This is a genomic window from Bartonella sp. AU15XJBT (genome assembly GCF_028618615.1).
Classification (GTDB): Bacteria; Pseudomonadota; Alphaproteobacteria; order Rhizobiales; family Rhizobiaceae; genus Bartonella.
The window spans coordinates 57672-115342 of record NZ_JAQITG010000006.1; the positions used below are offsets into that span (position 1 = coordinate 57672).

Genomic DNA, 57671 nt, shown 5'->3' on the forward strand with positions numbered 1-57671 from the left:
TTAGCCTAATTTTTCATAATACAATTTTTATAATATTTTATTGCAATGTTTTTTTGTTACAACACTGGCAATGAATTACCGTACAGCATCATACAAAAAGGGGTAATAAAGCAGAAAAACTTTTTTGCCAATGAAAACTATTCTATTTTTAAGGTAAATTTTTATAAAATTCGATTTGTCTGAAATATCTTCATCTCATGGTATATAATCATCTCTTTAAGAGTTTTTTTTTCCATAAAGTTCAAGACGATGATGAATAATATCATAGCCAAGAGATTTTGCAATTTCTTCTTGCAATTTTTCAATAACATCAGAATGAAATTCGATAACTTGTCCTGTTTCTATATCAATGAGATGATCATGATGTTGGCCATCGGCTTGCTCAAAACGAGATGGACCACCACTAAAGGTATGACGGTGAATTGTTCCATTTCCTTCTAATGTTTTCATGGTTCGATAAACCGTTGAGAGCGAAATACTCGAATCTATTTTGTTTGCACGTTGAAAAATTTCAAATGCATTGGGATGATCATTTGTATCAGCTAAAATATCAAGAATAACACGCCGTTGGCGCGTTACTCTTAAACCAGCTGCGCGCAATTCTTGCTCATAGTTTCGCTTTTTATTCATTTTCATTGTTTGCTTTTCAAACAAAGGATCCATGACAATGTTTGTATTTTTTCTCTGAACCGCAAGGACAGCGTTCATTGCGTCCAACTTTTCCCCATGTGGTTACATCGTTGGGGTCACGGTCTTGTGGATTAACAAACCTATTTTCTTGTGATCGTGCCCATAAGGTGGGATCATTTTCTTGGTTCTGATCATTAAAGACAGAAGAATCAGAACTAGTTTGCTCAGGCATAGTCGGTTCGGTAGGTTGTTGAATAATTTCAAAGCGCATAAGTTTAGAAGTGACAATTCGGCGCAAATTTTTCAACATACTTTGAAAGAGTTCAAAAGATTCTGTTTTATACTCATTGAGTGGATCTCGCTGCGCATAACCACGAAAACCAACAACAGAACGCAAATGGTCTAAACTCACAAGATGTTCACGCCATAACGTGTCAATAGTTTCGAGCAACACTGCTTTGTGAAAATAAGCCATAACCTCTGGAGAGTAGCGTTCAGTGCGCTCATTTTCAAGTTTTGTAACAGCATCCAAGATACGCTCTAAAATTTGTTCTTCGGCAATTCCATCTTCTTTTGCCCATTCTTCCACAGGCAGCTCAAGATTAAAGAGTTGTTGAAGCTCTTCTTCGAGAGCTTTTACATCCCATTTTTCAGAATATGTCCCAGAAGGAATATAAGTCTCTACAAGATCTTCCACGACTTCATTGCGCATTTCATGAATCATTTCTGATAAATCATCTGAGTTCATGACCTCCATACGCTGTTCAAAAATAACCTTGCGTTGGTCATTCATGACATCATCATATTTTAGCAGATTTTTACGAATTTCAAAGTTCCGTGCTTCGACCTTTTTTTGTGCTTTCTCAAGGGCTTTATTAATCCACGGATGGATAATAGCTTCATTTTCTTTCAATCCAAGTTTTTGCAGCATGCTATCCATACGGTCGGAGCCGAAGATACGCATAAGATCATCTTGAAGAGAAAGAAAGAATTTTGAGCGACCAGGATCGCCTTGGCGACCAGAACGCCCACGAAGCTGGTTATCAATACGACGGCTTTCATGACGTTCAGTTGCGATAACGTAAAGTCCCCCAGCCGCTAAAGCTTTTTCTTTAAGTTGTTTGACATCTTTTTTGATTTCTTCAATTTTAGCCGTCCGCTCTGGTCCATCAGTGGTATCCTGTAATTCTTGTCGGATGCGCATTTCAACATTACCACCAAGCTGTATATCCGTACCGCGTCCTGCCATGTTGGTTGCAATGGTGAGAGCTCCAGGAACGCCTGCTTGCGCAATGATGTATGCTTCTTGCTCGTGATAGCGAGCATTTAAGACTCTAAAATCGGTAATGCCCTCTTTTCGCAAACGCTCTGCCAATTGTTCTGACTTTTCAATAGAGGTTGTTCCAACAAGAATAGGCTGTTTTTTTTCGTGTGCTTGACGGATATCACGCACAATTGCCCGATATTTCTCTTCTGCTGTTCGGTAAATTTCATCATCTTCGTCAAGACGTTGTACTGGCAAATTGGTAGGAACTTCGACAACGTCAAGACCATAAATATTTCTGAATTCTTCGGCCTCTGTTGTTGCAGTTCCAGTCATTCCAGATAATTTCCTATACATACGGAAATAATTTTGGAAAGTGATGGAAGCAAGTGTTTGATTTTCTGGTTGAATAGCAACATGCTCTTTAGCTTCTAACGCTTGATGAAGTCCTTCAGAATAACGCCGTCCAGGCATCATTCGGCCTGTAAATTCGTCAATGATAACAATTTCATCATTGCGAACAATGTAATCTTTGTCGCGAACGAACAGTTTATGGGCTTTTAGAGCATTATTAACATGATGAACGATAGCGACATTTTCTATGTCATAAAGACTTTCACCTTTAAGATACCCAGCTTGTTCGAGCATTTTTTCAATTTTTTCAGTACCAACTTCGGTAAAGGTCGTTGTTTTTTGTTTTTCATCTATTTCATAGTCTTCTGGAATTAAGGTAGGAATAAATGTATCAATAAGGTTATAAAAGTCAGTACGATCTTCTAGAGGACCAGAAATAATAAGGGGCGTACGCGCTTCATCAATGAGGATAGAATCCACTTCATCGACAATTGCGTAATGATGTCCTCGTTGAACCATTTGACTATGATCGAAAGCCATATTATCACGCAAATAATCAAAACCTAGTTCATTATTTGTCGCATAGGTGATATCACATGCATAGGCTGCTCTGCGGGCATCGCTATCAAGATCATGAAGAATCACACCCGTTGTAAGCCCTAGAAAACTAAAAATTTTTCCCATTGTTTCAGCATCACGACTGGCGAGATAATCGTTTACTGTCACAACATGAACGCCTTTACCTTCCAATGCATTGAGATAAATTGGTAGAGTTGCCATTAATGTTTTACCTTCACCGGTACGCATTTCAGCTATGCCACAGTCATGAAGAACCATCCCACCAATAAGTTGTACGTCAAAAGGACGCATATCATAAACACGTTTTGCGGCTTCACGAACCGTTGCGAATGCTTCCAGTAAGAGTAAATCAACACTTTCACCTTCACTAAGACGTTTACGAAAAGCATCTGTTTTTTGGCAAAGCTGCTCATCGCTTAATTTTACGAATTGTTCTTCTAAAGCATTAATTTGTGCAACTTTTTGGCGGAGTGCTTTGAGACGTCGCTCATGAGCTGAACCAAAAAATTTACGTGCAAAAACACCTAAATTGACCATCTCTGGTCCTTTCTTTTAATTGTTGTCACTCTTGTTGGGAAATTCATATGCTCTCCCCATGCTCCACATTTTCTTTAAGTTTTCTGATATCATGTAATGCAGATAGTACCATTATACTTGCTGGTGTGCAATTTTTCACTTTAATTGTAAAGTAGAGATAAGAGGCTAAGGTCGCTATGTCAACTTTAGGTATGCTGTTTAGATGATACAATACAAAGTAATTTAAGATACAATATGTCATTTTTCTCTATTATTATGTTTTTCATGTGCATTAGATAGGGTTGGAAAAACTGAGATAAAAGGACGATTTTATACTTTTTAAAATAAAATAACTAATTTATTTCTCTATGTTTAAAGATTAAAGTGTTATGGTAAAGAAAATTGGAATCTTGAACCTGCCTTCATTTTTAAGGAGTATATTTATGAAATTTAACTTTATCACGCTGCTTTTAGCATCAACTTTATTGGCAAGTACAAGTTTAGGGGTGAGAGCCCAAGAAAATTTGAATTCATCACCGAATGATTTAAAGACTTTGGAGAAAGCTTCTGAAAAAGCCGTTTCTCCTTCTCATGTTATGGCTGTTATTGATGGGAAAAATATTACAGCAGGCCAATTGGATGAGTTAGCGCTTGAAATAAATCCTAATTTAGCACGTTTTCCTGATGAACAACGCCGTATTATGGTCTTAAAAGCTTATTTGGATATGCAGGCACTTTCAAAAGAAGCAAAAAGCAAAGGACTTGATAAGACAGAAGCTTACGATAAACGTATGGCAGTTATGCGTGACAATGTGCTTCAACAGCTTTATTTTAAACAGGCGATTATTGACAAAATATCGGATACGGATTTGGAAGCTCTTTATAAACAAGAAATTGCTGCTTTACCTAAAGAGGATGAAGTTAAAGCCCGTCATATTTTGGTCAAAACCAGAAAAGAAGCAGAAGCTATCATTAAGCATTTAAATAAAGGCGAAAATTTTGAAGAGATTGCAAAGAAAAGTTCAACAGATGGTTCCGCTGCTGTTGGGGGTGATCTTGGTTATTTTAGCCATGGTCAAATGGTCAAGCCTTTTGAAGATGCAGCATTTGGTTTGAAAGTTGGTGAATACACGAAACAACCCGTTGAAAGTCCTTTTGGTTGGCATATTATTAAATTAGAAGATCGTCGTGTAAAACAACCTCCTGCATTTGATGATGTTAAAGAGATGTTGCGTACACAGTTGATAAAAAAGCGCTATCAAGAACTAATTGTTGATTTGCGTAGCAAGATAGATGTGAAATATCCTGATCCTAATGTTACAAAAATCATGGAATCGCTTAATCAAAATGGGACACTACTTCCCAATGAGACATCCGATGAAGAAGATACGGAATAGCGAGGAAAAATAAGTAGATAGCCTTTTTAATAGAGAGTTGCTAGGTTTGTTTTTTTCAAAAAAAACCTAGCAGTTTTCTATAAGAGGTTGTTAATCTGCAATCATTTTATTTGTTTTTAGAGAAAGCATATTGTGGTTTTTAAAATATCTCCTTTGCACCCCCAAAACATTCGAGAGCTTTCCCCATTATCTGGTGTACGGATAGCAACAGCTAAGGCTGGAATTAAATATAAAGATCGTACAGATCTCCTTTTTATTGTATTCGATAAGCCAGTGAGTGTGGCAGGTGTTTTTACACGTTCAAAATGTCCATCTGCCCCTGTAGAGCATTGTCGTGCATCGCTTCCCCATGGGGTGGCAAGGGGTGTTGTTGTGAATTCTGGAAATGCCAATGCTTTTACAGGAAGAAAAGGAAAGAACACAACCAATGAAATCATCTTTGCAGCAGCGAACACTTTAAAGGTTAGAGAAAATGAAGTTTTTATAGCTTCTACAGGTGTTATTGGTGAGCCAATGGATGCATCGGGTATTGTAAATCTTTTACCAAGTATGGCAGAAACAGCAGAAGAGGGAAATTGGTTGGAAGCTGCAAAAGCCATAATGACAACGGACACATTTCCAAAACTTGCTACGCGTACTTTTGATTGTGGGGGGATAAATGTTACCATTCATGGAATTGCAAAAGGTGCTGGTATGATTGCACCCGATATGGCGACAATGCTTTCGTTTGTGGTCAGTGATGCTACTATTTCTTCGGATATGCTTCAATCCATGTTATCAGAGGCTGTTGAGGGGTCTTTCAATTCGATTACTGTTGATAGCGATACCTCAACTTCAGATACGCTTATGTTGTTTGCGATAGGAAAAGAACATTTTCCATGCCTTACAAGTCAATCTGATCCACGTTATAGCGTTTTTGTGAAACAATTGGATGCGCTTCTGCATGAACTTGCACTCCAAGTTGTGTGTGATGGAGAAGGTGCTCGCCATTTAATTGAAGTGAATGTGACTGGTGCAACAACAGACAATGCTGCGAAAACGATTGCTTTATCAATTGCAAATTCACCGCTTGTAAAAACGGCTATTGCCGGTGAAGATGCAAATTGGGGACGAGTCGTTATGGCGGTTGGGAAGGCCGGCGTTGAAGTTGATCGTGATCTGTTGACGATTTGGTTTGGTGAACATCGTGTGGCAGTGAATGGTGAACGAGATCCTGCGTATTGTGAAGAAACAATAGGTTCTTATATGCAAGGTAAATACATCACAATTCGTGTTGATATTGGTTTGGGTAAGAGCACAGCGACGGTTTGGTCTTGCGACTTAACAAAAGAGTACGTTATGATCAATAGCGATTACAGAAGTTAACGAATGCACTCTCTATATTTAACGGCCTATTATTTTAAAAAAAAGAGAATGAGATATGTGAATTCTTTTTGAGGTAAGGGAATATGATACAGAGACAATTATATTCTCATTGGAGAGCGATATGTGTATAAAAAGTCCCCTTCTTCTTGTTGTTGCCTGCGCATTGTTAGATCAAAATAATCGTATTTTGCTTACCAAGCGTCCTGAAGGAAAATCGCTGGCTGGTTTATGGGAGTTTCCTGGTGGAAAGGTTGAGCAAGGTGAAATTCCAGAAGCATCATTAATTCGTGAACTAGAAGAAGAGCTTGGTGTGTATGTTCAGGCAAATAATTTACACCCTTTAACATTTGCAAGCCATAGCTATGCAACATTTCACCTCTTAATGCCGTTGTATCTTTGTGACCATTATGAGGGAGTTGCGCAAGGACGGGAGGGGCAAAATTTAGAATGGGTTTTTATTAATGATCTTGATAAATATCCTATGCCTGATGCTGATAAACCATTGGTTCAGGTGTTAAAAAATCATCTTCTTTAATGGGTTTGTGAGAGAAAATACTGTGTACAGAGTAGTGTGTACTTGGTAAAACACCAATGATGGGGACGATCCAAAAGGATTTTTTTGCATAATAAATTGCTTACTCATTATGATGATGTATTTAAAATCAACGCATTCATTTATAATCATAAATTATCCTTTTCGTGTTAGACTATTTCCCTTAATACTTTACTGTTTCATTGTTTTAAACGCTCTTTCTCTAAATCAGAAAAAACTTTTCAATAACAAATCAATAGAGAAAGCAGTATATTCGTTTTGGAAAAAGCTAAAAGCATAAAAGTAGAAGGTATTGCGTGGTTTATCCATTTCTTTTTTGTACAGCATTAAAGTTTTCAAAAGTATGCAAAGAAGTATTTTTTAATAATAAATATTATGCAGTACCTTATGGTTTGTTTTTCGTATTTTATAATGAAAAATAATAATTTATAAATATATTCACACAACTATATTATTTATTCACGTATTTATTGAGAGAATTTTACTTTATAATTATTTTATTTATTAGCATTATCTATGAATGTATAATACAAAATAAACTGAGAATTGATATTTTTATATTTGTAAACTTATAAGTTAAATTTATCATAATTCCCTAAAATTAAAATTATAAATGCCATTATAGTTTAACAGTTTATGAGTTGTTTATTTAACCTGTATTTCAACTACTTTTCAAATGATATGCAAATCCATTTACTAAGCTGTTATTGGACAATTTTTTAATTCAAAGTGAAGGATATGTGGAACAGTGAAAAATACGAATGGCAAGAGATCTCATTCGAGTTGCGTAATGCTCCTTTATTTTTAAAATCATTACATTATATGCAAAAAACGATGGTTTTAAAAAAATTTATTCAAGAAGTTAGGTGACGAATTTTTGCAATATCCAAAAGACAGTGAATATTGATAAAAATTTTTGAAAAAATGCTCAATATTTTTCACAATATAACTTAGCAAAATTCAAAACATTCATAAAGAAAATTGGCAAAAGGAAATGTGCTTTGTAGAGCGCATGTTGGAAAATCTTGTCCCCTAACCTCTATTCACACATCCACCACTTTAAAAAAATACACAACAATAAATTTTATGTATAAAAAAGTACAATCCTCTTAAATATCGAAGTTTAGGAAATAACTAAGCAATGCATCCCATTTGATATAAATTCAATTTATAAAAGCCTTCTTACATCGATATGAAGCAAACTGCCGATAATGGCCCCATTATCATATTCATGTAAAAGAACGTACTATATTCCCAGTGTTGGACGGCGTTTTTCTACAGGATATCGTTGGCATTTTTGAGCAATACGTGTAACTGCTTTTTCCAGTGGTTCGACCGTAACATCCATAGAAGAACCATTTGCATGAATAATATTCTCATGATCAGTCATAATAGCGACATGACCTTTCCAAAAAATCAAATCACCTCGTTGAAGTTTATCACCATTTGATAGTGACTTTCCTATAGTTTTTTGTTGCATGTCAGTATCACGTAAAACCACTTGACCAGTCATTGCCATAGAAATCTGGACCAATCCTGAGCAATCAACTCCAAAGCCACTGGCTCCACCCCAACGGTAAGGTGTGTGGACTAACTTTTCAGCAGCATCAACATAATTTTTATACACAACGCTGCCAATCGGACTGAGGTGATCGCTAACGATTGCGCCCCCATTTTCAAGTATAGAATATTTGGTTCCACGGACTTCAACTTCATTAAAAACGCTTACCTTACTTCCTATAGATAAAGGATATTCTACTGGTCCACGCAAATCAGCTTGCGAATATTGAAAAGTACGTGGCGCTGTAACAACATGTGTTTGTTCTACGGTTGATGCACAAAGCGCTTTTGTCTCAATATAGCCAACATAACCATCTTTGAGAGATTGTGCCCACGACATCTCTTCTCCATGCTCAAAGATGAGAAGTTCTTCTCCGAATAAGCACTCTGTCTGCATTTCACTTTTGTTATTATTCTCTTTAAACAATCCAGCAACAGGCGCATTAACACGTCTTTTTTCACCTTGCACAAAGCGCTGAGCTGTAATTTCGCCTTTAAGACGTTCGTCTGCTAGATCTTCTCTGAATGCATGTAATCTCGGATCTTTAGGAAACATTTATTTACCTTTCATCTGATAATTGGTAGTGGTAGGATTTTTATCCTCAAATAAATTACAGAACACAATTAAAAGTGAAGAACGATTGCTCTTAAGGTTCTAAAGTTGTCCGTTTTTATGTTTATTTTATGTCAAAATTAATTTTTAAGGAGATTATAAAGAGCACGAATAGTTTGTGCTGATCCCCCAATAGGGTATCCTGGTTTTTCTTTTGGGACCCATCCATAAAGGTCGAAATGTGCAAAATGTTCAGCTTTTTCAACAAAAGAATTAAGAAATAAAGCAGCCGTTATAGAGCCAGCAAAGCTATTTCCAGTTACATTGTTAAGGTCAGCAATTGGTGATGATAACATCTCTTGGTAAGGTTTCCAAAGGGGCATTTGCCAAAGAGGGTCGAAAACAGCGTGAGCAGATTCAGAAACTTGTTGTGCCCATATTGAATCATTACAATAAAATGCGGGAAGATCTGGTCCTAATGCTATCCGTGCTGCCCCCGTTAAAGTAGCCATGCAAAGCATGAATTTTGGACTTTCTTCATCACCATAGGCGAGTGCATCAGCAAGGACAAGTCGCCCTTCAGCATCTGTATTACCCACTTCAACGCTTAAACCTTTACGACTTTTGAGAATATCACCTGGTCGATAAGCATTCGCAGAAATTGCATTTTCTACAGCTGGAATTAAAACACGTAGACGGAAAGGCAATTTTGCATCCATGATAAGCTTAGCCAATCCCAAAACGTTTGCTCCACCTCCCATGTCTTTTTTCATAAGCAACATGTTATTGGCTGATTTAATATCCAGTCCCCCTGTATCAAAAGTTACGCCTTTGCCTACTAACGTTATTTTAGGGTGATGTTCTTGCCCCCAGTGTAACTCAATCAGTCGTGGTGCAGTGCTGCCTGCTCGCCCTACGGCATGAATCATCGGAAAGTTATTGGTTAAGAGATCATCTCCACAAATAGTTTGGACATGAGCACCGTATGTTTTCCCTAGTTGTCGTGCTTCTACTTCGAGAGTAGTAGGGGTCATATCATTGGCTGGGATATTGATGAGATCACGGACGAAGAAGACAGCTTCATAAATGCGTTGGAGTTCATTAAGATCAACAGCCTCATTGACATGGATGGATAATGATTTGAAAGAAGAATTTTGACGATAGCTATTAAATTGATAGCTTCCCAGTGCCAATCCAAGATAGACATTTATTTCATCAGAGGTCTCACCTTCTAAATGCCATTGACCAGAAGGAAGTTTTTGAGCAAGCAGTCCTGTGATAAAGGGATCGTTACCATTGCCAATTCCAAATAAAACTTTTTTTAAATGCCCCGTTTCATGAGGAACAAAGAGTATTTGTCCTGCTTTTCCAGTAAAATCATTAACTTTTATCCATGCTGTTGTTGAAGCATCAAGTGATAAGTTGGCAAGATTTCTTTGGTTTACCAAGATGATAGGGAAACTGTTATCGATAGGTGTTGAGGTAAAATGAATGGGGTGCTGCTGCATAGTTATGAGATCCTTATAATCGTCTAAGTGCGACATACTCGACCAAATGATTTTTTCCCTTTCGTAGAACGAGATTGGACCGTGGTCGTGTTGGCAATATATTTTCTTGTAAATTTTTTAAATTAATTGTTTGCCAAATATCCTCAGCGATTTTTGAGGCTTCTTTTTCATTCAGTAGGGCATAGCGATGAAAATAGGATTCAGGATTTTGAAAAGCTGTTTTACGTAAACGTTTAAAGCGCTCTAAATACCAGTGACGAATGACTTCTGTTTCGGCATCTACATAGATTGAAAAATCAAAAAAATCTGATACGAAAGGAATGGCCTTTCCATCTTTAGGAAGATCACTAACCTGTAATACATTAATCCCTTCAACAATTAAAATATCAGGACGGTCAATAGTAATTGTCTGATTTTCTAGAACATCATAGGTCATATGCGAATAAAGCGGAGCAGGGACATTCCCAACACCTGCTTTTATAGCCGAAAGAAAGCATAGCAATTTTTTAATGTCATAGGAATCAGGAAATCCTTTACGATTCAGACGATTTTTTTGCTGTAAGATTGCGTTAGGATAGAGAAAACCATCCGTTGTGATCAGATCAACTTTAAGATTAGATGTCCAACGTTTCAACAGTTCTTGAAGGATGCGAGCGGTGGTTGATTTTCCTACTGCTACAGAACCAGCAATTCCAATAATAAAGGGTGTTTTTTTAGTCTCTTCTTGATGGAGAAACTGCTGACGTTTGTGAAAAAGCTCCTGTACTGCTTCAACATGGCATGAGAGCAGACGCGATAAAGAAAGATAAATGCGTTGGACTTCTTCAAGATCGATAGGATCATCAATAGAGCGTAAACGTTTAATTTCATCAAAAGTCAAAGTGAGAGGTGTGTCCGCACGAAACTCTGACCATTCTTGTGCCGTAAAGACGCGATAGGGTGAATATCGGTCAGAAATGGATTTGACCAAATTATCTTTCTGATTAATTTTTTGTACAGTTGTATCAATCATTTGTATTTGTCGAGATTTTTTTTGCCACAGTAATCGATTAAGAGCGGACAGATGAGCTGCTTTATATTCAAATAAATTTTGTTTTGCATGCTCTCTTCCTTAAGATAATAGATCATTTTTATTAACTTATCGTCCAATCATTCCAATGAGCACGGATCTGTGCCAATGAGTGTCCTTGTGCCAAAAAAGCCCATAAAAGCAAACGCGCTTTTACGGCTGATAAATAACCGGACATGAGAACACCCGAAGCAATCATATCGATTTCTGAGCCTTTATAGCCATAAGTTATACGAGTTGTTGAGCCATTACAACAACGACTAGCAATAATAATGGGTATTTTTTGTGCATATTGTTGTACAAGGTCTGCTTCTTGAAAACTACAGTGTCCTGCACCAAAACCAGCGATAACAAGCCCGGCATAATATCCACTTTCAAGGCAGAGTTTCATTAATTGCGCATCAGACGATAGAGAGGAATAGAGGAGTGCAATTTGATGATCGTGGTTTTGAGGAAGATCAAACGTTGTCGGGGAAAATTTTCTATCATTGAAATAAATGAGTTTTCCTTCTAAAATAGTTCCTAAAATACCTACGAGTCCTGATTGAAATGTTTCAACTTTGACGGTATGACTTTTATAGAGCCAATAAGGTGAATGAATCGTATCGTTAATGACAACGAGAACGCCTCTGTTGCGACTTTGTGGGGACGTCGCGACACGGGTTGCTGCTAAAATATTAGCGGGTCCATCAGCGCCTGCTTCATAAGGAGTACGCATAGCACCGGTTATGATGAGTGGTTCAGCTTCCTTCCAATAAAGAGAAAGAAAAAAAGCTGTTTCTTCTAGAGTATCAGTCCCTTGCGTTAAAACAATCCCTTCTGCGCCAGCGTGTATTTGTTGTTTTGCCCACTCGAGTATTTCAAAAAGAATTTTAAAAGATAAAGATCCACTTGGTATTTGCATTAATGTTTGTGCGTGAATATCAGCCACCTTATTTAAATCAGGAACACTTTTTATGAGGTTATCTGAGGTTAAAGTCGGTTGCATGTGGCCAAAACGATCAGCAGTCATTGCAATTGTTCCACCTAAGGTTCCTATAGCTATTTTTTTCATAATTTTCCTCTATAAAGGCACAAACTGTTTACATAAAGCTATTTAGCAGTAATTTACATTGACAACAATAATATCATTTTTTCAATTTCAACAAATTGAATGATGCTGAATCATTGTGTTTTGCTATATATGTTCTTAAATAGGACAATAGTAATTGAGTTTTACATTGTATGAAAAGATAATATTAAAAGGAAAGTAATATAGGAGTCTCCTTATGACAGAACATAAGCCAGACATAATGTATGGTACAACGATTATTACAGTACGAAAAGGTGGCAAAGTCGTGATGGCTGGCGACGGTCAGGTATCTCTTGGACAGACGATTATGAAAGGCAATGCACGTAAAGTTCGTCGTCTTGGGAAGAGCGGAGTGGTTATTGCTGGTTTTGCAGGTGCTACGGCAGATGCGTTCACATTACTGGAAAGATTAGAAACAAAGCTTGAGCAATATCCTGATCAACTTATGCGCGCATGTGTAGAACTTGCAAAGGATTGGCGAACAGATCGCTATTTGCGTCGTCTTGAAGCAATGATGCTCGTGGCTGATAAAAAAGTAACTTTGGCTCTAACAGGGCTTGGTGATGTCTTAGAACCAGAAGATGGGGTTATGGCCATTGGCTCTGGAGGAAATTTTGCTCTTTCAGCAGCGCGGGCACTGATGGACTTGGATTTAGATGCCGAAACCATTGCCCGTAAAGCTATGGCTATTGCCGCTAAAATTTGTGTTTACACCAATGATCATTTTACGATTGAAACATTGGATACAGAATTATCTTCTTTAGAGAAAGCTATTTAAATGTGTGTTGTATTTTCCCCTCGTGAGACTGTTTCTGAACTTGATCGCTTTATTATTGGCCAAAATGATGCCAAACGTTCTGTAGCTATTGCACTGCGTAATCGGTGGCGTAGACAACAGCTTGATGGGCAGATGCGTGAAGAAGTGATGCCAAAAAATATTTTAATGATAGGACCAACAGGTGTTGGTAAAACAGGGATCGCACGTCGATTAGCAAAACTTTCTGGAGCACCCTTCGTGAAAGTAGAAGCAACTAAATTTACTGAAGTTGGTTATGTGGGGCGTGACGTTGAGCAAATTATTCGAGATCTTGTTGAAATTGCCATTTCTCTTGTGCGTGAAAAGAAACGGGATGAAATAAAAGAAAAGGCTCACGTGAATGCCGAAGAGCGCGTTTTAGACGCCCTTGTTGGTAAAACAGCAAGTCCCGCTACCCGTGATAATTTTCGCAAAAAATTGCGTGAAGGTGAATTGGATGAGAAAGAGATTGAAATTGAAGTAGCCGATAATAATAGCAATAGTGCTTCAACCTTTGATATTCCTGGTATGCCTGGGGCGCAAATGGGGATTATGAATTTATCCGATATTTTGGGTAAAATGGGCAGTCGTACAAAAGTCCGAAAAACAACAGTAAGGGATGCTTTTAAACCGCTTATTGATGATGAATCTGAAAAACTCCTTGATCAGGAACAAATTATTCAAGAAGCGCTTCGTGTTGCTGAAAATGACGGTATTGTTTTTATCGACGAGATTGATAAAATTGCAACGAGGGATGGTGGAGCTAGTGCTGCGGTTTCGCGTGAGGGCGTCCAACGTGATCTTTTGCCTTTGGTGGAAGGCACAACAATTGCTACAAAATATGGGCAAATCAAAACAGATCATATTCTTTTTATTGCCTCTGGTGCATTTCATGTTTCTAAGCCATCTGATTTATTACCGGAACTTCAAGGACGTTTGCCTATCCGCGTGGAGCTCAACCCTTTAACAAGGGAAGATTTACGGCGCATTCTAACAGAACCAGAAGCAAGTTTGATTAAACAATATATTGCTCTTATGGCAACAGAAGAGGTTCATTTGGAAATTACCGATGATGCGATTGATGCTTTAGCAGATATTGCTGTAGATTTAAATGCAAGGATTGAAAACATAGGGGCACGTCGTTTGCAAACCGTTATGGAGCGTGTTTTAGATGAGATTTCTTTCACGGCACCGGATAAAGCTGGAACATCGTTTAAAATTGATGCTGCTTATGTGAGAAAATCTATTGGCGAGCTTGCTGCTGATATCGATCTCTCCCGTTTTATTCTTTAGATGTATTGCTTGTTTTGTTTATCTGCGTGCTTCGATAATTTTGAAACCATGGGCTTGTTCATGTATAAACACTGTGCGGAAAATATCTTTTAACAATGTTTCATAAGGAAGGTGGCGGTTTGCAACAAGAAGTAGACTGCCACCTAGCCTTAGGCATTTTGCAGCATTTATAATAAAATGTTTTCCTAAGGAGACATCTGTCGTTTGTTGTGTGTGAAACGGTGGGTTTGAAATGATTGTGTCATACAGATTGGTGACAGGCTCATGCACAAGGTCATGCCAATAAAAATGAATTGGAAAAGGAGCTGTTATGGGTTTAAGGTGCTGTTTTGCTGCTTCCAAAGCGTTGTAGTCTGCTTCATAAAGATCAAGAGTCGTAAGTTTTACATCGCTTTCAAGTGCAACGTGAGAAAGATAGCCCCAGCCAGCTCCAAAATCAGCCGTTTTCCCAGAAATAACTTTGAGCATATAAGAGGCAAGCGCTGCAGATCCTGGATCAATACGCCCGTGTGAGAACATACCAGAAGTGGTTTGAAATTTATCAAAAGAAAGCGATTGTGAGCGCAATTGTGCAATATTTTCTCTCTCTATTTGTTGAGGAACTTGAAGCCAAAATACAAGACCATGATTTTTAGATAGTTTATTGGTTATGGGAACAATTGTTTTCACCCATTTCATCATTGAAGCAGCACCAGCCGTTTTATTCCCACTGATCACAATCCATCCACTGGGTTTTACGCATTCTAATAAATCAAGAAAACAATTTTGGTTAAAACCACGATATTTGCTTAAACGTAAAAATGCTCCATCATAGATGAAAGTTTTATCTATTTGAGGAGAGCAGTGAAATTGAGTATCGACAAATTTTAAAAAATCTGGTCGCCAAGGCGTGATAACTTTTAAATTTTTCGCCCATTCTGGAGGAGGGACCTCCGTTAAACCGAAACTTAGCCAGCATTGGTTTGGATCTGGATAAGGGAGTGCATAATTTTCAAAGGGTAAAAATGATAACACATGTGGTTCTTTCAAAGAAAAATGCCATTCCAATGTTGGGATGGCATTTCATGATTACGATAAGAAGAAAAGATTACTCTTCTTTTTTCTTCCGGCGGCGCTTATTTTCAGGTTGCTTTTTTTCATCCATGCACTTTTCTTCTTCTACCGATTTACCATCGATAATTTCCTTTCCGGTTTCTTGATCAACGACCTTCATTGATAACCGAACTTTTCCACGCTCATCAAAGCCCATGAGTTTAACCCAAACCTTATCACCTTCCTTAACAATATCAGTTGTTTTGGTGACGCGTTCTGATGCAAGTTGAGAGATATGCACAAGCCCATCACGAGAACCAAAAAAGTTTATAAAGGCACCAAAGTCCGCAGTTTTTACAACTGTACCTTGGTAGATAGCACCAACTTCAGGTTCATCGACAATAGAATGGATCCAGCGTTTTGCTGCTTCAATGGTTTTAGCATCAGCAGAAGCAATTTTAATGGTACCATCATCTTCAATATTAATTTTTGCTCCAGTTTGTTCCACAATTTCTCGAATAACTTTACCACCAGAGCCGATAACATCACGGATTTTATCAACAGAAATATTCATCACTTCGATTCGTGGAGAAAATTCACTCAGTTCAGCTCGTGCGCTGGTTAAAGCTTTCGCCATTTCGTTAAGAATATGGATTCGGCCACCTTTGGCTTGTTCAAGTGCGATTTTCATAATCTCTTCGGTAATACCGTCAATTTTGATATCCATTTGCAAAGCAGTAATACCATTTTCTGTTCCAGCAACTTTAAAATCCATATCGCCAAGATGATCTTCATCTCCTAAGATGTCAGACAGAACAGCAAAGCGTTCTCCTTCTTTAATCAAACCCATAGCAATACCTGCAACGGGGCGCGCGAGCGGAACACCAGCATCCATGAGAGCAAGTGATGTTCCACAAACCGTCGCCATGGAAGAAGATCCATTGGATTCAGTAATTTCTGAGACAGCACGAATGGTGTAAGGAAAAGATTCTTTCGTTGGTAACATGGGGTGAATTGCTCGCCATGCTAGTTTTCCATGTCCAATTTCACGACGACCAGGAGAACCAAGGCGTCCTGTTTCACCTACTGAAAATGGTGGAAAATTGTAATGGAGGAGGAATGTTTCCTTATACATGCCTGTTAAGGCATCAACATATTGTTCATCTTCACCAGTTCCCAATGTTGCAACGACAATCGCTTGTGTTTCTCCGCGGGTAAAGAGTGCTGATCCATGTGTGCGGGGCAAAATACTTACTTCTGATTGGATAGGGCGCACGGTAGAAAGATTGCGTCCATCAATCCGCTTTTCTGTATCAAGAATGTTTCCGCGAACAATTTTTGCTTGCAACTGTTTAAATACGGTTGCAATTTGATCTGTACTAAATTGACAGTTTTCTTCTGTTTCTGGCATAAATTTATTGATGACTTCTGTTTTCAGGGCATCAATTGCGGCATAACGTTCTTGCTTATCAGTGATTGTGTAGGCCTTTCGTATACCCTGTTCGGCCATTTCATGCATCGCTTTTTCAAGCTCAGAAAGATCTTCAGGAACAAAATCACGAGGATCTTTTGCAGCAACCTCAGCAAGCTTGATGATGGCATCAAGGACAGGTTGAAAGCCTTTGTGACCGAACATTACAGCACCCAACATGATATCTTCCGGCAATTCTTGTGCTTCTGATTCAACCATTAATACAGCACTTTCTGTTCCAGCAACCACCAGATCAAGTTTTGATTCAGGCATTTCATCCATATGAGGATTGAGAACATATTGTCCATTACAATAGCCAACGCGGGCACCCGCTATAGGCCCCATGAAAGGAACACCTGATAGGGTCAATGCGGCAGAGGAGGCAATCATCGCAAGGATATCGGGATTATTTTCGAGATCATGCTGTATAACGGAAACAATGACTTGTGTATCATTTTTATAACCCTCAACGAAGAGAGGACGAATTGGACGATCAATCAAACGTGAAACCAAAGTTTCATTTTCAGTTGGCCGACTTTCACGTTTTAAATAGCCTCCAGGTATTCGACCAACCGCATAGGATTTTTCTTGATAATTAACGGTGAGTGGAAAAAAGTCCTGGTCTGGTTTTGGGCTTTTAGCCGATACAACGGTTGCTAAGACAATCGTTTCTCCATAGGTAGCAATCACAGCACCATCAGCTTGACGCGCTATTTTCCCTGTTTCAAGGGTGAGCGGACGCCCGGCCCATTCAATTTCTATCTTGTGCGTTTTGAACATTTTTTATCCTTAATGACCAGTGTTTAAATCTTTGATTGCTCACATTCTGACTTTGCGTAGCATATTTTCAGGCTCTGGGGTGGACAACAAGTTACTTCCATCTTTGTTGGGAGAGGAGAGAGATAAATCGCCTTAAATGCGAAATGATGAACAGCCTTATCCCCTAATAACTTGTCAGTTTTTAAAATTTTCAACTAAAAGCAACATGTTGAAAAAATGGGTGGTTTTTTTACACCATCCCATTTTTCTTTTAGCGACGCAAACCTAACTTCTTAATAAGTGTCTGATAACGATTTTGGTCAACTCCTTTAAGATAATCAAGAAGGCGCCGGCGTTGAGACACCATCTTTAAGAGACCACGACGAGAATGGTTATCTTTTTTGTGAGATTTAAAGTGGTTTGTTAAATTAGAAATACGTTCAGAAAGTACAGCAATCTGTACTTCTGGTGATCCTGTATCACCAACTTTATTTGCGTATTCTGCAACAAGAGCTTGTTTACGTTCAGCTGTAATCGACATCGTATCATCCTTTCAAAAAACGAAGAAACATAAAGTCACCCATAGCCGAGATGTCGTTCAGCCAGGGTCTGCGAGGAAATAAGAAGAGTCAAAGACTCTCACCTATTCTCGCTCTTATATAGGAAAGAAGGTTAAAATACTAGTCCTTTACAGCATTTTGAAGTCTTTCTTTAAATAAAGGCTTTTGTTTTGAAATATTGATTTAAATAGGGTTTTATGAGAAGTTTTTTAAAGATTTATGCATCCTTTTGATACAAAGATTATGAGCGTGTGTGTGGTAACAAAAGTGATAAATACCGATTTGGAGGGAAAAGATGCAGAGCATTTCAACATTAAAACTTTTTCGTAATTCGGTATTTCGAAATTTATGGTCATCTACGCTTATTTCTAATTTAGGGGGGCTGATACAGGCTGTTGGAGCAGGGTGGTTAATGGCATTAATTAGTTCTTCGCATTCCATGGTTGGGCTTGTTCAGAGTGCGACAACATTACCACTTGTTATGTTTTCTTTAATGGCAGGGGCATTAGCGGACAATTTTAATCGGCGTCAAATTATGTTGTGTGCACAGATTATGATGATGGTCATATCCATGAGTTTATCTGTTTTAGCCTATATGGGATTTTTAACACCTTGGCTTTTGTTATGTTTTACGTTTTTGATTGGGTGTGGCACAGCCTTTTATAATCCTTCTTGGCAAGCAACGATAGGAGATATTGTGAGCAGAGAAAATATTCCTGCTGCTGTTAGTTTGAATAGTGTCGGCTTTAATTTAATGCGGAGTGTTGGTCCTGCTATTGGGGGGGCCATCATTGCAACTTTGGGGGCATCTGCTGCTTTTTTGTTTAATGCTATAAGCTATATCCCTCTTATTGGTGCATTATTTTTCTGGAAATCGAATGATAAAAACAACTCATTGCCAAGAGAAAGACTGTTAGGGGCTGTCTCAGATGGTTTGCGTTATGTTGCAATGTCACCTAATCTTCTGAGTATTATGGTTCGAGCGTTCCTTTTTGGTATAGGGGCGATTTCAATTTTAGCTCTTTTGCCAATTGTTGCGCATAAAGTTCTTGGAGGAAGTGCCCTTCTTTATGGGACATTGCTTGGTTGTTTTGGATTAGGGGCCATGACAGCAGGGATTATTAATGCATTTGTACGGCATCATTTTCGTTCAGAAACAATTATTTCAAGTGCATTTATTGGTTTTGCTTTTTCTTGCTTTTTATTGGGAATAAGCCGTTCAATGATTATAAGCCATATTGCTTTATTTCCTGCAGGCCTAAGTTGGGTTTTGGCATTATCATTGTTTAATACATCTGTACAACTCTCTACACCACGCTGGGTTGTTGCACGTTCTTTAGCACTTTATCAAACCGCATCTTATGGGGGGATGGCTATTGGTAGTGCAATCTGGGGAATTTTAGCTGATGGTTATTCTCCAACAATTGCTTTGAGTATTTGTTCTCTATTCTTGATTGTTGGAGCTCTTGCGGGGGTAAAATTTAGAATTCAAGAAATTCCTCAAATAGATTTGAATCCTCTTGATCATTTTAGAGAGCCAGAACTCTTACTCGACCTAAAAGCAAGAAGTGGTCCGATCATGATAATGATCGATTATCAAATTCATGAAAATGATCTGGAAGAGTTTCTCAAAGTGATGACGCGTCGACGCCATATTCGTTTACGTGATGGTGCGCGTCAATGGGTCCTTTTACGAGATCTTGAAAGACCTGAATATTGGACAGAGGCTTATCATATGCCAACTTGGGTAGATTATTTACGCCATAATCATCGTCGTACGAAAGCGGATGCTGAAGTTAATAAGCGTTTGCGTCATTTAAATTGTGCTCCTGATGGTATAAGAGTGCATCGTATGATTGAACGACAGACAATACCCCAAGCCAATGAGATGCTTTTAAAAGTCCCTTCTGATCATCTTCCTTAAGATTAGAACAGTTTTTTAATATGGTTGTTATATTCTTTAGATCAATTGGTTAGCATAAGCACAAAAAATGAGTATTTTAATGATTGGTGTATTTATTTATAATGGTATTTTATCATTTTTTTTAGTGTTGGTTCCAAAAATCTTTAAACTTCTCTCATTTTAAATCTATTGATCTTATGTATATTGAATCAATAAAATTATTTTCTTGTATGTACAAACGGGAGCTAATGTGGGGGTAAAAACGATTGAAAAGGGAATAAAAAAGCCTCTTGAAGCTTCTCAAATATGAGAGTTTTAAAATTAGGAAATGGCAAAGTGTATGATAGTGTTGGCTTGTAGTACGATCTTTAAGTTTTACTATGAATACGGGGAGCGTAGAGAAATGAAAAGCAACATATTTCTCTTAATTTGATAGAGAATAATATCTTTTAATAAGAGATGGTTAGAAGAAAGAAACGCTTAAATTGTGAAAATCCGCTTTGGTTTAAAGAGACCTTTGTCGAGAGTACCAATAGCAAGAAGTTGTTTCCTATAGAGGAGACAAACCTCCTCTTCATCAAGAAGTGTTTTATCAGCACATAAAGAAATAGAATGCCCCCTCATAACTCTCTGCGCTTGGGTTTCAGTAAGCGGATAATGAGGGAGACAATCTAATGCGGCTCCCGTTTCAATTAACAGTTTATCGAGTATTGAGAAGTCTTTTTCAAAAGAACACTTATTTTCATCTGTGGTGTTTTTATTTGGCGATATTGCTGCTTTTAGTTCATCCCATGTAATAAGATCCTCTTCATCAAAAGGTGCGACGGCAATACGTCTTAAGTCAGCAATATACCCATAGCAACCCAGATCACGTCCCATATCGCGTGCTAGCGAGCGCACATAAGTTCCTTTCCCACAAGTTATTTCAAAGACAGCGTACTCTTTAGTAGGCATTTCTATTAACTCGAAAGTTTCTATTTCCACTTCACGGGGCGCAATTTCAAAGACTTCCCCTTCACGCGCTAGATCATAGGCGCGATTTCCAGCAATTTTGATTGCTGAAAATTGCGGAGGTGTTTGCAAAATAATACCTGTATATTGTGGAAGAAGAGAAAGTATTTCTTCTTGTGTTGGACGTTTGAGAGAAGTTTTCGTTATTTCTCCTTCTAGATCATCTGTTGCACGCTCTTGTCCCCAAGCGATATGAAAACGGTAAGTTTTTTTGCCTTGCATCACGTAAGGAACGGTTTTGGTTGCCTCACCTAAGGCAATGGGGAGGAGACCAGAAGCAAGAGGATCAAGCGTACCCGCATGCCCAGCTTTTTGTGCATGAAAAAGCCATTTTATTTGTGAGACAGCTTCTGTTGATTTCATTCCTTTTGGTTTATCAAATATGACCCAGCCAGAAACAGGACGCCCTTTTTTTTTGCGTTGCCGTGCCATATCTTTAATCCTCATCTTTATCGCTATGAAGATCGCGTGCAACCTCAGGTGATCGGAGGAGGGCATCAATTTTTGAAAAGTTATCAAAACTATTATCAAGTCGGAAACGCAGTTCTGGCATATATTTCATTTGTCGCAACGCATGACTGATTTCTCCACGGAGGAAACGACTATGTTTATTGAGGGTATCAACAACATCGGTATGGGAAGCATTTTTAAGCGTGCTGAGAGGGGATACAAAGCAAGTAGCAATTTTTAAATCCGGTGACATGCGTACTTCAGAGACAGAAATGACAATATCTTTCAAGACATCATCAAGCAAAATATTACGCTGTAGTATATGCGCTACTGCATGACGTACTTGCTCTGCTACTCTAAGTTGCCGTTGTGATGGCCCTGCATTTTTCATCAAAGTTTTATCCTTGCTCCAAAACCTCTTTTTTTGACCATCCAGATAAGGAAAAAAAGAGACATTGTGTATAGAATTCCAATAACTTCCCTCATTTCAAAACAGAGTAAAGTTATGGGATTATTTTATAATGTGCGATTAATATGTTCGATACGGAAGGTCTCAATGATGTCTCCTGCGCGCATATCTTCATAATTTTCAAAGGCTATTCCACATTCTTGTCCACTTTGCACTTCATTGACTTCATCTTTAAAGCGTTTGAGTGTTTTCAGTTTTCCTTCGTGAATAACAATATTATCGCGGATAAGGCGAACACCGGCTCCTCGTTCTATTTTACCTTCTGTAACACGACATCCAGCAACTTTTCCGATTTTTGTAATGTTAAAGACTTCTAGAATTTCAGCATTACCAAGGAAAGTTTCACGCTGTTCTGGTGAGAGTAATCCAGACATGGCAGCTTTGATGTCATCAACAAGATCATAAATGATGTTATAATAACGAATTTCAATTCCTTGTGTTTTAGCAAAATCACGCGCTTGTTTATTGGCTCGAACATTAAAACCAATCACAGCTGAATTAGAAGCTTCAGCAAGAGAAATATCACTTTCGGTAATTCCTCCAGCACCAGAATGTACAACACGCGCACGAACCTCATCGTTTCCTAGTTTCTCCAATGCTGAAGCGATTGCTTCAATTGATCCTTGCACATCCCCTTTGATAATAAGAGAAAATTCCTTAACACCAGTTGTTTGCAATTTTGACATCATCTGTTCGAGAGAACCACGCGAACCGGTTTGTCGCGCAACAGCTTTATCACGTGCTAAGCGTTGACGGTATTCAGAAATTTCGCGTGCTTTTGCTTCATGCGTGACAACAGCAAAACGATCTCCAGCTTGTGGTGTTCCTTGCATGCCTAAAATTTCAATCGGTGTAGAGGGAACGGCTTCTTTGACATGGCGACCATGGTCGTCAATCAAAGCACGCACACGCCCCCATTCATTTCCGGCAACAATAATATCAGAAGGATGTAATGTACCTTTTTGAACAAGAACGGTCGCAACAGATCCGCGTCCGCGATCCAATTTGGCTTCAATGACAACGCCCTCTGCAGTTCGCTGAGGATCTGATTTCAGATCAAGCATTTCAGCTTGAAGAAGGATAGCTTCGAGAAGTTTATCAAGGTTTTGACCAGTTTTAGCAGAAACTTCAACGTCCAAAGTCTCACCGCCCATCGTTTCAACAAACACTTCATGTTGTAAAAGTTCTGTACGCACTTTTTGTGCATTCGCAGCGGGTTTATCAATTTTGTTGATAGCAACAATAATAGGAACACCAGCAGCTTTGGCATGATTAATTGATTCAATCGTCTGCGGCATGACACTATCATCAGCAGCAACAACAAGAACGGCGATATCGGTAACACGGGCTCCACGAGCACGCATAGCGGTAAATGCAGCATGACCCGGTGTATCAATAAAGGTAATTTTTTGACCGTTTTGTTCTACTTGATAGGCCCCAATATGCTGCGTAATACCACCTGCTTCACCAGAAACAACATTTGCTTTGCGAATAGCATCCAGAAGAGAAGTTTTTCCGTGGTCAACATGGCCCATAATGGTTACAACAGGGGGACGCGGTTGCATATTTTGAGGATTATCTGTTATATTAAAGATACCTTCTTCTACATCAGATTCTAAAACACGCTTAACAGTATGACCAAATTCAACAGCGATGAGTTCAGCAACGTCTGCATCAATAACATCGCCAGGTTTCATCATTTGTCCTTGTTTCATCAAAAACTTAATCACATCAACAGAACGCTCAGTCATACGTTGAGCGAGCTCTTGAATGGTAATCGTTTCAGGAAGAACAACTTCGCGAGAAATTTTTTCTCTTGGTTCTTGGTTTTGTGCACGCTTAAACTTTTCCTGTCTGCGCCGCATTGCAGCCATTGAGCGCCCCCGCGCACTCCCTTCTTCGTCCAGTGCGCTATTAAGAGTCAGTTTTCCACGACGTCGCTCATCAGCTCCTTTGACAACTTTTGGTGCACGTATTTCTGATTTAGCAGGATTAGCACGTCGGCTATGCCGTTCTTCCTCTTTATCTTCATCTATTTTGCGTTTTTCAATGACAGTTGTGTTTTTAGGCGCAATAGGAATATCTGTCTTTTCGATGAGGGGAGACTCAGAGAGAACAAGTGGAATCTGTACCGGTGTTTTTTCTTCTTCTTGTTTTTGAAGTATTTCTTTTTCTTTAATTTCTTTCTTTAAAATTTCTTCACGCTCTTTAGTGCGTCTTGCTTCTTTTTCAGCTTGTTCTCGCGTTATTCTTTCTTGGATATGTGCCTCTTCTAACGCGCGAAGCCTCGCTTCCATTTCAGCCGATGAAAGATTGCTTTTGGCTACAGATTCTTGAGGCTTTTTTTCCTCAAAACGCGGTTTAGAGCGCTGGGGTGCCACATGCGGCTTTGTAATAGGCTGCAGGGTCTCAGCTTTTTCATCAGGTCGCGTAATTTTACGTCGTTTGGTTTCGACAACGACAGCTTTTGTGCGACCATGGCTAAAATTTTGTTTGACCGTACTCGTTTCCAAGACAGACCGCTTGAGAGTTAGTGTCTTTTTGCCTATTGTTTTGTCGTTGTTATTTTCACTCATTGTACTTCCTTCACGGCTTGTGCCGTCATCTCACCGTGCTTACTATGTTTGTCATCACGATAGCTGATCAATTTATATATTGTTTTGAGAAATCCCTCAGCAGCCTTTGTGTCCAATAAGGCTGCGTGCATGACAGGATTAGAGCCAAAAGCTATGCGCATTTCATCACTTGTAAATAAAGATATGGTTTTTATCGTCCGATTTGTTTGTTGTTGTATTGTATGGATGGCTTGTGCAATTTTTCGTTTTCCATCTTCTGTTGTTTCTTTAGCATGAAGTACAAGAATAACTTGACCAGAGCGGATAGCAGCGTCAACCTTCGTTGCTCCCATGACAACAGCTCCCGCTTTTCTTGCCATGGAAAGGCTTGAAAGAGCAGCTTTGAGTAAAAGCGCATCAACAATATGCACAAGATTTGGTGCAACCTCAACATCTGTTTTAAAATTTTTATGAAAGGCTTTCTGTTTGATCGCTTTCTCAACAACAGCGTGATGGGCAGAAATCCAAACGCCACGCCCTGGTAAATTCGCTTTAAGATCAGGAACAATTTTGTTATTGGGACCAATAACAAAACGGATCAGCGTTTGTGCTGAAGCATTTTGTCGGGTCACAATGCAAGTCCGTTCATTCATTTAAAGTGTATCCACATCCAAATCATCTGTTTTTTCATTTTCTGCAGAATTTTCATCTTCTACAGGATTTTCTGTAACAAGATCAGCTTGGTCTATCCAGCCTGCCTGTACACGCGCGGCTAAAACCATAGCTTCTGCATCTGCGCGTGTAATGTCAAAAGGGGTTAAAATACCAGAAAAATTCTTTGTTTGACCTTCTTTGCGTTCTCTCCAGCCAGCTAAATCATCAACGGCATAGCCAGCAAAATCTTCTATTGTTTTTACACCATCCTCACCCACAGCAACCAGCATAGCACTTGTCATTCCAGGAAGTGTTCGCAATTCGTCAGAAACTCCGAGCTTTTTGCGTTTCTCATCAAGTTCTTTTTCTTGATGATCGAGATATTCGCGGGCCCGACTCTGGATTTCAGCAGCGGTATCATGATCAAAACCATCAATAGAAGCGATTTCTTCAAGATCAATGTAGGCGATTTCTTCAATAGAAGAAAAACCCTCTGATGCCATAACCTGTCCGATCATTTCGTCAACCTCTAAGGCTTCCATAAACAATTTACTGCGTTCAGTAAATTCTTTTTGACGATTTTCAGATTCTTCCTTTTCCGTTAAAATATCAATGTTCCATCCTGTTAGTTGCGAAGCTAAGCGAACATTTTGTCCGCGTCGACCAATCGCAAGGCTGAGTTGGTCATCCGGCACAATAACTTCGATACGTTCAGCATCTTCATCAAGGATGATTTTAGAAACTTCAGCAGGTTGCAGTGCATTAACGACAAATGTTGCAGCATCAGGCGACCAGGGAATAATATCAATTTTTTCGCCTTGTAATTCTGCAACAACAGCTTGTACACGACTTCCTCGCATTCCCACACATGCTCCAACAGGATCAATGGAACCATCGCGTGAAACAACGGCAATTTTGGCTCGTGAACCTGGATCACGGGCAACCGATTTAATTTCTATAATACCATCATAAATTTCAGGAACTTCCATAGTAAAAAGTTTTACCATAAATTGGGGATGTGTGCGTGAAAGGAAAATTTGTGGTCCACGTGTTTCACGGTGTACATCATTGACAAAAGCACGAATACGGTCTCCATAGCGGAAGGATTCACGGGGAATTAATTCATCACGACGCACAATAGCTTCACCGCGTCCTAGATCAACGATAACATTGCCATATTCCACACGCTTGACTGTACCAGAAATAATTTCACCAACTTTATTTTTAAATTCTTCATATTGCTGATCACGCTCTGCATCGCGTACTTTTTGTACAATAACTTGTTTAGCAGATTGTGCTGCGATACGTCCAAAATCCATAGGAGGTAAAAGATCAGCAAAAAAATCACCAATTTTTGCATCTTCTTGGCGTTTGAGTGCATCGGACAAAGTAATTTCCGTTGTATAGTCTTCGACAACATCAACGATTTTAAGCAGGCGTTGTAATTTAATTTCACCTGTTTTGGAATTGATTTCAGCACGGATATTGGTTTCTTGACCATAACGAGAACGTGCTGCTTTCTGAATAGCATCAGCCATCGCAGAAATGACAATTTCACGGTCGATTGACTTTTCACGTGCAACAGCATCTGCAATTTGCAGAATCTCAAGCCTGTTAGCGCTTGTAGCCATCAATTTTCTCCTTCTTTGTGCCACACGATGGGTATTTCCCAGTGATATTATTTTTTGGAATTGAGCGTCTTTATTGAGTCGGTAGGATTATCTTCGGAAATGAATTGTTGACTTAAATCTTTATTTTTTTTCAATGCATCGCGAATAAGCTCATCGGTAAGCACTAAATGCGCGCCTATGATATCACAAAAAGAAATAGAGGAATACATGGCTTCTCCATAAGCAGCTTTATCAGTGTTTAAAATAAATCCATCTTGCGTGATATTGGTAAGTGTTCCACGAAATTTTCGGCGTCCATCAATGGTTATTTTGGTTTCAATTTTTGCAAGATGTCCTTGCCAATGAAAAAAATCAGATTTTCTTACCAATGGACGATCAATTCCAGGGGATGAGATTTCTAAATGATATTTGCGGTCAATAACATTTTCCACATCAAGGAGGGGGGAAACAGTCCGACTAACATTTTCACAATCTTCTACGGTCAGAGAACCATCAGCCCGTTCAACCATAATTTGAAGTGTTAAACCATTTTGTCCAAGAAGCTTCACACGAACCAAACGAAAACCTAAAGGTTTAAGCAGTGGTATGACAAGAGCAGCAACCCGTGCCTCGATACCATCTTCTTCAAACAGGCGTGGTTCGTCAAGATTGCTTATTTTTTCAGCTTCGTTCATACATTTTATCCAAGTTATTTTCGTCAGTTTTACGATATTAAAAAAGAGCAGGTCCAACGACCCACTCTTCATCATAAGACCAAGAATTTAGCTATTGATACTCTTAAATTCAAATTTTTTCAAGTTGTTTATGAGAAAAGCACTTGATCATTTATTTCTTGATAAAGGTAAGATAGGCAGGTGCTCGTCCTTCGCGTAAAGCTTTTGCTTCATAGCGGGTTCCTCTCCATAGTGGATAAGGGGTTTTCCAATCTTGAGGGCTTTCTGCTTTCCACTCAAAGTGATCATGGTGTGCACAATGATAGAGGGTCCAGTTTACATAACTGTCTATATCACTAGCAAAGCGAAATTTTTTTCCCATTTTAAGAACACGAGAAAAACGGTTAAGATTTTTTATATTGATGAAACGTCGTTTCCAGTGTTTCTTTTTCGGCCAAGGATCAGGATAGAAAAGATCTATGCCATCAAGTGAGTTATCAGGGAGCCAGTCAAGCAGGCGTGTAGCATCATCATTATAGAGCCGAAGATGATTTTGATGGTGTGTATGCTGTTCAAGGGAAAACAATATTTTTGCCATGCCATTGATAAAGGGCTCGATACCGATAAAACCGGTTTGTGGAAAATGTTCCATTTCATGGAGTAAATGTTCACCGCCACCAAAGCCAATTTCAAGTCGAATTTCTTTTACTTTGCTTGAAAATAAGGATGTAAGGTTTGAGGGAGGAGGGACATTTAAATCAATATTAAAATTGGGGAGGAGAATTTTTACACGCGCGAGCTGACTGTTTCGCAGCCGCTTTCCTTGTCGGCGTCCAAAAAAGGCTTCACTCTTGCGTGTATTATGTTTAATCATAGAATTTCGATCATTGTTTGAAGCGTTTTCACGAGATCAGTTTTTTCCCATGAAAACGAACCATCATGCTCTGGTTTTCGCCCAAAATGACCGTAAGCAGCTGTTTTTGTGTAGATCGGTTTATTAAGGTCAAGATGTTTGCGAATTCCAGTGGGGGAAAGGTCCATTATTTTGCGAATGGCGGCTTCAATAACCTTTTCATCGACTTTTCCCGTTCCATGCAGATTAAGATAAATTGATAAAGGTTGTGCAATACCAATTGCATAGGAGAGTTGAATGGTGCATCGCTCTGCTAAATGAGCAGCAACAATATTCTTAGCCAGATAGCGCGCCGCATACGCTGCAGAACGATCAACTTTAGTCGTATCTTTTCCTGAAAAAGCACCTCCTCCATGGGGGGCAGCACCTCCGTAAGTGTCAACAATAATTTTGCGCCCCGTCAGTCCAGCATCGCTTTGAGGGCCACCAATGACAAATTTTCCTGTTGGGTTAATATACCAACTGCATTGAGCGGCAATGGGAATATCATGTAAAGCTTGACGAATATAAGGTTCAACGACTGTGCGAACTTTATTGGAATCCCAACTTTCGTCAAGATGCTGCGTTGAAAGAACGATGGATGTTACCTCTATAGGTTTTCCATCTTTATAGCGTATGGTGATTTGGCTTTTAGCATCTGGTCCTAATTTCCCAGTTTCTCCTTCTCCTTTATGGCGGGCTGCGGCAAGAAGTTTGAGAATCTTATGCGCATAATAAATTGGCGCAGGCATAAGATCAGGTGTCTCACGGCAAGCATATCCAAACATGATGCCTTGATCACCTGCTCCTTCTTCACCATGCCGATCTGTTGCATTATCAACGCCTCTTGCAATGTCAGCGGATTGAGGGCGCAAAAGAACATCAATTTTAACAGTTTTCCAATGGAAACCTGCTTGTTCATAGCCAATGGCGCGAATAGCACGGCGCGCTGCTCTACGAAAACGCGTGGGATTAATGAGTGGAAAGCCAGTTTCATCATAGATAAACTCTTTATTTTTATTTTTTTTTAAGAGCGTATCGGGAACACGGACTTCACCGGCGATAACAACACGGTTTACACTGACGAGAGTTTCACAAGCAACGCGCACTAACCACGGATCAGTCCCAGTCTTTTGCGCTTCTTTATAGATCATATCAACGATTTCATCGGAAATACGATCACAAATTTTATCAGGATGTCCCTCCGATACTGATTCGCTCGTAAAAAGATAATCTTTATGCGGCATAGGAACTCCTTCAAAAAAGAAAACCAACAATTCAATTAATTGCCTACTAAAATTGCTCCGGCTTGCCAATTCCAAAGCAAATCGTCAATACAAATTTATATGAACAAGAGAGAAAAAAATAACTTTAATTTGATAGCTTATTTGTCAAATCTTCCTCAGAAAGTGCTTTTGCCAAATCAATGATTTTTCGACGCACTTTAGCATCAGATATATTCGTAAAAGCCCGCATGAGCTGGATACCTTCGCTGCTAGAACAAAAGTCCATAAAATTGTGATCACTTTCAGCAAAACCTTCTACTTGTTGAGAGGTAAGTCCTTTATCAAAAAAGTAAGAAACAGGAACATCCATAATTTCTGCTATCGCTTGAAGACGACTGGCACCAATACGGTTTGTTCCTTTTTCATATTTTTGAATTTGCTGAAAAGTAATGCCTAATTTTTCACCTAGTTTTTCTTGAGTAAGTCCTAAAATATTACGACGTAAACGGATACGAGTTCCAACATAGATATCTATAGGGTCAGGTTTTTTTCTAGTTTCGGTCATAATGCAACTCTTTAATTTCCAGCACTTTTCTTTTAAACCAACATCAGATTTACGCGAAGTTGATTTATCATATAATTAAAATAACAATGTAATATTTTTCCCAATATTACTGGTACACGCAACATAATACTGCTCAAGGAGCACTTGAATCATTTAAGCTGTTTTGTAGAACCAAAACCAATACGACACAATAGCATAAGGATGAATAAGATAAAAGTAGAGAAAGTTCTGTATTCATTGCTTCCTATAGAGGTAATGGATGATGGAATTTTTGAATCAATAATGCCCACAGCATTTTGTTGAAGAGCTACAACGATTCGTCCATAAGAATCAATAACAGCTGATATTCCATTATTGGCTGCTCGTATGAGGGGGATTCCCAGTTCAATGGCACGAAGCTGTGCTTGTTGAAGATGTTGATAGGGGCCTGGTGTTACACCAAACCATGCATCATTTGTAACATTAATGATTGCTTGAGGCGGTGAACCTTTAAAAGTCATTTCATGGGGAAATATCGCTTCATAACAAATCAAGGGCAGGTAAGAAAATCCGTTTGGCATTGTGACAGTTTTGCGCACATGTGCAGCACTATATCCACCAATATTATCAGCAAGGGTACGTAATCCAATTTTTTTCAATAAATTTTGATAGGGAAGATACTCACCAAAAGGGACCAAGTGAAGTTTATCGGAAGTGTGTAAAATACTACCTTGAGCATTAATGACTGCAATTGTATTAAAATATTGCATTTGGGAATGAGAAAGATCATCACTGGCGCGTATTGCTCCGATAATAGCCCATTGTTTAGGTTTTAAAAGAGAGGCAATATGCATTGTGATAGAAGAGTTATCATAGAGAAGGTAAGGAATAGAAGCTTCAGGCCATACGATAAAATCGGGTTCTGGATTTTTACCAGTTATTGGTGTCGCACTCAGCTGCATATGCGCTTCCAACATAGCTTCTCTTGTATTATCGCGCAATTTTATATTTTGTTGGATAGAAGGTTGAACAATGCGTACCCAATAATTGTTTTTTTGATCTTCAGCTGTGTTTTCTATCGTATGGAGACGATAAAATCCAAAACCACTGTGAATGAATATAAGTGATACGCAAAGAAAAAGTGCTGCTTTCTTTTTTTCATCTGTGAGTAAAACTGTTGGCAAACTGTAGGCTAAGATAGCAAGAATATTCATTCCGTAAAGTCCCACGATTGCATCAGATTGCATAAACATTGGGGTTGGCATGGCTGTATAGCCAAGAGCATTCCATGGAAATCCTGTGAATAAGAACGCACGCAACCACTCGGCTAATCCTAAGGCAAAGGCTAAAACAAAAAAGCGTGCTATTCCTTTTGTCCATAATAAACCGACAATGAAACCAGAAAAAAACCAATAAAGAGAAAGGTAGAGAGGAGGAAATAAAATGGCGAGTGGGACTGCCCAACCAAAAGAATCTGGATCTGTCAACAAAGCATTGCAAAGCCACCAAAGTCCGCAAATAAAATAACTAAAACCAAAGGTTCCACAGCTTAAAGCATAGGTAAAAAAACGTTTTTTATTATTTGGGGAGGACCTTATTGAGTCAAGCAAAACAATAAAAATAGGAAAAGTTAGAAAGCAAAGAGGTGTTAAATAAAAGGGTGGAAGTGCAAAGGAAGTAAGAGCGCCACATAGAAATATCCACACCTGCCTCTTCCAGCTGGTAACAGAGAACAAAAAAACGATGAAATTGTTTAAAAACGCTCGACTATTCTTTAGGGATAGCATTGTTTTCAAGATTCTCATTTTCTGGAATGCGAAAAATGCGCAACCGCTTAATTCGGCGTTTATCAGCTTCTAAAATACGAAATTTATAGCCAGGGACAGCTTCGATAACTTCACCTTTTGCAGGAATACGATCAAGAATGGAGACAATTAAACCACCAATAGTATCAACCTCATCACCATATTCCCCTACGATAAAATCAGGACCAAGAGCTTTTTCCACATCTTCTAGTTCGGTTCTTGCATCAACGAGCCATTTATTGTTGTGTTCGCGTACGATAGCATTGTCGACATGATCATGTTCATCTTCGATATCACCAACGACTAATTCAACAATATCCTCCATTGAAACGAGACCATCTGTTCCCCCATGTTCATCAATAACTAAAGCCATTTGTGTTCGTGTGGTTTGCATCCGTGTTAATAATTGGCTTGCAAGCATAGAACTGGGAACAAAGAGAACGGTTCGGATCAAATCCAATTCACCGATTGGGGTATGTAAATCTGTATGGTTTAATTGAGGCAAATCGGATTTCTGTTCGTTTTTTGTAGGGCTGATAATAAAGCGAGTCATATAGTTAAGAATATCGCGGATATGGATCATGCCGCGCGGGTCATCTAAAGTTTCAGCATAAACAGGTATGCGAGAATGACCAATTTTTGCGAAACATTTAAGGGTTTCTCCAAGTGAGGTGTTTATTTCTAGTGCTTCAATTTCAGAACGCGGGATCATAACATCATCCACGCGTGCTTCACGCAAGCGTAAAATATTATGCAGCATAGTACGTTCTTCAGGTGAGAAGAGAGAGGTATCTTTTTCATTGTTAGTTGCAAGTGCAACGGTAAGATCATCGCGCAGTGACGTAGATGCACAATTACGCCCCCGTAAGAATGAAAACAAATGATTCATCAGGGAATATTTTTCTGTATGATTCGTTTGTTGAGAGGGATCTTTTTCATTATTAGAAGATGTTTGACTATTATTTTGTGCATTTATTTTGTTTGCCATGGTTTTAAAATCTTCTAAACTTTCTTTTTATAATAGATGAATGAAAGGCTTTAAATTGTATGCTTGTCATATTGATGTTAAAAGTTAAATTTTATCATTTATAGATAACTCAGCGTAAGGATCTTTTATGGAGAGCTTTTGAAGAATTTCTCTTTCGAGTTTTTCCATTTGATGTGCTTCATCATCAGTTTCATGATCATAGCCAAGCAAATGCAAGATACCGTGAACGATCATATGCGTTAAATGGTCTTGAAATGTTTTTCCTTGTTTTTCTGCTTCGAGAACAACGGTTTCTCGCGCAATAATAATATCACCCAGCATGGGGCCAGGAGGATTTCCAGCTTTAATTGGAAAAGCAGGAAAGGATAATACATTGGTGGATTTGTTTTTACCACGCCATTGTGCATTGATTTGTGCCATATGTTCATCATTCGTAAAAAGCAAACTAATCTCGCTTACAACATTTTCCAATGAAACATGATGCATCGCCGTCGTTAATGCTTTTTCGGTGATATTATAAAGCATTTTCTCATCATTCCACCCTGCGCTTTTAACCATTATATCAATAATAATCATGATGAATCAAATTCATTTTTTAATGCATCGCACGCGAGTGATTTTTTTATTTTGTATTTCAGAATCACGATCATAGGCATGAACGATAGCAGCAATAAGCGGGTGGCGTACAACATCTTTTTCATCAAAGCGCACAATTGCAATATTTTCTACGTTTGAAAGAATGCGGATTGCTTCAATGAGACCTGATTTTTGCCCTATAGGCAAATCAATTTGGCTTACATCACCGGTAATAATCATACGTGTTCCTTCTCCAAGACGTGTGAGGAACATTTTCATTTGCATGGGTGTCGTATTTTGTGCCTCATCAAGAATAACAGCAGCATGGGAAAGTGTTCGCCCGCGCATAAAGGCAAGAGGAGCAATTTCTATGACACCAGACGCTAAAATGCGTTCTATTTTTTCAGCGGGCATCATATCATAAAGAGCATCATAAAGTGGTCGTAAATAGGGGTCGACTTTTTCTTTTAGATCACCGGGAAGAAACCCCAGATGTTCTCCAGCTTCAACAGCAGGACGTGAGAGAATAATTCGTTCAATGATACCACGTTCTAAAAGCATTGCTGCATGAGCAACAGCAAGATACGTTTTTCCTGTGCCAGCTGGCCCTACACCAAACACAAGTTCAGTATGCTCCATAGCGCGTATGTAAGCATCTTGTGTTGGAGTCCGTGCATGAATTATTTTTTTATGGGTACTCAGCCGTGCTGGTATACGTTTCGTTGCAGATTTGTGTGTTATGGTGTCTTCTTTCTGCTTCTGAGCTATACTTGCCATAGTAATCGCTCCTTTTATATCTGATAAAGTGAGCTCTTGATGTGTTTTGACACGTTCATAAAGCTGTTGCAATACATATCGCGCACGTTTTATAACAGAAATATTTCCATGGATTAAGATTTCATTGCCACGCGGATGAATACTAAGTTTGAGTTTTTTTTCGATATAAGCAAGATTTTCATCAAATTTACCAAAAACTGCTTTTGCATATTTATTATTTTCGAAAATCAAAACAACCTGACTCGTATCTGAAGCGCTTTCTTGTTCCAAGGGATCAATTTTTTCAATGTCAGCATTTATTTTTTTAGTTGAAGCTTTCAGTCTATTCTCCTATCTACATCAATATTAAACATTTTTTTTTGAGTAAAATTTATAAAAGACAAATTTTCTTTCATAAAAATTCATGCTTTAGATGTAATCATTTTATTTGAAAATAAAAGAGTTTTCTAAAATCTTTATTATGAACAAGGTGGTAGAGGCATATTTATCTATTTGTCACTTCACCGACAAAACTATTTGAGCTTGCATTTTTAATATGAATTTCTACCACGCTTCCTGTAGAGGATTCTGTATCGACGACAACAGGTAAAAGCCAAGGGGAACGTCCCACCATTTGCCCTGAGTGACGCCCAGGTTTTTCGATAAGAACATCCGTTTTTTGACCAATTTTAGAACGTAAAAATGTATTTTGCTGTTCAAGGAGAAGAACTTGTAAATGTTGAAGTCGCGCATCTTTTACAGATTCATCAACATGATTTTTCATTGTGGCTCCCACTGTTCCAGGACGGGGGGAATATTTAAAAGAATAAGCTGAACTGTACTGTACTTGTTGAATGAGCTTAATGGTTTCTTCAAAGTCTTCATCTGTTTCTCCTGGAAAACCTACAATAAAATCACCTGAAAAGGCAATATCTGGCCGTGCAGCCCGAATTTTTTCGATAAGATGAAGATAATAAGAGCTTTTATGTTGGCGGTTCATGGCTTTTAAGATGCGATCTGAACCTGATTGAACAGGAAGATGGAGGTAAGGCATTAACATATCAAGATCTCGATGCGCGGCAATAAGGCTATCATCCATATCACGCGGGTGGCTGGTTGTGTAACGCAAACGCTTTAAACCATCCAGTTTGGCAAGATGATAAAGAAGATCACCAAGACGCCAAGTTTTGCCATCAGCACTTTTCCCATGCCAACCATTGACATTTTGTCCAAGCAGCGTAATTTCTTTAACACCCGCTTCAATGAGTTGACGGGCTTCCTCGGTAATTTGCTCGACGGAGCGCGATATTTCAGCGCCTCGTGTATAAGGAACAACACAAAAGGTACAAAATTTGTCGCAGCCTTCTTGTACTGTTAAAAACGCGCTAACCCCCCGCTTTCTTACGGCACGTTTATTATGAGGCGGCAAATGAGCAAATTTATCTTCAACAGCATAATCCGTTTCGATAATTTTTTTGCCTTGTTTGGCTTTTTCTAATAATTCTGGCAAACGATGATACATTTGCGGACCAATGACAAGATCCACTATTGGAGCACGGCGTAAGATTTCACTTCCCTCAGCTTGTGCAACACAACCCGTTACACCAACTGTCAAGGGTTTATCAGGTGTTCGCTCTTGACGCATAACGCGCAAACGCCCCAGATCAGAATAAAGTTTTTCTGCTGCTTTTTCACGAATATGACAGGTATTAACAAGAATAAGATCGGCATCATTTGGTGTTTGCGTTGTCACATAGCCTTGTGAACTGAGACTATCAGTCATCCGTTGGCTATCATAAACATTCATTTGACACCCATAAGTTTTGATAAAAACCTTTTTAGGAGCAACAGGAGATGTATTTTTAGGGGTTACTTTATTCATAGTGCTTGTCTAAATGTTTTTTACATAAATCTCAATCTATTTGCTTAAAAGTTTTTTGCATAATAATTGCATCACCACGACTATTTTTTGACGGGTAGTAGGCTAGACGTTCAGAAATTTTTTGAAATTTAAAGCGTTGATAAAGGTTTAAAGCAGAAAGATTTGTGGATTCTACTTCCAAGAATAATTTTATAGCGCGTTTATCGTGAAGATGGTGAATTGTATGATCGATAAGTAAGGTACCAATTCCTTGTTGACGATAATGAGGATGGACAGCAATTGTGATGATTTCTGCTTCATCAAGAATGAGACGGCATAGACAAAAGCCTAAAACTTGATCAGAGTGATCAATGAGGAAGACTTTGTACCCAAAGATAGAGTGATCTGTTAAAAAGGTATCAAAAGCTTGTTTTTCCCAAGAAGGGGTAAAACAATATTGATGAATTTGGTGAAGAGAAACACTATCATTAACGTGTAGTGGAGCAATTCCAAAAAGCTTTTTTGTCAATGAAAATTTAAACATTATTTTTTTCGTGGTAACGCGAAATTAGTTTGTTGTTTTGCATCAGCGTTGCGTAGATAGAGCGGGCGAGGCGAATTTTGTGGTTGTTTGTTTGCAGCAAGATAAGCATAGTTCACAATATCTGCTGCTTCACAAGGGATTTTTTCTAGGATAATTTTTTCGTTTATTTTATGGTTTTCAATATGCTGCATAACGATATCAGCTGCTGGGCCAGTCAGTAGGGTTTTTTGAGGCAAATCTTCGAGGATATTTTCAATTGTTTTGAATCCTGGTTCTCCCAAAGATGTGAGATCCTTATGGAAATTTTGATGGTAGAACATCTCTCTGCCTGCTTCAATGACAACAGTAATTGCTGATGCAAGATTTTTACGGGTTGTGACTTGTGCTGCTAAAGCTTCAAGAGCACTCACTCCAACAGCGGGTATTTCAAGTGCTAATGCCAAAGCGCGTGCTGTGGCAACACCAACACGCACACCAGTAAACGATCCAGGTCCAACATTAACCGCAATACGCTCAACTTGATCAAGCGTCATATTGGCTTGTGTCATTATTTGTGTAATCTGCCCAATAAGTCTTTCAGCATGTCCTTTATTCATGCGCTCATTAAGACGCGCAATCACAGACTTATGATGAATGAGCGCAACAGCACAATAAATTGAAGCAGTATCGATAGCAAGAATAAGCATAAAAATATTTTAATTGAATAAGACGATAGACAAAAGGTATCTAATGTATTTTTAATCTTTTTTATCATCGTATAGTTCATTTGTAAGAAAGTTGCTAGTGCCAATAAGCAACAATATCTTGTTATGAATAGGACGAGGTGTTGATTTGATTCCTATTTGTTTTAGTTATCATAAATTGATTGATCATGATAATTTATTGTTTCTATGTTCAATAAAATCCTAAAAAATTAAATCCTTGAACATTATAAGATTTTTTCATTTTAAGCTCATAAATCAAAACCATATTCTTATATGTCATAAGCAGAGTTGGTGTATGAATAAAATTACTTAAGAAAAGATCATTTTAATGCAAGAGCTATTCAACATTGGGAGCTAGAAAGAGTATGGTGCTACCGACTTGTTGCTTCTCAAACGTAAAGATTGGGCTGCGCAATAGATTTTATACACGTCATGGGGGATTTTTAATGATATTATTCACGGACACTATCGTGAAAGGGGGGCATGTGCCTTGAAAGGTATTTTTTTACACATACATGAATGTACAACATAAATATATTTTTGCTTTGGTCGTTCTGTTCTTCTTAAGAGGTGCGCTTTCATTAAAGAGTATATTCTATCAATTTTTTTTAAAAACTTTAGCTTCATAAGAGCAGAAATGAAAGAAATGGCATTGTTTTGATACTCTTCCATTGCAAATCATTATGGACTGAAAGGCCGATTGAAAAAGCCATTTTGATAGTTTTTACTGAATATCACAGCTCTTTCAATTCTTTGTATAAAATAATAAGGAAATTTTTAGAATTTTTGCTGATTTTATGAAAGAGCTGATTTTAATATCAGTAAGCCTTCGGATTGATTGCATGCTCCATTGAAAAAAGAAACAATAATATTTCAAAGTGTTATATGATTTAAATCGTTCAATTGTATCATGATAAGGCTACAAATACCGAGGATAATTATGGAGCAGGATGACGCCAAAATAACGCGCCATCCTGCTTTTTTTAATGAGCGAATATCAACGCCAAGTCCTAATGCGGCCATCGAAATGACCGTGAACAATTGAGCAATAAATTTGATAGAATTGAGAGCTGTTTCGGGGATAAGATTGCTTGAGCGCACCAGCATCATCATAATAAAACCAATAATAAACCATGGAACGAGAGTATGTAAGCGAAAGCGTGTTTCTGCTGAGCGGCGATAGATGATTGAGAGAGCAAAAATAAGAGGTCCTAACATGAGAACGCGTACCAATTTCACAACAGTTGCAATTTGAACACTGGTAAAAGAAACAGATGCGGTTGCTGCTAAAACCTGTGGTACGGCATAAACAACCATACCAGCAAGCACACCATATTGGTTGAATGACAAATTGAGAAGTGGCTGTGTAAAAGGGAGAAATAAAATAATAAGAACCCCTAAAAGAGCAGTAAAAGCAATTGATGCAGCTATTTCTTCATGTTTTGCTTGAATAACAGGAGCTACAGCAACAATGGCTGAGTTCCCACAAATAGCATTCCCGCAAGCAACAAGCATTGCCAAATGCATAGAAAGTCCGAACAATCGACCAATGATAAAGCTAAGAATAATTGTTACAAATATAACGAATACGATGCTCGCAAGCAAAACCCAACCAGCGGAAAGAACGGAATAAATACTAATGCTTGCTCCTAGAAGGACAATAGCAACTTCAAGAAGTGTTTTGGCACAAAAAGTTATACCTTTTTGAAAATATGTTGGCATCCTAAAACAACTACGGGTAACAGATCCTAAGAGAATTGCTAAAACAAGACTTTCAAGCCATGCTTGTCCCAAAAGCTGTTTTTCTAGAACTTCTAAACCATACGCTAAAGCTGATATGAGTAAACATACTAAAATACCAGGACCAAAGTTATTTAAAAGTGAGAGGTTTTTCTTTAGCATTTGAATATTCCCCCATCATTGAAGAGCTAAAGGTTAAGATGAAAAAGTTTTAAAGATTTGTTCTTGCTTGTACAGCCGCTGCTAAAGTTCCATCATCAAGATAATCGAGCTCGCCTCCTACAGGAACACCATGAGCAAGTCGCGTAATTTTAACTGAAAAATTGGAAAGCTGATCGGTGATGTAGTGGGCAGTTGTTTGTCCTTCGACAGTCGCATTGACAGCAAGGATAATTTCAGTAATTGGGTTTTGTACAACACGTTGTATTAAAGTGGCAATATTGAGTTCGTCAGGACCTATTCCATCTAAGGGTGAGAGTCGTCCACCCAATACATGATAACGTGCGGCTAAAGTTTTTGCGCGCTCAAGAGCCCACAGATCAGCAATGTCCTCAACAACAATGATCGTTGTATCATCACGTCGCGGATCTGTACAAATTGAACAAGGATCAATGGTATCGACATTACCACAAACAGAACAAATGCCGACTTTTTCTATCGCTGCTTGTATTGCTGTTCCTAAAGGCTCCAGCAAAGTTTCCTTTTTCTTAATAAGATGAAGCGCAGCACGACGCGCTGAACGCGGACCAAGACCTGGCAACCGTGCTAAAATCTGAATGAGACGCTCAATCTCAGGTCCTGCAATGTATTTAGACATATATTTTGTCCCATACATTAAAATGGAAGCTTGAAACCTGATGGGAGTGGTAGTCCTGCCGTCATGCTTTTGGTTTTTTCTTCTAATGCGTTGTCAATTTTTGCCCTTGCTTCATTATAAGCTGCCATAATGAGATCCTCAAGAATTTCAGCTTCTTCAGGTTTGAGTAGTGAGGGATCAATTTGAATTGCTGTGATAATATTTTTGCCATTTAAAGTGATACTGACGAGATCACCCCCTGCAGTGCCGGTCGCTTGCAGATTAACCATTTCCTCTTGAATTTTCTGCATTTTCTCTTGCATTTCTTTGGCTTTTTTCATCATGCTCATCATTTCACGCATAGGAATAGGTATCCTTATTCATCATTGCTATCATTTTCATTTTTAAAGAGATCAGTATTTTTAAAGGTATCGGGGGGTAAATCAAGATCATTTTCTTCTCTATTGAGTCGAATATCGACAATTTTTGCTTCTGGAAAATGGTTGAGAATTTTCGCGATATCAGGATCTGTCTCTGCATGGGAAAAAAGAGTCTTTTGAATCGCTACACTTTCTTCCTGTAAGGTTGGACCGCCTCCTTCCTTAACGAAAGTTATCACATAGCTTTTTTTAGCCCATTGAGAGATTTTTTTTTCGATTTCATGAGCAAGAAATTTGGGGGTATTTTCAGAAAGTCTTAAAGTAATACGTCCAGTTTCAAAAGAAACAGGGTGAACAAATTCTTTAACAAGGAGTTTGAAAGGCACATCATTATACTGTTCGGCTAATTTAACAATATCGTGTAAAGAATTAATCACGAGAGTTTTAGGTTCAGTCATCTCTTCGGCTGGTTGTGTGACAGAATGCGATAAATTTGCAATATTTTCAGAAAAATCGGTAGATTGAGAAGTTTCAAGAGTTTCTGTTACTTCTTGGGGTTTTGTGTTATCGGGAGTTTGATTTTTAATGAAATTTTCTGGTTTTAAGGAGTGGTCTAATGGATCTTGCAAGGATGTTTTTAGGCCTAATTGATTTGGTAATGTATTTGAAACGCTTGAGGAAGCAGGAACATTAATTGTTGTTTCTTTTGTTATATTATTTGCACTTATCGATTCTTGATGAGAAAAGTTTGTAGCGAGCGTGAGAGGTGTTTTTTCTTGCGTAAGTTTTTTTAAAGCTTCATCAAGAGTGGGGAGATCAGCTGTGTGCGCCAGACGAATTAAAAGCATTTCAGTTGCTTGAAGTGGACGTGCAGTTTGATTAACTTCTTGTAAGCCTTTAAGTAACATTTGCCAATTTCGGGACAAAACAGGAACGGAAAGTTTTTTTGAAAAGTCTAAACTTCTTAAACGTTGTTCTTCAGTCAGTGAGAAATCTTCCATTATTTCTGGTGTGAAACGTAAACGTGTGACCAGATGATTAAAATCGGCTAATTCTGTTAATATCGTAAGAGGATCAGCGCCTGCATCATATTGACTGCGTAATTCATGTAATGCATGGATAACATCACCCTTCATGATAAGTTCAAAGAGATCAATAATACGTGCTTGATCAGCTAATCCTAACATCGTACGCACTGCAGCAGCATTAACATTGCCATTGCTATGGGCAATCGCTTGATCAAAAATGGATAATGCATCACGTGCAGAGCCTTCTGCAGCACGAACAATCATAGAGAGTGCTTGATCTTCTACTTCTACTTTTTCATATTGCGCAATTTTGCGCAAATGCGCACTCAAAGCTTTTGATTCAATTCGTCGCAAATCAAAACGTTGGCAACGCGAAAGAATTGTAATGGGAACTTTGCGAATTTCTGTTGTGGCAAAAATAAATTTTACATGGGATGGTGGTTCTTCAAGAGTTTTCAGCAAACCATTAAAGGCTTGCGTTGAGAGCATATGAACTTCATCGATAATATAAACCTTATAGCGTGCAGAAACAGGACGATAGCGTATTTGTTCAATAATTTCACGAATATCATCAATGCCCGTATGAGAAGCGGCGTCCATTTCTATAACGTCAATATGGCGTCCTTCGATAATTTGTGTGCAATGTTCACCAAGAGTTTCTAATACAGTTGTTGGTTGGTTAATATCTTTTGTTTTATAATTGAGCGCACGTGCCAAAATACGTGCCGTTGTCGTTTTACCTACACCACGAATCCCTGTTAACATCCACGCTTGTGCAATACGACCTTTTTCAAAGGCATTGGTGAGAGTACGCACCATAGCTTCTTGACCAATGAGGTCAGAAAAGTTTTGAGGTCGATATTTACGAGCAAGAACACGATAGGCTGTTTCTCCCGGTACATTTTCCATGAATGTTTCCAACTTCGAAGTTCTTTATGCGTACATTTTGATCATACACAAAGCATAGGTCAATACTGTACTCTCATATAAAAGGATTTTTTCTCAATCAATGTATTTTTTATGGGATATTTGCTTAAAAATAAACAAATCCCTTTACATGCTGCATAAAAATGCCACTCTGAAGATTAAATGCCTCGCTAAAACATAGCATAAAAATAACCTCTTCAGCAAAATAGGAGGCCGGCACGATGACCCGTACCAAAACTCGTTGGGGCTGCTTCTTTCCAGACCTGACCCGGTTGGCGAGTAGTTCGTCCACCACCAACCTCCCAAGTTCATATTGTCGATTTGGAATGAAAAATCAAGCTCAGAAACGAAAAATATCATAAGAACGAGAAAGAATTTTTCTTTTGCGTTTAATTTATTGAGATATAAACAATGAAGAGATTGAGGATTTATCCATTCATATGCTTTTTAAAGAAATGTTTTTCTATACTTCTAACGCTATTTCACACAGTCGCTTCTAATCTACTGCCCCTGAAGTATAAATCCATTTTGCACCACCATCTTTATGCTTAATATAAGGGATAGCCGGCCCCCTCATACTGTTAAAAGCCCCCAACACATATTGTGATCCTTTGCATTTAAGAAGATTCATAAGAGGCATTTTTATTCCTTTTTTCAATCGTTTTTACTCATATACCACTCCTTTAAATAATGAGATTTTTTATTAATGAGAGAAGAGCGAGATAAACTGTTTCATAAGCTTGAATGAATATGATTTAAACTAAAATTTAGTTTTTAGCGCTCATAGCACTAAAAAATGTAGTGCGGGTTATTCATATGGATATCCTTGCGCGATTATATATTGGAATAGCTCTATTCATTTTTCTGATTTATTATACTGAGCAAAATAAGAAACACATCTAAGACCTAAAAAATGTTACTTCTCTTCTTTAGCTAAGTGATTATATATAAGTGATTTGTGTAAATGTATTTTATAACGCTTTAAGCTGAATCTATTATGAAGGCAGAACTTGTTTTACTGATTTAAAAATGAGCCTGATGGCAGAGAATATAAAGAGCAATTTAAATTGCTGCAAAAATTCTTTAAATATTTATTTTCTATATCTGTAAAAAAGCCCTCCTACAAATCTAGCTTTAATCATTCATCATGCCATATTTTGAAAAAAGCAAAAAAGGATAAGTTTACTGAAACTTAGATGCTGATGAGAAATATTATTAAAAATCTCCTGCATCACAATCTATACCAATAACTTTTTCCTTAGTAATATTTTTAAAAGTATAATATCCTGCTGGAGGGAAACCTATATCGAGGGATTTTACATCTTTGAGCGTAAAAATCTTATGTTCTTTATCATGTGTTATTTTCTTTTCATCATCTGCAACAATGTGTAGTTTATCTACGTCAGAAGAAGATGAGTATGATAAAGTAAAAGATACTTTTTCAGGTTTAAATGCTTTGCACCCATATTCAGCACCTTGCTGTATTGTATCGGGTGCACCAATTGTGACACTTTCATCTGGCGCAAAATTCCATTCTCTCTCACCAAATCCAGCAAACGCAACACTAGAGTAGGCGAGAATATTTACAGCGAATAACCCTTGCGTGAAGATTTTTTTCATTATCTTCTCCTTGTTTTCTTAAAACGGGACGAATCATAAATCAGTTTTTATAAATAGGAAAGTTCAAACATAATACAAAAAATATGGTGAAGCAGCATCTTATAGTTTTATAAAAACACGTTGAAAATTACCTGAACTCAAGAGGCTTGAATGATCTGTTATCTCAAATATACTCTGATGATCAGTTAAATTGTTTTTAGTACTAATTGAGACGTTCGTTATTTTTGTTGGAATAAACTGCTATAGGAAATGATATTTTTCTTAAGAATCTTCCTTTTATATGAAGGAAAATGGATGGTACGAATGCTTTCGTTTTCGGTTATTTTTTACATAGATCTTTGTACACGTTGAATTGCTATTTATCATAATGTAATTTGTCAAAAAAACTTATCAAAGCAATTTAAATATTACATTTTTTCTGCTTTAGCATTATCAGTGAAAAATGATGATGGTTTTGTTGCTTTTATATATATGATGCGCGATCGTTTTGTGCTGGATAAGTACCGATAATACGCAATTCAGCAGAAAAGAAAGACAATTCTTCTAAGGCAAGTTTCATCATGGGATCTTCAGGATGTCCTTCAATGTCAACAAAGAATTGTGTTGCATTGAAATTTCCACCAATTTGATAACTTTCTAATTTTGTCATATTGATACCATTTGTTGCAAATCCTCCCATAGCCTTATAGAGAGCAGCGGGGACATTGCGTACTCGAAAAAGAAGACTGGTGATAATTTTTTCGCCATTTGTGGGTTTGAGGATATGTCGTTTGGATCGTGAAAGGATAACAAAACGGGTAATATTATGAGGGTTATCTTCAACATCTCTTTCAAGAATATCAAGCCCGTAGAGTTCTGCTGCGATCAGAGGTGCTAAGGCTGCTTGTGAACGTTGAGCACTTTTTTTAATAAATTTCGCAGCTCCAGCGGTGTCGGCAGAAACAACAGGTTTCCAACTGTTGTTTCGTATGATTTTTCGGCATTGAGCAAGGGCATGCGTATGACTGTGGACGGTTTTAATTTCGTCATGGGTAACACCGGGCAAAACCATTAATTGAAAATGAATAGGTAAAAAATATTCATCAATAATATAAAGCGATGATTGTGGTAAAAGATGATGAATGTCTGCAACGCGTCCAGCAAGAGTATTTTCAATCGGTATCATAGCAAGATCAGCTTTCCCATTTTCCACCAAATTAAGGGCGTCTTCAAAAGTAGCGGAAGGTACAGCATCCATATTGGGGAACATATTAGAACAAGCAATATGGGAATTAGCGCCATATTCTCCTTGGAAAGAGATTTTATTGGTTTTTTTGAGTGTTTTCATGCTAAAATCTTACGTACTCTATCGAGATCACGTTGTGTGTCTACACCTAAAGGAATTGTATCGACTATTTCCACATCGATACGCATATTATGCTCTAATGCGCGTAATTGTTCAAGTTTTTCACGCATCTCGAGTGGGGAGGGTTTAAGCGCAACAAATCTCTCAAGTGCTTCACGCCGATAGGCGTATATTCCAATATGATGATAAAGAGGACCATCTCCATAGGGTGCGGTGGCGCGCGTGAAATAAAGAGCACGAAGGCGATTTTGAGAAAGCGGTGTCCCAATGATTTTGACAACATTGGGATCTTTTTTTTCATTTTCTTCAATGATTTGAGAGCCCAAAGTTGCGATATCAGTAAAGCTATTTTCTAAAGGGCGTAGCGCATGGATGATTTCACGGGGCATTATCGTTGGGAGGTCACCTTGTATATTTAAAATAGTATCGTAGCGTTGTTCAGGATCAATACGCATTAAAGCTTCATAAATACGATCAGATCCAGACTTATGATCACCTCGTGTTATGATACATTCATGCCCATACTCTGCAACAACTTTGGCGATATCATTGTGATCTGTTGCAACGATCGTACGCCCTATTGCTGCTTTTTCGGCTTGTTCTGCGACATGAACAATCATCGGCTTTCCACCGATTTCAGCAAGAGCTTTTTTAGGAAGGCGGGTTGAGCCTATACGGGCAGGAATAAGAATAATCGGTTCAAGAGTCATTGCAAGATTCCAAATGTCATCTGTGATGCATTTATGATGTTGTGTGTTATAAAGAAAAAGCTTATACTACAAATGGTAATGAAACCGTGAACATTTGAGTTTTTATGAATTACTCGAAAGTTATCTATTTTATTGGCGCTTGTTTATGTGTGATGGTTATTGTTGTAGGAATTTCCACACTCAGCGATATAGTTTACGATCATTCTACATCAGTCCAGTATTATCACAGAGTTACCAAGAATGATACATTGGAAGAAAAACAAAAAAAATCTAACGTTTCTATATCACTCAATAGCCGTCTTCAACAAGGCGATTTTGAAAATGGGCGTAAAATTTTTCGTCAATGTGCCATATGCCATACTTCTGGACGCAATCAAGCAGGGCGCGTTGGTCCAGTTCTTTGGGAGATTGTTAATCGTCCTTTGGCATCAGCTGCAGGTTTCGCGTATTCACGGGCGTTGCGCGCACATTCTGATCAAAAATGGGATTTTGTAACGTTAGATCGTTATCTGCATTCTCCACGCAAAGCATTCCCGGGGACCACTATGTCTTTCCGTGGCATTAAAAATGACCAAGATCGTGCCGATCTTTTGCTTTATTTACGCAGTTTATCCGATCATCCTGTTGCCATACCCATAGATAATAATGAAGCAAACGAGCCAAACTAACTTATACCATAGATGGCTCATTATTTTATCGAAAGAACTCTTATGGGTGTTTTGGTAGGGGAAACGCCTTCCCATGTAAAACAGAATATACTTAACGTTGCATATTTCTCCGTTTATTTTAAAGAGATCTTTTAAGAAAATACACTCTTTACGCTGTCATCTGTAGATTGGTTTTCAAGACCTGGTTGCTTCACTTTTTTCACATATATTTATCTGTGAAATTATTGCTGAAGGATTATCAATGCATGAGCAACAATTTTCTACTTCTGGATGCAATGATTGTTTGATTAAAGCTCTAAATGAGGTTTATCTTAACTCTTCTATGCACATCAATCTCCATGTGTTTTTCTTATGGATAGAGACAATTAATTGTTCTTAGATGTGCAATAATCCTAAGCGGCATTGTCTGAGGCATGATGAATAGATGTTTTTTCTTGGGGTTAGAGGTATAGATACAGATTATTGACCTTTTATCGTATCCATAACTGAAATATGAGTGAGATTATTTATGAGTTATGGTTTGAAGGAAGCACTTTTATGGGGAGCAATTTTTATGCGTGAAAAGCAAAATAGTTGAATAGAGTGTCTGCTGATTGTATTTTTATCCACCTCGAAAATTCTTTACATAAAAACACTGATGGCAGCTCCCTTTACACGAGTATCTCATCATTTTAAAAGATGATATAAAATTATGCTAATAATCCATTATAGAGAAGGATTTTTTCCACAAAAGCTCTTCTAATATTTGTGATAAGTTTAATTGTTCCCCTTGTTTACAGCGTTTCGATGATTTGCGGTAAAGCATCAGTGTTCCAGTTTCAATACATATCGCGAGAATTTTAAAAATGAGTAGGGATAACATCATGATTCTCCAAGCTTATTAAGCGCTATGGTATTTTCTCTAGAATTTGATCGTTTATAGGTAATAATATTAAATTGCGCTGATAATCCATTATAGAGAAGAATCTTTCCTACTAATGGATCTCCGATGTTTGTGATCATTTTAATCGCTTCCATTGCTTGTAGGGTTCCAATAACACCGGGTAAAACACCAATGATTCCAGCTTGAGCACATGTTGGAATAATATCGGGAGCAGGAGGGGTGGGGAATAAATCGCGATAGTGAGGGTTATTGTCTTTATACGGCATAAGGACGGTTAATGAGCCATTAAAACGTTCTACAGCGCCGCTTATTAAAGGCTTTTTGCATTGGGCAGCGTGATCAGCAAGAAGATAGCGTGTGGTAAAATTATCACTTCCATCAATAATGATATGGTAGGCATTGAGCAGTTTATCCACATTACTTTTATCTAAGCGTAGGGTGTGTTTTTCAACCATAACATGGGGATTTATTGCTTTTATAGTGGTTTCAGCACTGTCTGTTTTGCTTTGGTTGATTGCATTTGTGTTATGAATAACTTGGCGTTGTAAATTGGAAAGTGAAACAGTGTCATTATCGACAATTCCAAGGGTTCCAACGCCTGCGGCAGCCAAATAAGTTAAGACGGGCGCTCCAAGACCACCAGCACCCACAACAAGAACACGCGCTTTTTTGAGCTTTTGTTGTCCCACACCACCAATCTCAGGCAAAATGATGTGGCGTGCATAGCGTTCGATTTCTTCGTTATTGAATTTTGTATCTGTTTCTTGTGTCATGAATTTTCTCTTGTCATAGTTCTTTTATTGTTTACTAAGTTTATGGTGCATAGACCAGCCTGCTTTTAGGATAGGGAGAATTTATTTATGAAAATTGCCATTCAGATGGATCATATTTCAACAGTTCGGATTCAAGGAGATACGACATTTGCACTCGCTTTAGCAGCGCAAGAACGTGGACACTCTCTCTTTCATTATACACCAGATCGTTTATCTTTGTGCGATGGTTGTGTGATTGCACGACTAGAACCATTGACTGTCCATGATAAAGAGGGAAATCATTATCAGTTAGGAAATCCTGTTCGCACGGAATTAAGAGATATGGATGTGGTTCTTTTGCGCCAAGATCCCCCCTTTGATCTCAATTATATCACTACGACTCATTTATTAGAGCGTATTCATCCTAAAACACTTGTTGTGAATGATCCGGCATGGGTACGTAACAGTCCAGAAAAAATTTTTGTGACAGAATTTTCTGATTTGATGCCTGAAACATTAATTACCAAAGATATTGAAGAAATAACAGCTTTTAGAGAGATATTTGGCGATATTATTGTGAAACCACTTTATGGGAATGGGGGCGCTGGTGTTTTTTATTTAAAACAAGATGATCGTAATTTGGCATCGTTGTTGGAAATGTTTGCAGACATTTATCGCGAACCGTTTATTGTTCAGCGTTATTTAGAGGCAGTACGAAAAGGAGATAAACGGATTATTTTGCTTGATGGTATGCCTGTTGGAGCCATTAATCGAATTCCGACAAAAACAGATGTGCGTTCTAACATGCATGTTGGAGGTCGCGCGGAAAATGTTGAGTTAACAAAGCGTGATTATGAAATTTGTGAACGCATTGGTCCTGCCTTAAAGGAACGTGGTCTTCTTTTTGTGGGGATTGATGTTATTGGAGATTATATAACAGAAATTAATGTAACATCTCCTACGGGAATTCGTGAAATTAAACGCTTCTGCGGTACAGATATTGCACATCTGTTTTGGGATGTTGTTGAGTTCAAACGTTCAAATTAATTTACACAAGGCTCAACCATGGTTTTGTTAAAAAAATGATCCATGTTGTTTTTTATATTTGTTATGTTGTAAATGTGAACTAGAATGACCGTATAATATAAATTAAGAGGCTTTATCCTCAATTTTTAGGGAGTTTATAGATGAGCAGAGTATTATCAATTGGAGTGGGATTGGTTTTTGCGTTACTGCTGTCAGCAAATGTAGGCAGTGCGCGTGATCAAATACAGATTACTGGTTCATCTACAGTTTTACCTTATCAAAAGATTGTTGCTGAGACATTTGGAGAAATTTATCCCCATTTTAAGGTTCCTGTTATCGAATCAGGTGGAACAGGAGCAGGTATTAAGGAATTTTGTCGTGGTATTGGGGAGAATACCGTTGATATTGTTAATGCTTCACGAGCAATGAAATCGAGTGAATTACAGTCTTGTTTTGATGCTGGTGTGAAAGATATTGAGGAAATACGCATTGGGTATGATGGCATTGTTTTTGCAACAGATATTAAAGGTCCTGATTGGAAATTACAGCCGGTAGATGTTTATAAAGCCCTTGCAGCTCGAGTTATTATAGACGGGAAGTTGCTGCCCAATAATGTTTTGAAATGGAATGCCATCAATAGTGCTCTTCCTGATTGGACGATAGCAGCCTATATTCCTGGAGAAAAGCATGGAACGCGGGAAGTTTTTGAAGAAAAATTACTTGCTGTGGGCTGTAAAGAAAGTGGGGCAGTTGGGGCGATGAAGTCTTTGGGAATGGATGGTAAGGAGATACACGCTGCTTGTATCGCGGTCCGTAAGGATGGAAAAGCGGTTGATATTGATGGTGATTATTCTGAAACATTTGCGCGTCTAACTTCGAATAAAACAGGGGTTGGTATTTTTGGTTTATCTTTTTATCAAAATAATGCTGATAGGCTAAAGGTTGCCGATATTAACGGTTTTGCGCCAACAGTTGAGACAATTTCTAGTGGACAATATCCGGTTTCTCGTCCACTTTTTTTCTATATTAAGAAAGCACATTTAGATATTGTTCCAGGTTTGCGAGAATATGTTGATTTTTTCCTTTCTGATCAAATGATTGGTCCAGAGGGACCTTTGGCTGAATATGGTTTGATTGTTGCTCCTGAAAAAGAGCGCCAAGCACAGCGTTCTGATTTTTCTTCTGGTCGGGTAATGGTGTTGAAATAATTTTCTGGGAATAATTTATTGTATTGCCGGAGTAGGCGTTTTCGGTTCTATTTTTGTTATAAAAACTGAAAGATAACATGCGCGTTCCCTTCATCGTTTTTTTGTTATTGCTTCTTGGATTTTGTGGCTTTTGTATTTCTTATATGCGAGCACGCAGTCTTGAATACAAACAACATAAAATGCATTCTCGTGCGTATTATTATGGCTGGTGGACATTTTTGATTACTGTTATTCCAGCTTTTATTTTTTTTATTTTGTGGGATGCTGGGAGTACAATTTATTTAGAATATAATGCCTCTCGAGAGCTTTTGGCGTATAGTGCGCATATAACAGAACCTGTCAATTATGATCTACTTTGGGAGACTCTTCGAAATCTTACCAAAACGATTCATCGCTTTGAAGGGGATCTTTCCACCGCTTCTTATAAGGAAGTGCAGGCACAATTACTTGCGAAAGGATTGATTTTATCTCATGAAGTATCGGATGATGTGTTCAAAATAGCACGGTCATGGGTGTTTTCTTCTAAAAAGCTTCAATTTATTGGTTATGGTTTCCTTTTTGCTATTGCCTCCTTTGGTTTTATCTGTGGAATAATACAAATTGCGCCTCATCAGCGTGCGCGCAATAAGGTTGAATCTTTAATTATTATTGGATTGGCTTGTGCTTCTATCGTTGCCGTTTTGACGACAATAGCCATTGCACTTTCTCTATTCTTTCAGACAATAAATTTTTTTCATTCTGTATCCTTTTCAAATTTCTTTTTGGGAACGGTTTGGGATCCGCGTTTTTCCGCGAGCGGTTCAAGTGATGAAGGTGGACAATTTGGTTTAATACCGCTCCTTGCTGGTACACTTTATATTGCATTTGTCGCCATGCTTTTTGCTGTACCTATAGGCTTATTTTCAGCTCTTTATATGGCAGAATATGCTTCTGCGCGATTGCGAGCAATTGTAAAACCATTATTGGAAGTTCTTGCTGGCATCCCAACCATTGTTTATGGTTTTTTTGCTTTGAAGGTTGTCGGACCATTTTTACGTGATCTGTCTGTTTCTCTCTCAGATGGAGGTGGTTTTATTATGGCGCAAAGTGTTCTAACTGCTGGCGTTGTGATGGGAATTATGTTGATTCCTTTTGTTTCCTCTTTGTCGGATGATGTTATTACGGCTGTTCCACGCATTTTACGTGAAGGTTCGTATGGTTTAGGGGCAACGCAATCTGAAACAATTAAAAAAGTCGTTATACCAGCAGCACTTCCAGGGATTATGGGGGCCATTTTGTTGACGGCATCGCGTGCAATTGGGGAAACAATGATTGTCGTTTTGGCCGCAGGTGTTGCAGCCAACTTAACTCTCAATCCGTTCGAATCAATGACCACGATGACTGTTAAGATTGTTAATCAATTGACCGGTGATTTTGAGTTTAATTCTCCGCAAACTCTGGTGGCTTTTGCCCTGGGTATGACACTCTTTGTGATGACACTCTTGATGAATATTCTCGCTCTTTATATTGTGCGTAAATATCGGGAACAATATGAATGAATGAAGATTTTTTTCCTCGTTGCAATATTAGCCTCAAGCGTCGGTATTGGGCTGAACGTCGTTTTCGTGCCTATGGTTTGATTGCTATTTTTATTGGTTTATTTTTTTTATTTGCGCTTTTATGGTCTATCATTAGTCAAGGCTATACAGCTTTTTTTCAAAGTGAAATGATATTATCGATTTATTTGGATGAAAAGATCATTGATCCAAGTGGTCAACGTCAAACAAAACCACAAGTCCTCATAACAGCGAATTATCCACTTCTCGTACGCAATGCTTTAGCAAAAAAACTTGATGTCAATCAAAATGATCGAGCCTCTCTGCGGGACATTAACCGTATGTTTTCAAATGGAGTTCGTGTTCAACTGCGTGAAATGGTGACAAAAAATCCAAAACTGATTGGCACAACGCAAAAAATCAAAGTTTTGGCAGCCGCAGATATTGATTCTGCTTATAAGGGACAGATTGATCTGCATGTAGCAGAAAAAAACCGTAAAGTTTCTAATCGACAAGTAGAATGGATAAAGCGTTTAGCCCATGATGGTACGCTTTATAAGACATTTAATATTGGTTTTTTTACATTTGGTGCTTCGAGTCGTCCTGAGATTGCGGGATTAGGTGTTGCGATAATCGGTTCTCTTTATATGATAGGCATCGTTTTATTGGTTTCACTCCCGATAGGCATAGCAACGGCTCTTTATTTAGAAGAATATGCACGCAAAAATAAATTTACAGATTTTATTGAGGTTAATATCAATAACCTTGCAGCTGTTCCTTCGATTGTGTTTGGTCTTTTAGGACTCTCTGTTTTTGTTAATTTTTTAGGATTACCACGTTCAGCCTCTTTTGTTGGTGGTCTTGTTTTAGCGCTTATGACTCTTCCCACGATTATTATTGCAACACGTTCTGCTTTGCGGGCTGTTCCTCTCTCTATTCGTGCAGCAGCTTTAGGGTTGGGCGCATCAAAAACACAAATGATTTTTCATCATGTTGTTCCTTTAGCAGCACCTGGTATTTTAACAGGTACAATTATCGGAGTAGCCCAAGCTTTGGGTGAAACCGCCCCTTTGCTTTTGATTGGAATGGTTGCTTTTGTTGTTAATATTCCTATGACTCCCATGGATCCAGCAACAGCTTTGCCTGTTCAAATTTTTATGTGGGCGGGTGAAGCAGAGCGCGCTTTTGTTGAAAAGACATCGGGGGCTATTATTGTATTAATGATTTTTCTTGCGATCATGAATATTTCTGCGGTTTTTTTACGTCGACGATTCGAACGTCGCCAGTAGTTTTAATAAATAACAACTTCGATAAGATTTTTGTAAGGTGAGTTTTTGTCATGAAAATTAAAATGCGAGGTCAGGATGTGAAGGTTTCTTATGGGGAAAAAGAAGCACTTCATGGTATTACCCTTGATATTCCTGAACATCAAGTCACTGCTTTGATTGGTCCATCAGGGTGTGGGAAGTCGACTTTTTTGCGTTGTTTCAACCGTATGAATGATACGATTGAAGGGGCTAAAATAACGGGTCTTATTACCTTAGATGGGGAAAATATTTATGACACACGGATTGATGTTGTAGAATTACGTGCTCGTGTTGGAATGGTTTTTCAAAAGCCTAGTCCTTTTCCAAAATCTATATTCGAGAATGTTGCCTATGGGCCGCGCATTCACGGTTTAGTTAAGACGCGCGCCGAATTACATGATGTGGTTGAAAAGAGCTTGAGGCAGGCCGGTTTATTTGAAGAAGTAAAAGATCGTCTTCATGATCTTGGAACAAGTTTATCAGGAGGACAACAACAGCGTTTGTGTATTGCGCGTGCTATTGCGGTTAGTCCCGAAGTTATTTTGATGGACGAACCTTGTTCAGCTCTTGACCCTATTGCGACGGCTCGGATTGAAGAGCTTATTGATGCGTTACGGCAAAATTATACAATTGTTATCGTAACACATTCCATGCAACAGGCGGCACGTGTTTCTCAATATACGGCCATGTTTCATTTAGGGCATTTGGTCGAAGTTGGTGCAACTGAAATGATCTTCACTTCACCAAAAGAACAACGGACGCAAGATTATATTACGGGGCGTTTTGGATAGGTGAATTGAGGAGTGTAAGATATGTCTATGAACCATACTGTTCGTTCTTATGATGCAGAACTAAAATATCTAAAAGCAAGGATTACAGAAATGGGGCGCCATGCGGAAAGAATGATTGAACGTTCTGTTGCATCGGTTGTATGTAGTGATCTTCAACTTGCAACGGCAGTGATTGCTGATGATGTTTTTTTAGATGAAGCAGAACGTGATATTGATGAAAAAGCGGTTGCCATTATTTGCAAGCGCCAACCGATGGCTGTAGATTTGCGTGAAATTATTGGCGCCATTCGTATTTCTTCTGATCTTGAGCGGATTGGGGATATGGCTAAAAACATTGCTAAGAGGACTGTTGCCCTTTCAGAAATACGTCAATCGGCCTCCTTTTATCATGGGCTTGAAACAATTACAGCCTTAGCGCTTAATCAATTAAAAGAAGTCTTAGATGCTTATACAAGTCGCCGATTAGAGCGTGTTGACGCTGTGCGTGAGCGGGATGAGAAGATTGATGCTTTGTATACTTCTCTTTTTCGTGAACTTTTGACATATATGATGGAAGATATGCGCAATATTACGGTTTGTACGCACTTACTGTTTTGTTTAAAGAATATTGAACGAATTGGTGATCATGTTACCAATATTGCTGAAATGTTGCATTATATCATAACAGGTTATCACATGTCTTCTGATCGTCCTCGCGATGACCTTACGTATAAAGTTGGCGTAGGTGAGAAGAAAATAAATTAAATTTTTCTTAAATGTCTAAAATAAGCTTGTAGATACATTGAGCATTTTCTTACAATACAGAACTCTAGAAAAAACATAAACAGAATACAATAACCATATTATGAAAAAGCATAAAGAAGCCACAAAGAGTTTTTTCAAGCTAAACATGGCAGATTATTAACTCTTGATTTGACATATTTGTAGATTGGATGATACCATCATCTGTATTGTGGCTGGAGGGGAATTTTCTTTAGGGGAATTTTCTTTCTGATCATTTTGTTAAAATTTTATATTAAAGGGGATATCTGTATTATTTTTTCAATATTGATGCAAAGAGTTTTGGTATCAAAACCTTTTTTGCCAAATCTTTTTCATCTATAGAATGAGTGGATAGTATTATTTTATTGCGATTGAAACGTGTGGGTTTTTATAGGTCTATATTGTGCCATGAGGAGTAACAATATTGATCTATAAATTAAGAGTTTTTTATTTTTTATTTCGCATAGATAGTTTTTGATTACCATTTGTATTAAAATTTTACTGAGTGGTAACAATTAGCTGTGTACTTTATTGAGAGATACACTTAAAGCTCATTTCAAAATTTGAATAGCTCAGAGATTATAGGAATGTGTTGCATAAGATGAAAAAAAATCGTTGGAATGTTTTTGTTACCTGTTGCGTAGCGCCGTTGGTTTTTGTGGGGTGTGCTGCAAATCATTTAGATGCTGGAAAACTAAATAATAAGCAGACAAAAACAGTTGCGTATCCATTGACAGAGCGCCAATGCCTTATGCGTGCGATGTATTTTGAATCAAATCGCTCAAGTCGTGAAGGAATGATTGCCGTTGGGACTGTTGTGATGAATCGTGTTAATTCAAGCGCCTATCCCAAGACGATTTGTGGTGTTGTTGGTCAATATAAGCAATTTGCTCCTGGTGTTTTAACGCGTCCTATGACGGAGAAAGCATCTGTTGCTCGTGTAAGAGAGGCTGCTGATGCTGTTTTACGGGGTGAACGAGATAAGAAAGTTAAACACGCTAAGTTTTTTCATACCGCTGGTTTATCTTTTCCTTATAAAAACATGCACTATGTTCATGTTGCAGGGGGTAATGCTTTTTATGAAAAGCGATCCCGTGATGGGTCACTTCAAGTTCCTACGGATAATCGCCCTTATGATGTTGCTTATGCCTTTGCTCAGGAACGTTCTGGTTATGCGCCAAGCTTTATCGATGAAGGCTTAGAAAGTAAGGAAGTCAAAGCAGAGAAAAGTGCATCTCCTTCTACAGAAGTCGCACAGTCCAAGACGGTACAACCTACGTCTTTTGCTATGGTACAGCTTGATAAAGTTCCCATTCCAACTTATGCGCCTCAACATCTCGCTAAGAAAGAGGAAAATAAAACAATTATGGCGTTGCCTTCATCAGATCAGTTAAATGCAATTGTTGCAATGTTAGAAAAACGACACAGAAACTGGTAAGTTTTTGCACGACCAAAAAAGAGTTTTACACCCCATTACGGTTTATGAATTAAGTGAACTCTTTAGTAATGGTGATACGCAATAAATATACTTAAAGTAAGGTGAAAGGATCTGGAAAAACAATTTAGAATATGGCGACGTAAGGAACACATTTTATTTAAAGAAGGGTATGGGTAATGTACTTTGATATTCATGAGGCAATTTCGCCTGAAATGCTGAATCGTCTTGCAGAAGTTACGGTAAAAGTGGGGTTAAATTTACAAGAGGGACAGGATCTTGTTTTGACTGCTCCAGTTTCAGCACTCCCTTTTGTTCGGCGTATTGCGTATCATGCTTATAAGGTTGGCGCTGGTGTCATTACACCCATTTTTAGTGATGATATGTTATCGCTTACACGTTTTGAAAATGCCCATATCGATAGTTTTGATTGTGCCCCTTCTTGGCTTTATGAGGGAATGGCGAAGGCTTTTGAAAATGGAGCCGCACGTTTAGCGATTGTTGGTGATAATCCTTTGCTTCTTTCCAATCAGGATTTTGATAAGGTTTCACGTTTAAATAAAGCCACTTCAATAGCTTATCAGCCGGCACTCAAGCAAATATCGAACTTTGCTATGAATTGGTCGATCGTTGCTTATCCAACAGCAGGGTGGGCTGAGGCGATGTTTCCTTCTTTACCGCTCAATGAGGCGATTAAAAAATTAGCGGATGCAATTTTTTCTGCTTCACGTGTTACAGAAGAAGATCCAGTGCATGCTTGGACTATTCATAATGCAAATTTGAAGAAACGATCATCTTGGCTTAATCAGCAGCGTTTTTCTGCCTTGCACTTCACAGGACCAGGGACTGATTTAACAGTTGGTTTGGCAGATGATCATGAATGGCATGGTGGTGCATCCGTTGCTCAAAATGGTGTCGTTTGCAATCCTAATATTCCGACAGAAGAAGTTTTCACGACTCCTCATGCTCATAAGGTTGAAGGCTTCGTTCGCTCAACAAAGCCCCTTTCCTATCAAGGAACACTCATTGATAATATTGAAGTACGTTTTGAAGCTGGGCGTATTGTTGAGGCCCGTGCATCAACAGGCGAGGCAGTTTTTCAGCAGGTTTTGCAAAGTGATGAGGGTGCAAGCCGGTTGGGCGAAGTTGCCCTTGTTCCTCATTCTTCACCAATTTCTAAGAGTGATCTTCTTTTTTATAATACC

Annotated in this window: 49 protein-coding genes and 1 other RNA gene (1 of these 50 only partly in view); 15 read left to right on the forward strand and 35 right to left on the reverse strand. The window is 38.3% G+C overall.

What is annotated here, in order from left to right; genetic code table 11:
• Positions 1–216 precede the first annotated feature (216 nt).
• Both PVV57_RS04315 and secA read right to left on the reverse strand, forming a co-directional pair.
• Positions 217–708, reverse strand: coding sequence for a Fur family transcriptional regulator (locus tag PVV57_RS04315; protein WP_273783529.1), 492 nt, complete (start codon positions 706–708; stop codon positions 217–219).
• Positions 647–3364 carry a preprotein translocase subunit SecA gene (gene secA / locus PVV57_RS04320; RefSeq protein ID WP_273718188.1) on the reverse strand — a complete coding sequence of 906 codons (2718 nt, stop codon included), beginning with the start codon at positions 3362–3364 and terminating at the stop codon, positions 647–649. The genes PVV57_RS04315 and secA overlap by 62 nt, the downstream gene beginning before the upstream one ends.
• A 422-nt stretch (positions 3365–3786) precedes the next feature.
• Here secA and PVV57_RS04325 point away from each other — a divergent pair, with 422 nt between their 5' ends.
• The 3 genes from PVV57_RS04325 to mutT all read left to right on the forward strand — a co-directional run bounded on the left by PVV57_RS04325 (position 3787) and on the right by mutT (position 6640).
• Entirely contained in the window at positions 3787–4740 is a 954-nt protein-coding gene (locus PVV57_RS04325) for a peptidylprolyl isomerase (RefSeq protein ID WP_273718190.1), read from the forward strand.
• A 132-nt stretch (positions 4741–4872) separates the two neighbouring features.
• Complete coding sequence (gene argJ / locus PVV57_RS04330) at positions 4873–6105, forward strand: bifunctional glutamate N-acetyltransferase/amino-acid acetyltransferase ArgJ (RefSeq protein ID WP_273783530.1); 1233 nt, start codon at positions 4873–4875, stop codon at positions 6103–6105.
• A 121-nt stretch (positions 6106–6226) separates the two neighbouring features.
• On the forward strand, positions 6227–6640 hold the full coding sequence (gene mutT / locus PVV57_RS04335; RefSeq protein ID WP_273718192.1) for an 8-oxo-dGTP diphosphatase MutT: 414 nt from the start codon (positions 6227–6229) through the stop codon (positions 6638–6640).
• A 1264-nt stretch (positions 6641–7904) separates the two neighbouring features.
• Here mutT and PVV57_RS04340 read toward each other — a convergent pair.
• The 4 genes from PVV57_RS04340 to PVV57_RS04355 form a co-directional block, all read right to left on the reverse strand.
• Positions 7905–8774 (reverse strand): NlpC/P60 family protein, encoded by an 870-nt coding sequence (locus PVV57_RS04340; RefSeq protein WP_273783531.1) that lies wholly within the window; start codon positions 8772–8774, stop codon positions 7905–7907.
• Positions 8775–8911: 137 nt separating this feature from the next.
• Entirely contained in the window at positions 8912–10279 is a 1368-nt protein-coding gene (locus tag PVV57_RS04345; RefSeq protein ID WP_273718195.1) for a M17 family metallopeptidase, read from the reverse strand.
• 13 nt (positions 10280–10292) lie between these two features.
• Positions 10293–11237 carry a type I pantothenate kinase gene (gene coaA / locus PVV57_RS04350; RefSeq protein ID WP_273718288.1) on the reverse strand — a complete coding sequence of 315 codons (945 nt, stop codon included), beginning with the start codon at positions 11235–11237 and terminating at the stop codon, positions 10293–10295.
• Between the two features lie 175 nt (positions 11238–11412).
• Positions 11413–12402: an asparaginase gene (locus PVV57_RS04355; RefSeq protein ID WP_273718196.1), complete on the reverse strand. Its 990-nt coding sequence runs from the start codon at positions 12400–12402 to the stop codon at positions 11413–11415.
• A gap of 214 nt (positions 12403–12616) precedes the next feature.
• Here PVV57_RS04355 and hslV point away from each other — a divergent pair, with 214 nt between their 5' ends.
• Both hslV and hslU read left to right on the forward strand, forming a co-directional pair.
• Positions 12617–13198, forward strand: a complete 582-nt coding sequence (gene hslV / locus PVV57_RS04360; protein ID WP_273718198.1) for an ATP-dependent protease subunit HslV — start codon at positions 12617–12619, stop codon at positions 13196–13198.
• Positions 13199–14509, forward strand: a complete 1311-nt coding sequence (gene hslU / locus PVV57_RS04365; RefSeq protein WP_273718201.1) for an ATP-dependent protease ATPase subunit HslU — start codon at positions 13199–13201, stop codon at positions 14507–14509.
• Between the two features lie 18 nt (positions 14510–14527).
• On the opposite strand, the gene PVV57_RS04370 is transcribed toward hslU, so the two are convergent.
• The 3 genes from PVV57_RS04370 to rpsO form a co-directional block, all read right to left on the reverse strand.
• Positions 14528–15523, reverse strand: a complete 996-nt coding sequence (locus tag PVV57_RS04370; RefSeq protein WP_273718290.1) for a class I SAM-dependent methyltransferase — start codon at positions 15521–15523, stop codon at positions 14528–14530.
• 73 nt (positions 15524–15596) lie between these two features.
• Entirely contained in the window at positions 15597–17792 is a 2196-nt protein-coding gene (gene pnp / locus PVV57_RS04375; RefSeq protein ID WP_273718203.1) for a polyribonucleotide nucleotidyltransferase, read from the reverse strand.
• 250 nt (positions 17793–18042) lie between these two features.
• On the reverse strand, positions 18043–18312 hold the full coding sequence (gene rpsO / locus PVV57_RS04380) for a 30S ribosomal protein S15 (protein ID WP_005774142.1): 270 nt from the start codon (positions 18310–18312) through the stop codon (positions 18043–18045).
• A 314-nt stretch (positions 18313–18626) separates the two neighbouring features.
• On the opposite strand from rpsO, the gene PVV57_RS04385 reads away from it, so the two are divergent.
• The gene (locus tag PVV57_RS04385) at positions 18627–20255 is read left to right on the forward strand and encodes an MFS transporter (protein WP_273718208.1); all 1629 of its coding nucleotides are present in this window, start codon (positions 18627–18629) and stop codon (positions 20253–20255) included.
• Between the two features lie 459 nt (positions 20256–20714).
• On the opposite strand, the gene truB is transcribed toward PVV57_RS04385, so the two are convergent.
• The 25 genes from truB to PVV57_RS04510 all read right to left on the reverse strand — a co-directional run bounded on the left by truB (position 20715) and on the right by PVV57_RS04510 (position 46099).
• Positions 20715–21677, reverse strand: coding sequence for a tRNA pseudouridine(55) synthase TruB (truB, locus tag PVV57_RS04390; protein WP_273783533.1), 963 nt, complete (start codon positions 21675–21677; stop codon positions 20715–20717).
• 4 nt (positions 21678–21681) lie between these two features.
• Positions 21682–22086, reverse strand: a complete 405-nt coding sequence (rbfA, locus tag PVV57_RS04395) for a 30S ribosome-binding factor RbfA (protein ID WP_273718212.1) — start codon at positions 22084–22086, stop codon at positions 21682–21684.
• Positions 22087–22211: 125 nt separating this feature from the next.
• Entirely contained in the window at positions 22212–24740 is a 2529-nt protein-coding gene (infB, locus tag PVV57_RS04400) for a translation initiation factor IF-2 (protein ID WP_273783534.1), read from the reverse strand.
• Positions 24737–25372 (reverse strand): RNA-binding protein, encoded by a 636-nt coding sequence (locus tag PVV57_RS04405; protein ID WP_273718215.1) that lies wholly within the window; start codon positions 25370–25372, stop codon positions 24737–24739. Before PVV57_RS04405 ends, infB begins: the two co-directional genes overlap by 4 nt.
• Positions 25373–27004, reverse strand: coding sequence for a transcription termination factor NusA (gene nusA, locus PVV57_RS04410; RefSeq protein WP_273718218.1), 1632 nt, complete (start codon positions 27002–27004; stop codon positions 25373–25375).
• A 47-nt stretch (positions 27005–27051) separates the two neighbouring features.
• Positions 27052–27678, reverse strand: a complete 627-nt coding sequence (gene rimP, locus PVV57_RS04415; RefSeq protein ID WP_273718219.1) for a ribosome maturation factor RimP — start codon at positions 27676–27678, stop codon at positions 27052–27054.
• 151 nt (positions 27679–27829) lie between these two features.
• Positions 27830–28531, reverse strand: a complete 702-nt coding sequence (locus PVV57_RS04420; RefSeq protein ID WP_273783535.1) for a tRNA (guanine(46)-N(7))-methyltransferase TrmB — start codon at positions 28529–28531, stop codon at positions 27830–27832.
• Positions 28528–29796, reverse strand: coding sequence for a methionine adenosyltransferase (gene metK, locus PVV57_RS04425; protein WP_273783536.1), 1269 nt, complete (start codon positions 29794–29796; stop codon positions 28528–28530). Before metK ends, PVV57_RS04420 begins: the two co-directional genes overlap by 4 nt.
• Before the next feature lie 124 nt (positions 29797–29920).
• Positions 29921–30340 (reverse strand): helix-turn-helix domain-containing protein, encoded by a 420-nt coding sequence (locus tag PVV57_RS04430; protein WP_012230643.1) that lies wholly within the window; start codon positions 30338–30340, stop codon positions 29921–29923.
• A 149-nt stretch (positions 30341–30489) separates the two neighbouring features.
• The gene (gene lnt, locus PVV57_RS04435) at positions 30490–32124 is read right to left on the reverse strand and encodes an apolipoprotein N-acyltransferase (protein ID WP_273783538.1); all 1635 of its coding nucleotides are present in this window, start codon (positions 32122–32124) and stop codon (positions 30490–30492) included.
• The gene (locus PVV57_RS04440) at positions 32087–33112 is read right to left on the reverse strand and encodes a hemolysin family protein (protein WP_273783539.1); all 1026 of its coding nucleotides are present in this window, start codon (positions 33110–33112) and stop codon (positions 32087–32089) included. Before PVV57_RS04440 ends, lnt begins: the two co-directional genes overlap by 38 nt.
• Before the next feature lie 84 nt (positions 33113–33196).
• A complete protein-coding gene (gene ybeY / locus PVV57_RS04445; protein ID WP_273783540.1) occupies positions 33197–33688 on the reverse strand; it encodes an rRNA maturation RNase YbeY in 492 nt (163 codons plus the stop codon).
• Positions 33689–33700: 12 nt separating this feature from the next.
• Entirely contained in the window at positions 33701–34786 is a 1086-nt protein-coding gene (locus PVV57_RS04450) for a PhoH family protein (RefSeq protein ID WP_404977238.1), read from the reverse strand.
• A 163-nt stretch (positions 34787–34949) separates the two neighbouring features.
• Positions 34950–36326, reverse strand: coding sequence for a tRNA (N6-isopentenyl adenosine(37)-C2)-methylthiotransferase MiaB (gene miaB, locus PVV57_RS04455; RefSeq protein ID WP_273718233.1), 1377 nt, complete (start codon positions 36324–36326; stop codon positions 34950–34952).
• A gap of 31 nt (positions 36327–36357) precedes the next feature.
• Positions 36358–36849: a ribosomal protein S18-alanine N-acetyltransferase gene (rimI, locus tag PVV57_RS04460; RefSeq protein WP_273783542.1), complete on the reverse strand. Its 492-nt coding sequence runs from the start codon at positions 36847–36849 to the stop codon at positions 36358–36360.
• Positions 36849–37535, reverse strand: coding sequence for a tRNA (adenosine(37)-N6)-threonylcarbamoyltransferase complex dimerization subunit type 1 TsaB (tsaB, locus tag PVV57_RS04465; protein ID WP_273718236.1), 687 nt, complete (start codon positions 37533–37535; stop codon positions 36849–36851). Before tsaB ends, rimI begins: the two co-directional genes overlap by 1 nt.
• A gap of 891 nt (positions 37536–38426) precedes the next feature.
• A complete protein-coding gene (locus tag PVV57_RS04470) occupies positions 38427–39455 on the reverse strand; it encodes a YeiH family protein (RefSeq protein ID WP_273718238.1) in 1029 nt (342 codons plus the stop codon).
• Positions 39456–39504: 49 nt separating this feature from the next.
• Positions 39505–40110 carry a recombination mediator RecR gene (gene recR, locus PVV57_RS04475; protein WP_273718240.1) on the reverse strand — a complete coding sequence of 202 codons (606 nt, stop codon included), beginning with the start codon at positions 40108–40110 and terminating at the stop codon, positions 39505–39507.
• Between the two features lie 17 nt (positions 40111–40127).
• Complete coding sequence (locus tag PVV57_RS04480; RefSeq protein WP_273718242.1) at positions 40128–40451, reverse strand: YbaB/EbfC family nucleoid-associated protein; 324 nt, start codon at positions 40449–40451, stop codon at positions 40128–40130.
• A gap of 14 nt (positions 40452–40465) precedes the next feature.
• On the reverse strand, positions 40466–42406 hold the full coding sequence (locus PVV57_RS04485) for a DNA polymerase III subunit gamma/tau (RefSeq protein WP_273783543.1): 1941 nt from the start codon (positions 42404–42406) through the stop codon (positions 40466–40468).
• Positions 42407–42629: 223 nt separating this feature from the next.
• Positions 42630–42727: signal recognition particle sRNA small type (gene ffs, locus PVV57_RS04490), an RNA gene on the reverse strand.
• 193 nt (positions 42728–42920) lie between these two features.
• A complete protein-coding gene (locus PVV57_RS04495; protein ID WP_273718246.1) occupies positions 42921–43064 on the reverse strand; it encodes a hypothetical protein in 144 nt (47 codons plus the stop codon).
• A gap of 575 nt (positions 43065–43639) precedes the next feature.
• Positions 43640–44044 carry a hypothetical protein gene (locus PVV57_RS04500; RefSeq protein WP_273718247.1) on the reverse strand — a complete coding sequence of 135 codons (405 nt, stop codon included), beginning with the start codon at positions 44042–44044 and terminating at the stop codon, positions 43640–43642.
• A gap of 463 nt (positions 44045–44507) precedes the next feature.
• A complete protein-coding gene (locus PVV57_RS04505; protein WP_273718249.1) occupies positions 44508–45371 on the reverse strand; it encodes a prephenate dehydratase in 864 nt (287 codons plus the stop codon).
• Entirely contained in the window at positions 45368–46099 is a 732-nt protein-coding gene (locus PVV57_RS04510; RefSeq protein ID WP_273783544.1) for a 3-deoxy-manno-octulosonate cytidylyltransferase, read from the reverse strand. Before PVV57_RS04510 ends, PVV57_RS04505 begins: the two co-directional genes overlap by 4 nt.
• Before the next feature lie 104 nt (positions 46100–46203).
• Here PVV57_RS04510 and PVV57_RS04515 point away from each other — a divergent pair, with 104 nt between their 5' ends.
• Positions 46204–46767: a cytochrome c family protein gene (locus PVV57_RS04515; protein ID WP_273783545.1), complete on the forward strand. Its 564-nt coding sequence runs from the start codon at positions 46204–46206 to the stop codon at positions 46765–46767.
• Positions 46768–47628: 861 nt separating this feature from the next.
• On the opposite strand, the gene PVV57_RS04520 is transcribed toward PVV57_RS04515, so the two are convergent.
• Positions 47629–48423, reverse strand: coding sequence for a molybdopterin-synthase adenylyltransferase MoeB (locus tag PVV57_RS04520; RefSeq protein ID WP_273783546.1), 795 nt, complete (start codon positions 48421–48423; stop codon positions 47629–47631).
• Between the two features lie 87 nt (positions 48424–48510).
• On the opposite strand from PVV57_RS04520, the gene gshB reads away from it, so the two are divergent.
• The 8 genes from gshB to PVV57_RS04560 form a co-directional block, all read left to right on the forward strand.
• Positions 48511–49449, forward strand: coding sequence for a glutathione synthase (gene gshB, locus PVV57_RS04525; RefSeq protein WP_273783547.1), 939 nt, complete (start codon positions 48511–48513; stop codon positions 49447–49449).
• Positions 49450–49589: 140 nt separating this feature from the next.
• Positions 49590–50636: a PstS family phosphate ABC transporter substrate-binding protein gene (locus PVV57_RS04530; RefSeq protein ID WP_273783549.1), complete on the forward strand. Its 1047-nt coding sequence runs from the start codon at positions 49590–49592 to the stop codon at positions 50634–50636.
• A gap of 77 nt (positions 50637–50713) precedes the next feature.
• Positions 50714–52174, forward strand: coding sequence for a phosphate ABC transporter permease subunit PstC (gene pstC / locus PVV57_RS04535; protein ID WP_273718258.1), 1461 nt, complete (start codon positions 50714–50716; stop codon positions 52172–52174).
• Positions 52171–53460: a phosphate ABC transporter permease PstA gene (pstA, locus tag PVV57_RS04540; RefSeq protein ID WP_273718260.1), complete on the forward strand. Its 1290-nt coding sequence runs from the start codon at positions 52171–52173 to the stop codon at positions 53458–53460. Before pstC ends, pstA begins: the two co-directional genes overlap by 4 nt.
• 50 nt (positions 53461–53510) lie before the next feature.
• Positions 53511–54269 (forward strand): phosphate ABC transporter ATP-binding protein PstB, encoded by a 759-nt coding sequence (pstB, locus tag PVV57_RS04545; RefSeq protein ID WP_273718262.1) that lies wholly within the window; start codon positions 53511–53513, stop codon positions 54267–54269.
• A 21-nt stretch (positions 54270–54290) separates the two neighbouring features.
• Complete coding sequence (phoU, locus tag PVV57_RS04550; RefSeq protein ID WP_273718263.1) at positions 54291–55013, forward strand: phosphate signaling complex protein PhoU; 723 nt, start codon at positions 54291–54293, stop codon at positions 55011–55013.
• 619 nt (positions 55014–55632) lie between these two features.
• Positions 55633–56469 (forward strand): cell wall hydrolase, encoded by an 837-nt coding sequence (locus PVV57_RS04555; protein WP_273783551.1) that lies wholly within the window; start codon positions 55633–55635, stop codon positions 56467–56469.
• Between the two features lie 176 nt (positions 56470–56645).
• On the forward strand, positions 56646–57671 hold the 5' portion of the coding sequence (locus tag PVV57_RS04560; RefSeq protein WP_273718267.1) for an aminopeptidase. The gene runs 222 nt beyond the window's last position; only the first 1026 of its 1248 coding nucleotides appear in the window; its start codon is at positions 56646–56648; its stop codon lies beyond the right edge, outside the window.

Coding starts and splice junctions, on each gene's coding strand:
- PVV57_RS04315 (WP_273783529.1), bottom strand. CDS start 708: ATGAACGCTGTCCTTGCGGTTCAGAGAAAAAATACAAACATTGTCATG.
- secA (WP_273718188.1), bottom strand. CDS start 3,364: ATGGTCAATTTAGGTGTTTTTGCACGTAAATTTTTTGGTTCAGCTCAT.
- PVV57_RS04325 (WP_273718190.1), top strand. CDS start 3,787: ATGAAATTTAACTTTATCACGCTGCTTTTAGCATCAACTTTATTGGCA.
- mutT (WP_273718192.1), top strand. CDS start 6,227: ATGTGTATAAAAAGTCCCCTTCTTCTTGTTGTTGCCTGCGCATTGTTA.
- PVV57_RS04340 (WP_273783531.1), bottom strand. CDS start 8,774: ATGTTTCCTAAAGATCCGAGATTACATGCATTCAGAGAAGATCTAGCA.
- PVV57_RS04345 (WP_273718195.1), bottom strand. CDS start 10,279: ATGCAGCAGCACCCCATTCATTTTACCTCAACACCTATCGATAACAGT.
- PVV57_RS04355 (WP_273718196.1), bottom strand. CDS start 12,402: ATGAAAAAAATAGCTATAGGAACCTTAGGTGGAACAATTGCAATGACT.
- hslV (WP_273718198.1), top strand. CDS start 12,617: ATGACAGAACATAAGCCAGACATAATGTATGGTACAACGATTATTACA.
- hslU (WP_273718201.1), top strand. CDS start 13,199: ATGTGTGTTGTATTTTCCCCTCGTGAGACTGTTTCTGAACTTGATCGC.
- pnp (WP_273718203.1), bottom strand. CDS start 17,792: ATGTTCAAAACGCACAAGATAGAAATTGAATGGGCCGGGCGTCCGCTC.
- rpsO (WP_005774142.1), bottom strand. CDS start 18,312: ATGTCGATTACAGCTGAACGTAAACAAGCTCTTGTTGCAGAATACGCA.
- PVV57_RS04385 (WP_273718208.1), top strand. CDS start 18,627: ATGCAGAGCATTTCAACATTAAAACTTTTTCGTAATTCGGTATTTCGA.
- truB (WP_273783533.1), bottom strand. CDS start 21,677: ATGGCACGGCAACGCAAAAAAAAAGGGCGTCCTGTTTCTGGCTGGGTC.
- rbfA (WP_273718212.1), bottom strand. CDS start 22,086: ATGAAAAATGCAGGGCCATCACAACGGCAACTTAGAGTAGCAGAGCAA.
- infB (WP_273783534.1), bottom strand. CDS start 24,740: ATGAGTGAAAATAACAACGACAAAACAATAGGCAAAAAGACACTAACT.
- PVV57_RS04405 (WP_273718215.1), bottom strand. CDS start 25,372: ATGAATGAACGGACTTGCATTGTGACCCGACAAAATGCTTCAGCACAA.
- nusA (WP_273718218.1), bottom strand. CDS start 27,004: ATGGCTACAAGCGCTAACAGGCTTGAGATTCTGCAAATTGCAGATGCT.
- rimP (WP_273718219.1), bottom strand. CDS start 27,678: ATGAACGAAGCTGAAAAAATAAGCAATCTTGACGAACCACGCCTGTTT.
- PVV57_RS04420 (WP_273783535.1), bottom strand. CDS start 28,531: ATGATTAAACATAATACACGCAAGAGTGAAGCCTTTTTTGGACGCCGA.
- metK (WP_273783536.1), bottom strand. CDS start 29,796: ATGCCGCATAAAGATTATCTTTTTACGAGCGAATCAGTATCGGAGGGA.
- PVV57_RS04430 (WP_012230643.1), bottom strand. CDS start 30,340: ATGACCGAAACTAGAAAAAAACCTGACCCTATAGATATCTATGTTGGA.
- lnt (WP_273783538.1), bottom strand. CDS start 32,124: ATGAGAATCTTGAAAACAATGCTATCCCTAAAGAATAGTCGAGCGTTT.
- PVV57_RS04440 (WP_273783539.1), bottom strand. CDS start 33,112: ATGGCAAACAAAATAAATGCACAAAATAATAGTCAAACATCTTCTAAT.
- ybeY (WP_273783540.1), bottom strand. CDS start 33,688: ATGATTATTATTGATATAATGGTTAAAAGCGCAGGGTGGAATGATGAG.
- miaB (WP_273718233.1), bottom strand. CDS start 36,326: ATGAATAAAGTAACCCCTAAAAATACATCTCCTGTTGCTCCTAAAAAG.
- rimI (WP_273783542.1), bottom strand. CDS start 36,849: ATGTTTAAATTTTCATTGACAAAAAAGCTTTTTGGAATTGCTCCACTA.
- tsaB (WP_273718236.1), bottom strand. CDS start 37,535: ATGCTTATTCTTGCTATCGATACTGCTTCAATTTATTGTGCTGTTGCG.
- PVV57_RS04470 (WP_273718238.1), bottom strand. CDS start 39,455: ATGCTAAAGAAAAACCTCTCACTTTTAAATAACTTTGGTCCTGGTATT.
- recR (WP_273718240.1), bottom strand. CDS start 40,110: ATGTCTAAATACATTGCAGGACCTGAGATTGAGCGTCTCATTCAGATT.
- PVV57_RS04480 (WP_273718242.1), bottom strand. CDS start 40,451: ATGCGTGAAATGATGAGCATGATGAAAAAAGCCAAAGAAATGCAAGAG.
- PVV57_RS04485 (WP_273783543.1), bottom strand. CDS start 42,406: ATGGAAAATGTACCGGGAGAAACAGCCTATCGTGTTCTTGCTCGTAAA.
- PVV57_RS04495 (WP_273718246.1), bottom strand. CDS start 43,064: ATGCCTCTTATGAATCTTCTTAAATGCAAAGGATCACAATATGTGTTG.
- PVV57_RS04500 (WP_273718247.1), bottom strand. CDS start 44,044: ATGAAAAAAATCTTCACGCAAGGGTTATTCGCTGTAAATATTCTCGCC.
- PVV57_RS04505 (WP_273718249.1), bottom strand. CDS start 45,371: ATGAAAACACTCAAAAAAACCAATAAAATCTCTTTCCAAGGAGAATAT.
- PVV57_RS04510 (WP_273783544.1), bottom strand. CDS start 46,099: ATGACTCTTGAACCGATTATTCTTATTCCTGCCCGTATAGGCTCAACC.
- PVV57_RS04515 (WP_273783545.1), top strand. CDS start 46,204: ATGAATTACTCGAAAGTTATCTATTTTATTGGCGCTTGTTTATGTGTG.
- PVV57_RS04520 (WP_273783546.1), bottom strand. CDS start 48,423: ATGACACAAGAAACAGATACAAAATTCAATAACGAAGAAATCGAACGC.
- gshB (WP_273783547.1), top strand. CDS start 48,511: ATGAAAATTGCCATTCAGATGGATCATATTTCAACAGTTCGGATTCAA.
- PVV57_RS04530 (WP_273783549.1), top strand. CDS start 49,590: ATGAGCAGAGTATTATCAATTGGAGTGGGATTGGTTTTTGCGTTACTG.
- pstC (WP_273718258.1), top strand. CDS start 50,714: ATGCGCGTTCCCTTCATCGTTTTTTTGTTATTGCTTCTTGGATTTTGT.
- pstA (WP_273718260.1), top strand. CDS start 52,171: ATGAATGAAGATTTTTTTCCTCGTTGCAATATTAGCCTCAAGCGTCGG.
- pstB (WP_273718262.1), top strand. CDS start 53,511: ATGAAAATTAAAATGCGAGGTCAGGATGTGAAGGTTTCTTATGGGGAA.
- phoU (WP_273718263.1), top strand. CDS start 54,291: ATGTCTATGAACCATACTGTTCGTTCTTATGATGCAGAACTAAAATAT.
- PVV57_RS04555 (WP_273783551.1), top strand. CDS start 55,633: ATGAAAAAAAATCGTTGGAATGTTTTTGTTACCTGTTGCGTAGCGCCG.